The 57,671-nt window shown below is 50.4% G+C and carries 56 protein-coding genes (2 of these 56 only partly in view); 9 read left to right on the top strand and 47 right to left on the bottom strand.

What is annotated here, in order from left to right:
- From kapB to Q9M42_RS03250, 5 genes are all read right to left on the bottom strand, one after another.
- Positions 1-121, bottom strand: the 5' portion of a protein-coding gene (gene kapB / locus Q9M42_RS03230) for a sporulation phosphorelay system protein KapB (RefSeq protein ID WP_322525089.1). The gene continues 257 nt to the left of window position 1, outside the view; only the first 121 of its 378 coding nucleotides appear in the window; its start codon is at positions 119-121; its stop codon lies beyond the left edge, outside the window.
- A 19-nt stretch (positions 122-140) separates the two neighbouring features.
- Entirely contained in the window at positions 141-365 is a 225-nt protein-coding gene (locus tag Q9M42_RS03235; RefSeq protein ID WP_322525090.1) for a hypothetical protein, read from the bottom strand.
- Positions 366-488: 123 nt separating this feature from the next.
- Entirely contained in the window at positions 489-1,973 is a 1,485-nt protein-coding gene (locus Q9M42_RS03240; RefSeq protein ID WP_322525091.1) for a glutamate synthase subunit beta, read from the bottom strand.
- A gap of 93 nt (positions 1,974-2,066) precedes the next feature.
- A complete protein-coding gene (gene gltB, locus Q9M42_RS03245; RefSeq protein ID WP_440972301.1) occupies positions 2,067-6,674 on the bottom strand; it encodes a glutamate synthase large subunit in 4,608 nt (1,535 codons plus the stop codon).
- 191 nt (positions 6,675-6,865) lie between these two features.
- The gene (locus Q9M42_RS03250; protein WP_322525093.1) at positions 6,866-7,618 is read right to left on the bottom strand and encodes an NRDE family protein; all 753 of its coding nucleotides are present in this window, start codon (positions 7,616-7,618) and stop codon (positions 6,866-6,868) included.
- Between the two features lie 393 nt (positions 7,619-8,011).
- On the opposite strand from Q9M42_RS03250, the gene Q9M42_RS03255 reads away from it, so the two are divergent.
- The 3 genes from Q9M42_RS03255 to Q9M42_RS03265 are packed head-to-tail and all read left to right on the top strand — an operon-like array spanning position 8,012 to position 10,993.
- Complete coding sequence (locus tag Q9M42_RS03255; RefSeq protein WP_322525094.1) at positions 8,012-9,067, top strand: toxic anion resistance protein; 1,056 nt, start codon at positions 8,012-8,014, stop codon at positions 9,065-9,067.
- Positions 9,068-9,097: 30 nt separating this feature from the next.
- Positions 9,098-10,009, top strand: a complete 912-nt coding sequence (locus tag Q9M42_RS03260; RefSeq protein ID WP_322525095.1) for a hypothetical protein — start codon at positions 9,098-9,100, stop codon at positions 10,007-10,009.
- Positions 10,010-10,030: 21 nt separating this feature from the next.
- Entirely contained in the window at positions 10,031-10,993 is a 963-nt protein-coding gene (locus Q9M42_RS03265) for a DUF2777 family protein (RefSeq protein WP_322525096.1), read from the top strand.
- A 35-nt stretch (positions 10,994-11,028) separates the two neighbouring features.
- Here the strand turns inward: Q9M42_RS03265 and Q9M42_RS03270 are convergent, their stop codons facing one another.
- The 4 genes from Q9M42_RS03270 to Q9M42_RS03285 are packed head-to-tail and all read right to left on the bottom strand — an operon-like array spanning position 11,029 to position 14,388.
- Positions 11,029-12,513 carry a PH domain-containing protein gene (locus tag Q9M42_RS03270; protein WP_322525097.1) on the bottom strand — a complete coding sequence of 495 codons (1,485 nt, stop codon included), beginning with the start codon at positions 12,511-12,513 and terminating at the stop codon, positions 11,029-11,031.
- A complete protein-coding gene (locus Q9M42_RS03275; RefSeq protein WP_322525098.1) occupies positions 12,497-13,018 on the bottom strand; it encodes a PH domain-containing protein in 522 nt (173 codons plus the stop codon). Before Q9M42_RS03275 ends, Q9M42_RS03270 begins: the two co-directional genes overlap by 17 nt.
- The gene (locus tag Q9M42_RS03280; protein ID WP_322525099.1) at positions 13,015-13,224 is read right to left on the bottom strand and encodes a hypothetical protein; all 210 of its coding nucleotides are present in this window, start codon (positions 13,222-13,224) and stop codon (positions 13,015-13,017) included. Before Q9M42_RS03280 ends, Q9M42_RS03275 begins: the two co-directional genes overlap by 4 nt.
- Positions 13,225-13,248: 24 nt before the next feature.
- Complete coding sequence (locus tag Q9M42_RS03285; RefSeq protein ID WP_322525100.1) at positions 13,249-14,388, bottom strand: conserved virulence factor C family protein; 1,140 nt, start codon at positions 14,386-14,388, stop codon at positions 13,249-13,251.
- A gap of 164 nt (positions 14,389-14,552) precedes the next feature.
- Between Q9M42_RS03285 and Q9M42_RS03290 the strand changes: the two genes are divergently transcribed.
- Entirely contained in the window at positions 14,553-15,278 is a 726-nt protein-coding gene (locus tag Q9M42_RS03290; RefSeq protein ID WP_322525101.1) for a metallophosphoesterase family protein, read from the top strand.
- Positions 15,279-15,325: 47 nt separating this feature from the next.
- On the opposite strand, the gene Q9M42_RS03295 is transcribed toward Q9M42_RS03290, so the two are convergent.
- The 5 genes from Q9M42_RS03295 to ilvA form a co-directional block, all read right to left on the bottom strand.
- Positions 15,326-15,751 carry a TlpA family protein disulfide reductase gene (locus tag Q9M42_RS03295; RefSeq protein ID WP_322525102.1) on the bottom strand — a complete coding sequence of 142 codons (426 nt, stop codon included), beginning with the start codon at positions 15,749-15,751 and terminating at the stop codon, positions 15,326-15,328.
- A complete protein-coding gene (locus tag Q9M42_RS03300) occupies positions 15,705-16,094 on the bottom strand; it encodes a thioredoxin family protein (RefSeq protein ID WP_322525103.1) in 390 nt (129 codons plus the stop codon). The genes Q9M42_RS03295 and Q9M42_RS03300 overlap by 47 nt, the downstream gene beginning before the upstream one ends.
- Positions 16,095-16,172: 78 nt before the next feature.
- The gene (locus Q9M42_RS03305; RefSeq protein WP_322525104.1) at positions 16,173-16,697 is read right to left on the bottom strand and encodes a type 1 glutamine amidotransferase domain-containing protein; all 525 of its coding nucleotides are present in this window, start codon (positions 16,695-16,697) and stop codon (positions 16,173-16,175) included.
- A 31-nt stretch (positions 16,698-16,728) separates the two neighbouring features.
- A complete protein-coding gene (locus tag Q9M42_RS03310) occupies positions 16,729-17,475 on the bottom strand; it encodes a DUF3891 family protein (protein ID WP_322525105.1) in 747 nt (248 codons plus the stop codon).
- A gap of 38 nt (positions 17,476-17,513) precedes the next feature.
- Positions 17,514-18,761 carry a threonine ammonia-lyase IlvA gene (gene ilvA, locus Q9M42_RS03315; RefSeq protein ID WP_322525106.1) on the bottom strand — a complete coding sequence of 416 codons (1,248 nt, stop codon included), beginning with the start codon at positions 18,759-18,761 and terminating at the stop codon, positions 17,514-17,516.
- A 287-nt stretch (positions 18,762-19,048) separates the two neighbouring features.
- Between ilvA and Q9M42_RS03320 the strand changes: the two genes are divergently transcribed.
- Both Q9M42_RS03320 and Q9M42_RS03325 read left to right on the top strand, forming a co-directional pair.
- On the top strand, positions 19,049-19,357 hold the full coding sequence (locus Q9M42_RS03320; RefSeq protein WP_322525107.1) for a phasin family protein: 309 nt from the start codon (positions 19,049-19,051) through the stop codon (positions 19,355-19,357).
- Positions 19,358-19,389: 32 nt separating this feature from the next.
- Positions 19,390-21,066, top strand: coding sequence for an ABC1 kinase family protein (locus Q9M42_RS03325; protein ID WP_322525108.1), 1,677 nt, complete (start codon positions 19,390-19,392; stop codon positions 21,064-21,066).
- Positions 21,067-21,118: 52 nt separating this feature from the next.
- Here Q9M42_RS03325 and Q9M42_RS03330 read toward each other — a convergent pair whose 3' ends face one another.
- From Q9M42_RS03330 to Q9M42_RS03340, 3 genes are read right to left on the bottom strand one after another with little or no spacing between them, the layout of a single operon-like run.
- On the bottom strand, positions 21,119-21,961 hold the full coding sequence (locus tag Q9M42_RS03330; protein ID WP_322525109.1) for a sulfurtransferase: 843 nt from the start codon (positions 21,959-21,961) through the stop codon (positions 21,119-21,121).
- A 15-nt stretch (positions 21,962-21,976) separates the two neighbouring features.
- A complete protein-coding gene (locus tag Q9M42_RS03335) occupies positions 21,977-22,336 on the bottom strand; it encodes a DUF1798 family protein (RefSeq protein ID WP_322525110.1) in 360 nt (119 codons plus the stop codon).
- A 54-nt stretch (positions 22,337-22,390) separates the two neighbouring features.
- On the bottom strand, positions 22,391-22,657 hold the full coding sequence (locus tag Q9M42_RS03340) for a DUF370 domain-containing protein (protein ID WP_022792233.1): 267 nt from the start codon (positions 22,655-22,657) through the stop codon (positions 22,391-22,393).
- A gap of 146 nt (positions 22,658-22,803) precedes the next feature.
- Between Q9M42_RS03340 and recU the strand changes: the two genes are divergently transcribed.
- A complete protein-coding gene (gene recU / locus Q9M42_RS03345; protein WP_322525111.1) occupies positions 22,804-23,406 on the top strand; it encodes a Holliday junction resolvase RecU in 603 nt (200 codons plus the stop codon).
- A gap of 87 nt (positions 23,407-23,493) precedes the next feature.
- The gene (locus tag Q9M42_RS03350; RefSeq protein ID WP_322525112.1) at positions 23,494-26,034 is read left to right on the top strand and encodes a PBP1A family penicillin-binding protein; all 2,541 of its coding nucleotides are present in this window, start codon (positions 23,494-23,496) and stop codon (positions 26,032-26,034) included.
- Positions 26,035-26,070: 36 nt separating this feature from the next.
- On the opposite strand, the gene Q9M42_RS03355 is transcribed toward Q9M42_RS03350, so the two are convergent.
- The 17 genes from Q9M42_RS03355 to Q9M42_RS03435 all read right to left on the bottom strand — a co-directional run bounded on the left by Q9M42_RS03355 (position 26,071) and on the right by Q9M42_RS03435 (position 44,540).
- Positions 26,071-29,613, bottom strand: a complete 3,543-nt coding sequence (locus tag Q9M42_RS03355) for a dynamin family protein (RefSeq protein WP_322525113.1) — start codon at positions 29,611-29,613, stop codon at positions 26,071-26,073.
- A gap of 14 nt (positions 29,614-29,627) precedes the next feature.
- Complete coding sequence (locus Q9M42_RS03360) at positions 29,628-30,152, bottom strand: YpoC family protein (protein ID WP_322525114.1); 525 nt, start codon at positions 30,150-30,152, stop codon at positions 29,628-29,630.
- Positions 30,146-30,808, bottom strand: coding sequence for an endonuclease III (gene nth, locus Q9M42_RS03365; RefSeq protein WP_322525115.1), 663 nt, complete (start codon positions 30,806-30,808; stop codon positions 30,146-30,148). Before nth ends, Q9M42_RS03360 begins: the two co-directional genes overlap by 7 nt.
- A gap of 11 nt (positions 30,809-30,819) precedes the next feature.
- A complete protein-coding gene (locus Q9M42_RS03370; RefSeq protein ID WP_322525116.1) occupies positions 30,820-31,506 on the bottom strand; it encodes a DnaD domain protein in 687 nt (228 codons plus the stop codon).
- Between the two features lie 78 nt (positions 31,507-31,584).
- Positions 31,585-32,874: an asparagine--tRNA ligase gene (gene asnS, locus Q9M42_RS03375; protein WP_322525117.1), complete on the bottom strand. Its 1,290-nt coding sequence runs from the start codon at positions 32,872-32,874 to the stop codon at positions 31,585-31,587.
- 38 nt (positions 32,875-32,912) lie between these two features.
- Positions 32,913-34,082, bottom strand: coding sequence for a pyridoxal phosphate-dependent aminotransferase (locus tag Q9M42_RS03380; protein ID WP_322525118.1), 1,170 nt, complete (start codon positions 34,080-34,082; stop codon positions 32,913-32,915).
- Between the two features lie 90 nt (positions 34,083-34,172).
- Positions 34,173-34,649: a PepSY domain-containing protein gene (locus tag Q9M42_RS03385; protein ID WP_322525119.1), complete on the bottom strand. Its 477-nt coding sequence runs from the start codon at positions 34,647-34,649 to the stop codon at positions 34,173-34,175.
- Between the two features lie 11 nt (positions 34,650-34,660).
- The gene (locus tag Q9M42_RS03390) at positions 34,661-34,834 is read right to left on the bottom strand and encodes a YpmA family protein (protein ID WP_022792243.1); all 174 of its coding nucleotides are present in this window, start codon (positions 34,832-34,834) and stop codon (positions 34,661-34,663) included.
- A gap of 21 nt (positions 34,835-34,855) precedes the next feature.
- A complete protein-coding gene (locus Q9M42_RS03395; RefSeq protein WP_322525120.1) occupies positions 34,856-36,163 on the bottom strand; it encodes an amidohydrolase in 1,308 nt (435 codons plus the stop codon).
- A gap of 14 nt (positions 36,164-36,177) precedes the next feature.
- On the bottom strand, positions 36,178-38,982 hold the full coding sequence (dinG, locus tag Q9M42_RS03400) for an ATP-dependent DNA helicase DinG (RefSeq protein ID WP_322525121.1): 2,805 nt from the start codon (positions 38,980-38,982) through the stop codon (positions 36,178-36,180).
- Positions 38,983-39,003: 21 nt separating this feature from the next.
- Positions 39,004-39,987, bottom strand: a complete 984-nt coding sequence (locus tag Q9M42_RS03405; RefSeq protein ID WP_322525122.1) for a biotin--[acetyl-CoA-carboxylase] ligase — start codon at positions 39,985-39,987, stop codon at positions 39,004-39,006.
- Entirely contained in the window at positions 39,980-41,137 is a 1,158-nt protein-coding gene (locus Q9M42_RS03410; RefSeq protein WP_322525123.1) for a hypothetical protein, read from the bottom strand. Before Q9M42_RS03410 ends, Q9M42_RS03405 begins: the two co-directional genes overlap by 8 nt.
- Complete coding sequence (bshA, locus tag Q9M42_RS03415) at positions 41,137-42,264, bottom strand: N-acetyl-alpha-D-glucosaminyl L-malate synthase BshA (RefSeq protein ID WP_440972302.1); 1,128 nt, start codon at positions 42,262-42,264, stop codon at positions 41,137-41,139. Before bshA ends, Q9M42_RS03410 begins: the two co-directional genes overlap by 1 nt.
- Before the next feature lie 2 nt (positions 42,265-42,266).
- Positions 42,267-42,977 (bottom strand): bacillithiol biosynthesis deacetylase BshB1, encoded by a 711-nt coding sequence (bshB1, locus tag Q9M42_RS03420; protein WP_322525125.1) that lies wholly within the window; start codon positions 42,975-42,977, stop codon positions 42,267-42,269.
- A gap of 1 nt (position 42,978) precedes the next feature.
- Entirely contained in the window at positions 42,979-43,386 is a 408-nt protein-coding gene (mgsA, locus tag Q9M42_RS03425) for a methylglyoxal synthase (protein ID WP_322525126.1), read from the bottom strand.
- 12 nt (positions 43,387-43,398) lie between these two features.
- The gene (gene dapB, locus Q9M42_RS03430) at positions 43,399-44,202 is read right to left on the bottom strand and encodes a 4-hydroxy-tetrahydrodipicolinate reductase (protein ID WP_322525127.1); all 804 of its coding nucleotides are present in this window, start codon (positions 44,200-44,202) and stop codon (positions 43,399-43,401) included.
- Positions 44,199-44,540 carry a nucleotide pyrophosphohydrolase gene (locus tag Q9M42_RS03435; RefSeq protein WP_322525128.1) on the bottom strand — a complete coding sequence of 114 codons (342 nt, stop codon included), beginning with the start codon at positions 44,538-44,540 and terminating at the stop codon, positions 44,199-44,201. The genes dapB and Q9M42_RS03435 overlap by 4 nt, the downstream gene beginning before the upstream one ends.
- A 127-nt stretch (positions 44,541-44,667) precedes the next feature.
- Here Q9M42_RS03435 and Q9M42_RS03440 point away from each other — a divergent pair, with 127 nt between their 5' ends.
- A complete protein-coding gene (locus Q9M42_RS03440) occupies positions 44,668-45,537 on the top strand; it encodes a YitT family protein (RefSeq protein WP_322525129.1) in 870 nt (289 codons plus the stop codon).
- Positions 45,538-45,614: 77 nt separating this feature from the next.
- On the opposite strand, the gene Q9M42_RS03445 is transcribed toward Q9M42_RS03440, so the two are convergent.
- The 13 genes from Q9M42_RS03445 to aroB all read right to left on the bottom strand — a co-directional run.
- Positions 45,615-46,292: a zinc metallopeptidase gene (locus Q9M42_RS03445; protein WP_322525130.1), complete on the bottom strand. Its 678-nt coding sequence runs from the start codon at positions 46,290-46,292 to the stop codon at positions 45,615-45,617.
- A 71-nt stretch (positions 46,293-46,363) separates the two neighbouring features.
- Complete coding sequence (locus tag Q9M42_RS03450; RefSeq protein WP_322525131.1) at positions 46,364-46,966, bottom strand: DUF1405 domain-containing protein; 603 nt, start codon at positions 46,964-46,966, stop codon at positions 46,364-46,366.
- 51 nt (positions 46,967-47,017) lie between these two features.
- The gene (locus Q9M42_RS03455; RefSeq protein ID WP_322525132.1) at positions 47,018-48,277 is read right to left on the bottom strand and encodes a tetratricopeptide repeat protein; all 1,260 of its coding nucleotides are present in this window, start codon (positions 48,275-48,277) and stop codon (positions 47,018-47,020) included.
- Positions 48,278-48,561: 284 nt separating this feature from the next.
- Positions 48,562-49,662 carry a prephenate dehydrogenase gene (locus tag Q9M42_RS03460; RefSeq protein ID WP_322525251.1) on the bottom strand — a complete coding sequence of 367 codons (1,101 nt, stop codon included), beginning with the start codon at positions 49,660-49,662 and terminating at the stop codon, positions 48,562-48,564.
- A gap of 82 nt (positions 49,663-49,744) precedes the next feature.
- A complete protein-coding gene (hisC, locus tag Q9M42_RS03465) occupies positions 49,745-50,845 on the bottom strand; it encodes a histidinol-phosphate transaminase (RefSeq protein ID WP_322525252.1) in 1,101 nt (366 codons plus the stop codon).
- Positions 50,846-50,880: 35 nt separating this feature from the next.
- The gene (gene trpA, locus Q9M42_RS03470) at positions 50,881-51,705 is read right to left on the bottom strand and encodes a tryptophan synthase subunit alpha (RefSeq protein ID WP_322525133.1); all 825 of its coding nucleotides are present in this window, start codon (positions 51,703-51,705) and stop codon (positions 50,881-50,883) included.
- Entirely contained in the window at positions 51,698-52,900 is a 1,203-nt protein-coding gene (trpB, locus tag Q9M42_RS03475) for a tryptophan synthase subunit beta (protein ID WP_322525134.1), read from the bottom strand. Before trpB ends, trpA begins: the two co-directional genes overlap by 8 nt.
- Positions 52,878-53,543, bottom strand: a complete 666-nt coding sequence (locus Q9M42_RS03480; RefSeq protein ID WP_322525135.1) for a phosphoribosylanthranilate isomerase — start codon at positions 53,541-53,543, stop codon at positions 52,878-52,880. The genes trpB and Q9M42_RS03480 overlap by 23 nt, the downstream gene beginning before the upstream one ends.
- Complete coding sequence (trpC, locus tag Q9M42_RS03485) at positions 53,518-54,300, bottom strand: indole-3-glycerol phosphate synthase TrpC (RefSeq protein ID WP_322525253.1); 783 nt, start codon at positions 54,298-54,300, stop codon at positions 53,518-53,520. The genes Q9M42_RS03480 and trpC overlap by 26 nt, the downstream gene beginning before the upstream one ends.
- On the bottom strand, positions 54,293-55,318 hold the full coding sequence (gene trpD, locus Q9M42_RS03490; RefSeq protein ID WP_322525136.1) for an anthranilate phosphoribosyltransferase: 1,026 nt from the start codon (positions 55,316-55,318) through the stop codon (positions 54,293-54,295). The genes trpC and trpD overlap by 8 nt, the downstream gene beginning before the upstream one ends.
- Entirely contained in the window at positions 55,311-56,819 is a 1,509-nt protein-coding gene (trpE, locus tag Q9M42_RS03495) for an anthranilate synthase component I (RefSeq protein WP_322525137.1), read from the bottom strand. The genes trpD and trpE overlap by 8 nt, the downstream gene beginning before the upstream one ends.
- Before the next feature lie 242 nt (positions 56,820-57,061).
- On the bottom strand, positions 57,062-57,442 hold the full coding sequence (gene aroH, locus Q9M42_RS03500; RefSeq protein ID WP_322525138.1) for a chorismate mutase: 381 nt from the start codon (positions 57,440-57,442) through the stop codon (positions 57,062-57,064).
- 13 nt (positions 57,443-57,455) lie between these two features.
- A protein-coding gene (gene aroB / locus Q9M42_RS03505; protein ID WP_322525139.1) for a 3-dehydroquinate synthase crosses the window boundary here: on the bottom strand, positions 57,456-57,671 show its final stretch. The gene runs 864 nt beyond the window's last position; the window shows 216 of its 1,080 coding nt (coding positions 865-1,080); its start codon lies off the right edge, out of view; the stop codon is at positions 57,456-57,458.

A 57,671-nucleotide genomic window follows, 5' to 3' on the forward strand; every position in this document is an offset into this window, starting at 1 on the left:
GGTCTCCCTGCCGCGGGTGTTCAAGTACTACTTGTACTTCCATCAGCCACTGTTCGGGATTTTCTTTTACAGGGGTTCCAACGTAAACTCCTGATTTATAAGGAAAACGATACTGTTCCATCTTTTTTCCACCTTTCCTGTCAGCCTCCCGGCGTTATAGCGACAAACCATTCCCACAGCATTTCCGCCCAGGGAACCAGATGTGTGTTTGTCCATTCATTGTATTCGTTCCATCCAAAAAGCACCTGGGCCATCTCCCCGGAAAATGAAACCATTACAAACAATAACGCCGTTGCTAAAATAAGTACAATAATGACTGCATAAATGATTACTGCTGTTAAAATCCCTTTTGCAATTTTTTTCAATGTGACTCCTACTCCAACAAAGTTTTAATCTATTGTATCAGATTATTAATAAAAATTCATTACAGTACGTGAAATTTAATAATCTTTTCTTGAAAAAGCCCGGTTGATCCGGACTTTTTCATTCTACTGCAGGTTCGTCGTTCCCATCAGGAAACGGTCGCATTCACGGGCTGCTTCCCGTCCTTCATGGATAGCCCATACTACAAGGCTTTGACCGCGGCGATTATCGCCTGCTGCAAATACGTTTTCATGATTTGTAACATAGCTTCCGTATTCGGCGTTTACTGTACTTCTATCTGTACGTTCGATTTCCATCTGTTCCAGCAGTTCCTGCTCGGGACCGGTAAAGCCAACGGCTAGCAGTACGAGATCGGCTTTCCATACGCGCTCAGTTCCAGGCACTTCGTGACGGACTTTTTTGCCGTCTTCAAAGACCGTTTCCACTTCCACCGTATGAATTTCCTTTACCTGCCCTTTTTCGTTTCCGACAAATTTCTTTGTCATTACTTTATAGGCACGCGGGTCCTCGCCCTGCAGAGCAGCTGCTTCTTTGTGCCCGTCTTCCTGCTTATAAACAAGTGGATACAGCGGCCACGGGTTGTCTTCCGGACGTTCATTATCTTTTTCTTTATTGATATCAAACTGGGTCAGGGAAGCGCAGTTGTGACGGAGTGAGGTCGTAATACAGTCCACCCCGGTATCCCCGCCGCCGATGACGATCACGTGCTTATCCTTTGCACTGATATATCTACCGTCTTCGAGGTTCGAATCCAGCAGGGATTTTGTATTGCCACGCAGAAAGTCCATCGCATAATGAATTCCTTTTAAACCGCGTCCTTCTGCCGGTACATCGCGATGATTCTGCGCGCCTGTACAGAGAATAACGGAATCGTACTCTTCGTCGAGCTGTTCGGAGGTAATATCTTTTCCTACATCGACACTCGTCCGGAACTCGATGCCCTCTTCTTCCATAATATCTGTTCTTCTTGTAATAGTGTCATTTTCAAGCTTTACTTCCGGAATCCCATAGGCAAGCAGCCCGCCGATACGGTCGTCTTTTTCGAATACCGTCACCGTATGGCCGACCCGGTTCAACTGCTGGGCAGCTGCAAGTCCTGCCGGCCCGGATCCGATCACCGCTACTTTTTTGCCAGTTCTCGTTTTTGGCGGATCAGCTGTAATCCAGCCCTCCTTAAATCCTTTTTCCACAATGTGGTATTCAATGGATTTGATGGTTACCGGGTCATCGTTGATGGCTACGGTACACGAGCCTTCACACGGAGCCGGGCACACTCTCCCGGTGAATTCCGGGAAGTTGTTCGTTTTATGAAGACGCGTCAATGCTTCCTGCCATTTTCCGCGATAGACAAGATCATTCCATTCCGGAATCAAATTGTATACGGGACAGCCAATTTCATCGGAACCGACCATGGAAGTGCCAGCCTGGCAGAACGGGATCGCACAGTCCATACAGCGGGCACCCTGTTCCTGAAGCTTGTCTTCCGGCATCATGATCTGGAACTCCTGCCAGTTTTTCACCCGCTCGAGCGGATCCAATTTACTTGGAGCTTCTCTTTTATATTCCAGAAAACCTGTTGGTTTCCCCATTTCCCTCACTCCCACTTTTGAAATCGTTGTATGCTGTTCATTCAACGCCTTTATTCGAAAAGCCAGGAAGGCTGTGAAAGCCTTCCCGGACTGTTAATTTCCAGTGACTTTTTCTTTATCTTTGTCCTCTTCCGTCGTTGCTTCCTGGAAAGCTTCAAGCACAGCATCCGCTTCGCTCAAGCCGTTGTCTATTCTTTCCTGGATCGACTGCAGCATTGCCTGGTAGTCGTACGGAATAACCTTCACGAAATGTTTGCGTTCGGTCTCCCAGGCGGCCAGGATGCGTTCTGCTGCTTCGCTGCCCGTCTGTTTTCCGTGCGCTTCAATCATCTGCTGGATCTCCTGCTCGTCCCTGGCAGATTCAATTACTTCAAGACCTACCATTTCGCTGTTGTATTTACTTTCAAGCGTATGGTCAGGGTCGTACACGTACGCTACGCCGCCCGACATCCCTGCTGCAAAGTTTTTACCGGTAACACCTAGATTAACGACAACACCGCCGGTCATATATTCACAGCCGTGGTCCCCGACGCCTTCGACTACGACTTTTGCTCCGCTGTTTCTGACACAGAACCGTTCACCGGCTACCCCGCGGATGTAAGCCTCCCCGGAAGTAGCTCCGTAAAACGTCGTGTTTCCAATAATAATATTGTCTTCCGCATCAAATGTAGAAGTATCCGGCGGCGTGACAATCAATTTTCCGCCTGACAGTCCTTTGCCGATATAGTCGTTGGCATCGCCAATCAGGCTCATCGTCATACCTTTAGGAATAAAAGCCCCGAAGCTCTGGCCGGCCGAACCATAGAAAGTAAATCTGATAGTATCCTCCGGCAGGCCTTCGGCACCGTATTTCTGCGTAATTTCGCTTCCAAGCATCGTCCCGGCCACTCGGTTGGTGTTTTGGATATCAAACTCTCCAAAAACAGGCATCTGTGATTCAAGGGCATCCTTTGCCGCATGCTTTAACGTCGTTTCGTCAAGAGAGATATTCAGCTCATGGTCCTGTTTAATATGGGCCACGTGCTTGGATTGATTTTTCGCTTTCGGACGGTGAAGCAGATTCGACAGATTCACCGTCTGTGCTTTTTTATTGTTTACCGAGTCTACCTGCTTCAGCACTTCGGTATGGCCAACCATATCGTCAATGCTTTTGAAACCGAGTTCTGCCATAATTTCACGAAGCTCTTCGGCCACAAAGGTCATGAAGTTTACGACATTGTCCGGTTTGCCCATGAACTTTTTACGCAGTTCAGGATTTTGTGTTGCAACACCTACCGGGCATGTATCGAGATGACACACACGCATAATGACACAGCCGAGTACAACGAGCGGCGCTGTGGAAAATGCATATTCTTCTGCCCCGAGAAGTGCGGCCACCGCTACGTCGCGGCCTGTCATCAGCTTGCCGTCTGTTTCCACCGAAATCCGGTTCCGCAAATTGTTCATGACAAGCGTCTGATGCGTCTCTGCCAGACCGATTTCCCATGGGAGGCCGGCATGCTTAATGCTTGTGCGGGCAGCAGCACCTGTGCCGCCGTCGTAACCGCTGATGACTACATGGTCAGCACGGCCTTTCGCAACACCGGCAGCAATCGTCCCAACGCCGGTCCCTGAAACGAGCTTCACACTGACCCGGGCGTTCGGATTCGCGTTTTTCAAGTCATGGATGAGCTCGGCCAAATCTTCAATCGAATAGATATCATGGTGCGGCGGCGGCGAAATCAGGCCAACACCTGCCGTCGTGCCGCGCACTTCCGCAATCCACGGATATACTTTTTTGCCGGGAAGCTGGCCGCCTTCGCCAGGCTTTGCCCCCTGGGCAATTTTGATTTGTATTTCGTCGGCGTTGACAAGGTAGTGACTTGTAACACCAAAACGTCCCGAAGCTACCTGCTTGATCGCACTCCGGCGCAGATCACCGTTTTCATCCGGCGTAAACCGCTCTGGATTTTCCCCGCCTTCGCCCGTATTTGATTTACCGCCGATGCGGTTCATGGCGATGGCAAGCGCCTCATGAGCCTCCTCGGAGATAGATCCGAATGACATTGCTCCAGTTTTGAAGCGTTTAAAGATATTTTCTGCAGGCTCTACTTCGTCGATGCTGATTGGCTCGCGGACACCCTTGTTAAATTCAAGCAGGCCGCGGAGCGTTGTCTGCTCCTGTTCCTGTTTATCGATAGCGTCTGAATACTTTTTAAACAGCGTAAAATCGTTAGTTTTTGCGGCATGCTGCAGCATATGGATCGTATGCGGATTGTATTGATGAGGTTCACCGTACCGCCTCCACTGCAGGTCATCCCCAGGGTCAAGCGTCGTGTCCAGTCCTTCGCGGTCATTGTAGGCCCGGAAATGGCGTTCAAGAACGTCTTCTGCAATAATTTCTGTGCTTACACCGCCGATTCTTGAGGACGTCCATGTAAAATAGCGATTGATTACTTCGTCATTAATACCGACAGCCTCAAAAACCTGGGCGCCCCGGTAGCTCTGCACCGTGGAAATGCCTATTTTTGAGAGGACCTTCATAATGCCTTTTGTAGCGCCTTTAATATACGTGCTTACCGCTTCCACGTACGAACCTTCCATTAATCCTTCTTTGATCATGTCATCGACCGAATCAAAGACAAGGTACGGATTAATTACTTCTGCGCCGTAGCCGAGCAGCACCGCAAGATGGTGCACTTCCCGCGGCTCGGCGCTTTCAAGCACCAGGCTGACATCTGTACGGCGGCCTGTACGGATGAGATGGTGGTGCAGCCCGCCGACCGCAAGCAGCGCCGGTATCGGAGCGTAAGTCCCGTTCACGTCACGATCGCTTAAAATAAGGATAGTCGAGCCTTCATCGATGACCTGGTCCGCCTGCTCAAATATACGTTCAAGAGCATGTTCCATTTCATTGGCTCCCTTTGCTGCTTCAAAGACGATAGAAAGCGTAGAAGCTGCAAATCCTTCCAGTTTATTGGAACGCAGCTTGGCTAAATCTTCGTTGTTGACAATTGGCTTTTTTAAATACAGCTGCTGGGCGTGCGACGGCTTTGGATCGAGCAGGTTACCCTGTTTTCCGATAGTCGTGCCGACAGCAGTGACTATTTCCTCGCGGATAGCGTCTATCGGCGGGTTTGTCACCTGTGCAAACAGCTGTTTGAAGTAGTTGTACAACAGCTGCGGCTTTTTGGAAAGCACTGCAAGCGGAGAGTCGTAGCCCATCGAACTGACCGGATCTCCTGAACCTGTGGCAAGCGGCTTGACCACTTTTTCCAATTCTTCATATGTGTAGCCGAAAGCAAGCTGACGCTGCTCCAGTTTTTCGAAATTAGTGTTGTAAACTTCCTGACTTTCAAGCATATCCTCTAAATCTGTCAGGTATTCGTCTGTCCATTCCTGGTACGGATGCTCGCCGGCAATTTTATCCTTAATCTCTCCGTCAGGAACGATACGCCCTTCTTCAAGATCCACAAGCAGCATATGGCCGGGATGCAGACGTTCTTTATATAAGACGTCTTCGGGAGCAATGTCAAGTACTCCCACCTCTGAAGACATGACAATCTGGTCGTCTTTAGTAACGTAATAACGGGCCGGACGCAGGCCGTTTCTGTCGAGACAGGCCCCGATCTGGCTTCCGTCCGTGTATGCGATGGCAGTAGGCCCGTCCCACGGCTCCATTAAGCAGCTGTGGTACTGATAAAACGCACGCCTTTTTTCATTCATAAGCGGGTTGTTCTGCCACGGCTCAGGAATCATCATCATGGCAGCATGAGGCATTTTATGTCCGGACAGCGTCAAAAATTCAAACGCGTTGTCAAACATCGAGGAGTCACTGCCTTCAGCATCCACAACCGGATGAACCTTCTCCATGTCGCTGCCAAACAGTTCTGATTCAAACTTCGGCTCCCTGGCATGCATCCAGTTAACGTTTCCTTTAATTGTGTTGATCTCCCCGTTATGAATGAGATAGCGGTTCGGGTGAGCCCGCTCCCAGCTTGGGAATGTATTCGTGGAGAAACGGGAATGCACAAGCGCGAGCGCCGTTTCAAACTGACGGTCGTTTAAATCTTTATAAAACTGGTTCAGCTGCTCTGTCGTAAGCATCCCTTTGTACACAATGGTCCGCGAGGATAAGCTTGCAAAATAGAAGCTGTCCTGATCATGAAGCTTAACCCCGTGCTCATGCTCAGATCGTTTTCTGACAATATACAATTTTCGCTCAAAATCTTCTCTCGTTTTTACACTTTCCGGGCGCTTAATAAACAGCTGGCGGATCGCAGGCATAGCTGAGAGTGCCGCGTTTCCGAGCATCGAATCGTCAGAAGGCACTTCGCGCCAGCCGAGCAGCGGCAGTCCCTCTTCTTCAACCATTTTTTCGATGGCCTGTTCGCACTGGGCACGCCTGGTGTTATCTACAGGTAGAAACAGCATCCCAACTCCGTAATCGCCTTCCTCCGGCAGCGAAAAACCGAGCTCATTTTCTTTATTTTTGAAGAAACGGTGCGGAATCTGCAGAAGCATTCCCGCGCCGTCCCCGGTATTTACTTCATCTCCCTGACCGCCGCGGTGGTCCAGGTTTCTTAAAATTTGCAATCCTTTTTCAACAATGTCGTGTGACTTTTTCCCTTTAATATCCGCAAGAAAGCCGATCCCACAGTTATCCTTCTCAAACTGGGAGTCATACAAGCCTTCTTTATAATTTTTTCTAGGCAATAACATATACCCCTCTCCACCTCTCTCCATGGTGTCCAAATTTAAATTGGTTTGCATATTATATCATTTTTCTAAACATTCGACAAATTGAGATTTGGGTTTCACTAGTCATGTAAACGCTTATAAGCAGGACTACACGCTTTTATTCTTTCAGCGCCTTTTTATATTCATACGACCTGAAGAATAAATATTCACATTTATACATGCCATTCATAATGGCCCGTACCGGTCCGGGCGTCTGTCATCCGCTCGAGCATTGTAATTTTTCCGTCTTTTCGCACAATAAACATGGTCTGACATCTCGTTTTGTATTCCGGTAGATCAATAAACATCGATGAAAGCTGTTTCTCAAGCTGTTTGTCTATCCCTGTATTAGGAAGATCCTGGTCGGCGGCCGGCTCTGCATTTTGCATTGCTTTAAAAAAAGCGTCAGGGTCGAGCGTATTCCCCGAAGAAGCAAGCAGCGTTTCCACGTGCTTTTTTGCTTTTTCGACCTTCGGCCAAGGCGTGTTCAAAGAGGCATTACTGAGAGCGTGAACCCCGGGCGCAAGACGCTCTTTATGCGGTCCTTCTTTGTGATTATGTAAATAAAACATTTCCTTTTCTGAGCCCGCGATCATGTTGAAACCTCTGTATTCGTTTCGGTCTTTTTTCACTGCTTCAAGCGCCTGCTCCGATTCGTTCCGCAAAAATCGCAGCGGCAGATGCCCGCGTGATTTTTTACCGCTCTCCATGCCCGGCTTGCGGATATTTGTAACAGCTGCGAACCGTCCGGAAAGACTGCCTCCCATCCATGTACCGCCCTGCTGCAAATCTTTTCCCGCCACGATGCCTTCGCCCCCCCATTTATGTAGGCGCTCAGTCGGCCGTTCTAAAAATTCATCCCGGTTGGAAACCACGACAAGTGGGAACCAAGGATGCATCTGATACGCAAAAGCAATTAAACACATGCCATTCGTTCCTTTCTTCCTCCTGCGGGTGATTGCCGCAGCCTGGATCTGATTCGTCGTTTTATCCGCTTTCGTTTTGTAGATGGAGCAAATGCTTTTTCTATTAAATAGTATTTGCTGAACCTGGCCATTCTCCCTGAAAAAAGCCTTCTGGCTTTTGCCGTCTGTATTATATACTGCTTCTATAATATGTTACAAAAAATTTTCAAAATTGCAAAGGAAAATGATTTACTCTGCTCACCCGGGCCCTTCTTTTCTAATGGACATTTTTTTACTATTGCCCGCTCTAATGCTAAACTGTAAGTATTATACTTCCTTTTTATAAACTATTGTTAATGATCATACGATATATAAGTAAAGGCCCCGCCGAATTAACTATGAGGAGGAATCCGTATGACTGACGAACCCAATACAAATCAAGAAGATTTAACCCCCTCCACTAACGAAGGGAAAAGCAAGGAAGAAGCTGAAAAATTCATTGAACGCTTTAAAAATGAAAAAGATACAGAGCAGCTCGTAAGTACCCTCGGAGGTCTTGGGGAAGCGGAGCAGCGCAAAGCCGGCGACTCCCTTGAAGCATTAAAGCGTCCCGTCCGGGAAATGATGGATCAAAAGGACAACGAGCTTCCCGATAAGCTTCATGAATTAAAAACGGTGGTAGGCGAACTTGAACCGGAATATTTAAAAGAAGGCCGTCTGCAGAAAACAATGAATAAAATTTTACGCCGCGATCCAGTCGAACAGTATGCGAAAAAATACGAAACAGTGGAATCCCAGGTAGACAATATTATTCACGGTCTCCTCGCCGGCCGGGACAAGCTGCAGGAAGACAACGTCATGCTTGAAGAATTAAAAGAAACGGCCATTAAGCGCATTGAAGAACTCGAAACGCAGATTGAAACCGGCAAGCAGCTGAATTCCATGCTCGAGGAAGAAATGCTCGAAGAACATTGGCGCGACAATCCGGCAGCTATTCAAAAAGGGCAGCAAAAAGTAATATCCCGTGTAAAAAATATGACGCAGGCAGTTATGGTTCTTCAGCAGTCGATTGCTTCGATCGACCTGATTGTCGATAACAACGGAAAGCTTGAAGAAGCGATTTTTAACGCCATTACCATGACGAAAAATATCGTGACCGTCACCGCTTCCATCCAGCTTGCTCTTGGCAATCAGCGGAAAGTGATCAATGCGGTGCAGAGCGTTAACGAATCTACCGAAAATATGCTCACCAACAATGCACGCATGCTGAAAGAAAACACGGCCGACACCCTGAAGACACTCGAAGAGCCGGCGATCGCCCTCGAAACGTTCCAACAGGCTTATCAGGACGTGTACGAAGCTATCCAGATGACGGAGCAGTCCAATGAACGTATTGTCGCCTCCAGTAAACAGTTCATTTCCGAAATGGACGAATTAAACAACCAGATGAAGCACAAATTGTTAAACTGATAGATATCAACGTATAGGACGGTGAAACACTTGGCTAACAGATGGTTCGAACATCCCTGGGTTGAACGCTTCCTGCCGGACCATATGCGCCCGGTGGATGATCATATTTTCTCCGACAGCCACGGGCTGTTTATCGTGGAGGAAATGGAAGCAGCGATCGACCGGGTGATTGCCCGGGCGGATGAACTCCGTCAGTCTAAACGCCTGAAACGCGAAAACGAACTATTTTTGTTCCGTATGAAACTGACCGCCAGACGCATCCGTATTACAAGCTTCGAAAAAGAGCGGTCCCAGGCAGCTATTCAAAAGACGGTGACAATTGACTATGTGCGTAGTACTGACGGGCACACCCCGGCTTTTTTACGGGAAGCGCTGGTCCATTACATGAAAAACGGCAAAATGCATGCCCGTAATATTGAAAAATCGTCCTACTTTCAGCACATTTTCCGCAAGCTTGAAGTGCTCGATTACACCCTGCAGGGCCGGGCCCCCCGGGACATTCAGCTGCACACGGCCGAACCGGCCCCCGCCGAGGAGGTGCCGGAAGACGAGCCAGTTAAATGGCATAGAGCACTCGACCGATTTCATCAGCACTACGTAAAGCAAGAGAGCGGCCTCCCGGCAGATATCCAGCAGGAGCTGCGGCAGATTGACAGGGAGCTTGAGGAACTGCGCTCTTCGCCTTCCCTGCAGTTTGATGTGGAGGATGAATATCTGGTCGAACGCATGCTCGGCCGCGAAATACCGGATCTCATCGAAACGTACAGGCTGCTTGAGCCGAACCATAGGAACGAACAGCATGGTGCTCTTCTGCAGGCGCTTGAAGCGATGCGCGGGCGCCTCAGCTCGCTGCGCATGGAACAAAATGATGTGCACGCCCGGAAAATGCGCCAGCTGCTGAAGGTAAACGAAAAAAGATACCGTCAGGAAAAGAAATTTTAAAGGAATAAAGCGAGGTCCATTATGAAACGACAAGAAGCATTCGAGCATCAAGGCCGCCCCGTGGTTGTCGATTACGGCAGAACCGGGGCCTATTACGGTATTTTAGAGCAGACGTCTGCCGCTCCGCGGAAAATTTGGGAAGGACGTGTCCGTGTTCAGCAGGCCCACCGCCTCCCGGATGTAGACAAAAAAGAAGCGGTACATGAGTTTAACCTTAAAACCATTACTGTACCGGGAACTAAAATTCAAGCTGCTGACGACCGCACCCCAGCGTCCTATGAGCACTCTGTCGTTCAGCTGCTTGAAAAAGAGATCTCTTCCCCTCTCGTACCCTACAGCGATAAAAAAGAATGGAAGCGCCTGCTGCATTCTCTTTCCGTGACTTTTACACCGGAACCAAAGGAGCCGCAGGAAGAGTCTTATATTTATTATGAAATTCACCGCTCGCGGGGAAACGTATTTCTGCGGGAGGCGCCGGATGGCCAGGCCCTTGACATCGAAGACTGCCCATTTGAACTCGAAATTTCCCCAGGTGGTCTCCCCTGGCGCCGGGCGGTCCATTACTACGATATGTATTTCCGCAACGATCACGGTCAGATATTTGAGCTGCAGGAGCATGATCATGTCCGCATTCACAGTGATCAATTCCGGCCGTTTGCCATCTTTTTAAATGAGCTTGAAGACCCTTCCCGTTACAGCCTGGTTAAAAATATTCACTCTAACGGGTTCAGCAAGGACGATCTGATTGAATGCCATAACCATCTGCTGTATCAATTAATGCAGGAGCCCGAAGAAACTTCTTTTACCGGGGTAAATTTTCTCTATTTCCGAAAACAGCAGTCCGTACTTATCGTCCAGCACCATTATGAAAGGAACCTGTACGCAGAAGACGAGGACTATGTATTCGATCGTTTTGAAATTACGACCGATAAGGGCGTCCGAAACCTGTTTATCTATACAAACTCGTTTGCCCGGGGACAGTAAATGCATGCTACACAAAAAGGCTTTTGAACCGAGGTTCAAAAGCCTTTTTTTTGTGTTTTGGAGTCATGATCCCATGTTTTCTGATACCAGGAAAAATAGGCTGCTTCGTCCTTTTCATCCACGTCCCTTAAATAAACCGTCCTCCCGGTGACGCTGCTGATAACCGAAGCCGAGATCGTATACAGCCTCCGTCTCCGCTGGAAAAAGGACTGCGTGTTTTCCAAATATTGAATCCGTCGTTTAGGTACAAAATTATAAATGGCACTCCAGGCTCTTTCCCGGATAATCAGCTGCTTCTCTTCCACTTTCATGCCGGAGCCTTTATAGCATATCCAGCCCCACCACGTGAAAAACAGCGGCACTGCTGCGGCTGCCCAGCCATACGGCACCCAGATGGCCGTCGGAATAAATACCAGCCACCAAAATGCCGACGCCCGGAACATATATCTTCTTGCCGCCCGTTTTGGCAGTTTGTTTACCTTTTCCGGAATCAAAGCCGTATCATCAATCTGCTCCATAAAGGTATGTAGCTGCTTCTGGTGAATCAGCGGCAGCAGCATGATCGAATTTTGTCCCCGTTCGGTGCTTCCGCCGGCGCTGTCTATATAAACCGCCCACATGCCGAGCGCCTGCCTGACCGGGTTACTGATAAAACGAATACACGTTATCCGGTGCATTTGAAGCGTAATCTGTTTTCGTTCGAGAAGTCCCCACGTGATCTCAAGATCATTCCCGGTGCGGTTCACTTCGAAATTTCCATGCTGCACAAGCGTCCATGCCGACGAAACGAGCCAGCTGAGAAGTGCTGTCACCAGGAGGCCTCCGATAATAAACCAGTAGCTGAGCTCGATCAACACTCCAATCGACTGCTCGACCCACTCATCGGGAAGAAAATTCCCCACCTGGGAATACAGGCCGGCAAGAGCTGCAAAAATAATACCCGCCCGGCCGGAGGTGAGGCCCGCCGTGAAAATGGTACGCATCGGCACTTTCCAGGAAAACGAAGGTTCTGCCAGCTCCTCGGATATGCCCTCCCCCGAAAAATCTTCCGATTCTTCCTCAGCTGCATGAGAGGATTTTTGAATCAGAGCCGACTGAATAATATCTGCCTCTTCCCGGCGTATCGCCTGAATCGAAGCTTCCGCCTCTGCGCCTCCGCCTGCTGTTTCAATATTAAGACGGACAAGACCGAACATCCGCTGAATGATGCCGGCGGTGATATCCACCGATTGAACGCGCTGGCTGCGGATGAATCGTTCTTTTTTCACAAAAACACCGTAATGGATCTGAAGCTCCCGCTCAACCAAACGGTAGCGAAAAAAGATCCATTTCATGATGCTGCTAATGACGATGAACAGCACTAAAAGCAAAAAGATCCAGTTGACTGGAAGCGGTCCGGAAGCTGTGCCTCCAGCAAAGAACGTAATAATAAGCGGAAAAAGAAAATCCTTCAGCTGCCGGAAAAAGACGGTGACAATGGCCGCCGGGTGCATCCGTCTCCATTCATTCATCGTCATCATCCGTCCCCGCCAAAAAGGCGATCCGGTTACGCAGCTCCGGCGCCGTCTCTTCTTTAAGCGCTGGAATCTCATGCATGCCGGCTGCCGTGGAAATAGTCACGGTTGAAAGCGCGTACCGCTTATATATCGGTCCCTGGGCTGTATCCACGTGCTGAATACGCACCATTGGAATCAATACGTGTTTAGAGATAATCACACCGTACTGAAGCTCCACCTCTGTTTCATACACCTCGTAGCGCCAGCGCTGCCATTGCCATTTCGGCAGCACCCATGCGTACCAGGCAGAAAAAAAAACCAAAAATCCCAGAATCGCGCCAAGAGCCCATCGGACCCATTCGGGCCACCCGAACCAGAAGGCAAGCACAAGTAAAGCAAAAGGGATGAAAGAAACAACGGCCATTTCAATCATCCCCTTGAAGCGCCAGACCGTCAGCGCATCTTCAGATATGCGCTGCGACGGCGCCGGTCTTGTTACATTTTCTTCCTCATGAATACCGTCATTCATTCCTCATCCTCCACGTAAATAATCGTGACTCCTTCATCCTGCAGCACTTTCAGTACTGCATCGTTCAGTTTTTCATCGCGAAGAAGGCCGAGAGAAGCGGCCAGCTCAAGCTCTTTTAAATCACCGTTTTCTGCGTCTTCAATCAGCTCGAGCACTTCCTCCATGTTTCGTTCCTCAAGCTGCTGTCGTACCTCTGCTTTCGTCATCGTTCAGGCTCCTTCCCTTTTCATTTACGACCGGGGCTTTCGCTCCTGCTCCATTTTCTCACTCATCTGCTTCCAAATGGAGCCTTTTGCTTCTTTTCCGCCTTCAATTCGTTTCAGTGCAAGCTTAATCTGCAGATCCACTTCAAACTCCGGGTCCCCGTCGGCTTCCTTTAACGCTTCGACGGCCGAGGTGTCACCGACTTCATATAAAAACATTGCCGCACGCCAGCGCACCAGCTTGTTTTTGTCCTTCAGCGCTTCAATCATGTCCGGGATGCCCGCAGGATCTCCCAGATCAGAATAGGTATCTGCTGCTGTTCTTCGCACGGTGACAGAAGGGTCCTGCATCGCCTTCTGCAGATCCGGCAGCACCTGGGGATCTTCAAGCATCCCTAAATACACGACCGCTAGCCGGCGGATGGCCGGTTTTTCATCTGCCAGTCCCTTTTGTATAACCGGGAGGTCTTCCATGGAAGGGTCCATCTGGTCAAAGGCTGCATAGCGCTGTTTCCAGTCCGGCTCCTCCATCATCTCCATCGTTACTTTTTTAAACTTTGGCTCAGTGTTTTCTGTTTCCGGAGTATTCGCAATCCGTACCAGCCGTTTCAGCCGCTCCTCCGGGTAGGCTGCAGCAATTTCCTCTGCCATATCGCTGCCGATCTGTTCGAGATCCTGGCCGTAACGGACCCCGTAATCCTCCCATTTGCGCTGCATCACAATGTTGTCATCTTCAAGCTGGGCTTCAAAAGCAGCGGTCTGAAAACGTTCCGGCAGGCCCTGGCGTTTTTCTTCCTCGCCGGAAAGCAGCTTTATCTGCATCGGGATGTTTTTAAACATCTGGACCTGCGCCTGTACTTCCCCGAACGCTTCCTGCGGCTCCTCCGGCTCTTCATCCGGCTGCTCCACCTTTTCGCCGAACGCCTGGCGCACCTGGGGCAGCAGCTGCTCCCAGTCGGCTTTTGGATGGCGCTCGAGGGCCATAAAGTCGGCAACGTGATAGACACCTTTTATGCCTTCGATATCAAGCAACTGCTGGATCGGAGCCGGTGCTTCTTCTTTATTTTCCGGTTTATAATTGCTGCTCGTTCCGGCGGGCAGCGATTCGTTAACATTCAGCTTCATCGTATGAGGACTCGGTGTTGGCTCAATGGATGTAATATGCATGATTAATCTCTCTCCTTTAAAATAACGTCCCAATTTGCACGTCTGATTATAGCACAGGAGAAGCCTCTCCTGCCAATCGGCTGTGCATTTGCATTCCAAACCAGTCCGCTGTTCTGATACACTGTAATAAAGACTGTTTCAAAAGCTATGAGGAGGTTATTACGTTGCAAATTGCACTTCTTTCAGACGTACACGGTAACGCCCGTGCATTAAAAGCTGTTTTAAACGACCTGCACGCTTTATCGGTAGACCATATGTATATGCTCGGAGACCTTGCTTTCCGCGGCCCGGAACCAAAAAATTCGATTGAAACCGTTCAATCCCTTCCTGCAAAAGTATTGAAGGGAAATGCAGACGAATGGATTGTCCGCGGGGTCCGGGAAGGAGAAGTCCCCGAGACCAAACGCTCGATCATGAACCAGGAACGGGACTGGGCACTCGAGCGGCTTTCCGCGAATGACGTTAAATACTTAGAAGAGCTTCCAGAATCGTTTCTCGATGAACACGATGGCTTCCGTTTGTTCGCCTTCCACGCGGTGCCCGGCAGCCTGTTTCCCCCGGTTCCGGTCGATAGTGAGGCTTCCGTTTTCGAAGAATCATTTTTCCAGAAGCAGGAAGCAGACATTTACGTGTACGGGCACGTGCACACTCCCTCTATTCGAAAAATTGGGGCTAAATGGGTAATCAATACAGGAAGTATCGGTCTCCCGTTCGACGGGGATCCGACACCGTCATATGTTCTTCTGACCATCGAAGACGGGGAAATAATTCCGGAAATCCGCCGGGTTCCTTATGATACGAATGAAGTTTTAGCACAATTTGACGCTAACGATTATCCGAACAGCGACCAGGTAAAACGCATTATTTCGTCTGGACGCCCGCCAAAATAACGTTTGTCCAATATATACAAAAAACCCGCCGTTCCCGGCGGGCCTTTTTATATGCTGTTAACCTTCTGCAGGCTCTGCATAATATCAATAAACGATGCTTTATCTCCGTATTGCGCTACAATCTCGCCCTGTTCATCAATAATAAACGTACTCGGTACGCCTTCACATTTATAGCGTCTGTACGTATCCACACCTTCGTCCTGAAGCACCGGGAAACGATAATTATTGTTTTCTACATACATTTTAGGATCCTCTTCCCGCCGTTCGCGGCCGGTCACATTAATCGTAACAAACTGCAGCGGACTGTCTTCATTCATTTGTTCATAAAACCGATTCTTCTGCACCAGGTCCGCGGAAGAATCCGGGCACCAGGACGCCCAGAACGTCAACAGCACCGGTTTTCCTTTCAGCTGTTCGAGCGACCATTCAACGCCGTTCGACATTTCTTTGAGTTGAAACTGAGGGGCCTGCATAGGAATCCTCCTTATTTTCTGTTAAATCCTTTTTCAAATACGGGTGGAGCTGCTCAAGCAAATACGATCCCGACTGCATTTTATACAGCCGCTCTTTTTCCTCCCCGCTGTCAAATACGATTAAACACGGGACACTCTGAATTTCGAGCTGCCGGGCCTGTACAGGGGCAGTATTGATATCCACTTCCAGAAAAGAAGCACCGGCATACAATTTTTCTATGGGGGCAAGCATACGTTTTGCCAGCTGGCACGTGCCACACGTCGGCGAAGTAAACAAAACCACCTGACGACCTTCCCCCGCTTCAAGCATCTGCTCAAGCTGTTTATTCGTTATTCGTTCCAATTTTGTTTCACCCGCTTTGTCTCAGGACCGCAAACGGCTGCATCCTTTAGACACAGCCGGCTGTTTGGTCTCTTCTTTTTACTGCGTACGGAAAGCTTCGACAAGCGCCTGATTATACGCTGGAATATCCGGAGGACGCTGGCTTGAAACGATATGGCCGTCTACGACGACCGGCTCGTCCGACCAGACGGCCCCGGCGTTGGTCATATCGTCTTTAATACCGGGAGTGCTCGTTACGTGAACGCCCTGCAGAATGCCTGCGGAGGAAAGCACCCAGCCGGCATGGCAGATTTCACCGATGATTTTTTTATGCTCGTCCATATGCCGTACGATGGAAAGCACTTCGCTGTAGCGGCGGAGTTTATCCGGCGCCCATCCTCCAGGAACCAGGACCCCATCATAGTCTGCCGGGTCGATATCGGCAAGTGCTGCCTCTGAAACGGCCGGCACCCCGTGTTTTCCTGTATACGATTTGCCGTTTTCCTTGCCGGTGAGCAGAACTTCAGCGCCTTCTTCGCGCAGACGCATAACCGGTACCCATAACTCTAAATCTTCAAAGTCGTCTTCGACAAATGCAATAATTCTTTTTCCCTGAAGTGACATTATGATTCCTCCTTTATCTTGCTTTCATAAGCTATTCGGCAGGCTTTAATGTGACCCGGCGGCTGTCTGGCTTTACATTCCACAGGTCCTCCGGCGCCTTAAGCGGCTGCTTTACACAGCGCCGCTCCACTTCGACGGTAAAGGACTTCGTGAACGGGAATGGCTGCAGAGCTATCGTCTCTTCGTCTTCCCAGCGGGCATGAATCGTTTCATGATCAAGGGAGGCAAATGTCTGGCGGAAGCCGTCCCGGAACCAGGGGACCTCCTGCTCCTTGGACGCTCCCGGCGTATTCATGCAAATATAGAGGGACAGGTCATCAAAAAACTGAAGCAGATGAAAATGCTCAGCTGCCATCAGGAAATTCCACTGGTAGCCGACAATCAGGCGCTGCTGACGGGCAATCTCCTCCTGCATGAAGGCAATTTCCTCCGGCACCTCGGATTCTTTGAAAAATGAACCGTAGTGGCTGCTGATCAAATACGCCTGGTACGGGTCCTCTTCTTCAAGAGCATTGATCGTATTCCGATAGGCACCGAGCTTCGGCGGGACCGGATAGTGTACAAAAGATACCGGCCACCCGTTTTCATCAAGCATCGGCTCTTCATCCAGTGTTTTCCAGGCATCGTCGTGCCGGGCTGTAGCCTGAAGCGCCGATGACCAGGACGCCTGTTCTTTGAACGTCGTATGGTGCCAATACTTCATGCACTCCCCGGAAAGAGCCGCATGCTCCTGCTGCAACATCACTTCCACCCAGCCGTTCCGATTCTCGCTGATCATTGTATCCGCTCCCTTTCTGCCCGTGTGTACCGTCTTAATTAGATAAGGAAATTAAACAGCGTTTCTTCTTTGTTAATTTCTGTATATTTAATGCCGCGATCTCTCATTCTCGTGAGCAGCTTATCATAGTCCGACGGATAGGTTACTTCAATGCCGACAAGCGCCGGTCCGTTGGATTTGTTGTTTTTCTTGTTGTATTCAAAGCGGGTAATGTCATCGTCCGGGCCGAGCACATCATGCAAAAATTCACGAAGAGCGCCGGCACGCTGCGGAAAATTCACAATAAAATAATGCTGCAGTCCTTCATAAATCAATGATTTCTCCCTCATTTCTTCCATGCGGCCGATATCATTGTTTCCTCCGCTCACGATGCAGACGACCGTTTTTCCCTTAATTTCTTCTTTGTGAAAATCAAGAGCCGCAATTGATAAGGCTCCGGCCGGTTCAGCTACGACGGCATTTTCATTGTACAGCTCCAGAATCGTTGTACATATTTTGCCCTCAGGCACGAGCGTAATGCTGTCAAGCAGATCCTTACAGACGTCATACGTCAATTCCCCGACCCGTTTCACAGCAGCTCCGTCAACAAACTTATCGATGTAGTCGAGCGAGACAACGCCCTGATTTTCAATGGAGGCTTTCATACTTGGTGCTCCGGCCGGCTCGCAGCCAATGATCTTCGTTGAAGGGGAAATGGAGTTTACGTATGTGCCAACTCCGGATACGAGTCCGCCTCCGCCGACGCAGGAAAATAAGTAATCGATCGGCTCTTCAATGTCGTTCATAATTTCCATCCCGACTGTGCCCTGACCAGCGATCACTTTTTCGTTGTTGAACGGATGCACAAACTCCATATCGTGCGCTTCGCCGTATGCGTTTGCTTCGTAATAGGCATCGTCAAACGTGTCGCCTGTAAGTACTACTTCCACGTAGTCCTTCCCAAATAACTTCACCTGCGAAATTTTCTGGCGCGGAGTCGTGTTTGGCATAAAAATATGGCCTTTCACTTTCAGTTCCTGGCAGGAATAGGCTACGCCCTGAGCATGATTCCCGGCGCTTGCACATACGACGCCGTTTTCAAGCTTGTCCTTCGGAATGCTGCTCATCATATAATACGCCCCGCGGATTTTAAATGAGCGCACCACCTGGAGGTCCTCCCGTTTTAAATAAATATTGGCCCCGTAACGTTCAGAAAGCACCTGGTTTTTCTGCAATGGGGTATGCGTGACCACGTCTTTCAGTGTTTGATTTGCAATGATAATGTCTTCAATGTGTATATTCCCCATACAAGCAACGTTCCTTTCTACTTAGCGTGCGTCCACTTCAAGCGTGAATGCCCGGTTAACATGATTAGTGTAAATGCTCGAAAGCGGCGGAGAACGTCTCCGCCGCTTTTTGATCTCGTTCAAACCCTTACTATTATAACATGAATATGCACACTGAAAAGCCGTGCGTTTTCCTCATCTGTACGAAGGGTACATAAATGATAATCCCGGCAGTTCTTTACCTGCCCTATTCTTTGGTATAATGTTAGCAGTACACTTTTTCACAAACTATAAAGGGGGATTTTTTTATGAACGACATGTTGAAAAAAGGATTTTTTCTAGGACTCGGAGCGGCTTCATACGGACGGGAAAAAGTTCAAACATATCTCGATGACCTCGTCACCAAGGGGAAAATCACCCCCCGAGAAGCAGACGAATGGAAAGAAGAAATGATTCAAAGGGGATCGGCTCAAAGCGACTCCTGGAACAGCCAGGCGAAAAACTCCTTCGAAAACCGGGCGGAAAGCATGGGTATCGCTACAAAACGTGATATTGACCGTCTCGAGCAGAAGCTCGATGCCATTGAAAAGGCGATGAAAAGACCAGACGACGAATAACCGCCAATTCTAATTAAAGGAAGGAACGCTTCATGGCTATAACAAAAAGTATCCGGCACGCAAATCGATACAGAAAGATTGCTACTACGCTTGCGAAACATGGCTTCGGATATATTTTGCAGGAAGTGGGACTTTTTCACATTCTTTCTCTTCCTAAGCGGATTATGTCGGATCCCAACGACTGGAACACGCAGTCTATCGGGGTCCGTCTTCGGCTTGTCGTGGAGGAGCTCGGCCCTGCGTTCATCAAACTCGGGCAGCTTGTAAGCACCCGGAAGGACATTTTTCCCCCGTCCGTCGTTGATGAACTCGCAAAACTGCAGGATCACGTGCCTCCGTTTCCGTACGAGACGGCCAAATCGGTGATCGAGCACGATCTGCATGAACCTCTCGGCAATATTTATTCCTATTTTGACGAAACCCCCATAGCTGCAGCTTCCATCGGCCAGGTACATAAAGCCGTCCTCCGTGAAGGCCAGGAGGTTGTGGTGAAAATCAGCCGGCCGCACATTAAAGAGATTATCGAACAGGATATCGATATTCTGAGGGATCTGGCACGACTCCTCACCCAGCGGTTTCAATGGGCCCAATTTTATCAGCTTCAGGATATTGTGGAGGAGTACGTATCTGCCATACGGGATGAATTTGACTACTTTACCGAAGCCCGCAATATTGAGAAAATGTCCCGGACCCTTCAGCATTTTGAATCTGTCCAGGTCCCCGAAGTATATGAAGCCTGGTCATCCCGACGCGTCTTGACTATCGAATACATCGATGGCTATAAGCTTTCCGAGCTTAATTACTCCACCGTCAAATTTGATAAAAAGAAGCTCGCTCATCATCTGGTGGATTCCTTTCTGCACCAGGTGCTGCGCACCGGTTTTTTTCACAGCGACCCCCATCCCGGGAACCTGCTTTTTAAAGAAGGAAACATCGTCGCCTACATCGATTTCGGCCAGGTTGGCCGTTTAAGTAAAAGCATGCGCAGGCAGTTCATTAACTATGTTATTGCCATGACGAGGCGGAACACCCGGGATGTAGCGGCAGCCATTTATGAAATGGCCGATTTTCCGGAAGATATGGAAACGGAAATTTTTGAAGAAGATGTGGAATACCTTTTATCCAAATATTACGAAACCCCGTTCAAGGAAATAGAAATTGGTGCAGCCATCAATGATGTATTTTCCACCTCGCACCGTTATGGCATTAGCATCCATAAAGAATTTACGATGCTTGCGAAAGCTATTATTACCATTGAATCCATTGCCACTGAGCTCGATCCAGACTTAAGCATCGTCGAAATTGCTGAACCGTACGGCCGGATGCTCGTGAAAGAACGGTTGAACCCGCGGGACCGGATCGAGGATGTTTTCCGCGAAGGCAAAGAGCAGTTTGGCTACATCCGTGAGCTGCCGAAAGAGATTCGCTCCGCACTGAAAAAAATCAATGACGATGAACTCGGTGTCGATATACGCATGCCCCGCATTAATATTTTAATGAACAAGCTTGACCGTATCGGCAACCGTCTAAGCTTCAGCGTCATACTTCTCGCCTTCAGTATCGTGATGGTGGGCTTGATCGTCGGATCTACATTTGGGGACAGCAATTCGATTCTCGTTCAGCTCCCCGTCATCGAGATCAGCTTTATTGTGTCGTTTTTTCTCTTCGTCTGGCTGCTGTATGCAATTTTCCGCTCCGGCCGATTTTGACCTCCGATATAAACCAAAGCTGCCGGCTTCTGCCGGCAGCTTTGGTGTTCCTTTATAACCTGTTTGGCTCTTTTTCAATCGGAAGGTCCGGATAGGAGATCCAGTCGCTCCAGCTCCCGTTATAAAGACGCACCTGCTCGAGTCCGGCTTCTCTCATGCCGAGCACATTGACGCAGGCCGTAATGCCGGAGCCGCAGTAAGAAATAACTTCATCAAATCCCTCGAGCCCCTGAAAATGGTCACGCAGCTCACTCTGCGACTTCCATGTACCATCCTCGCGAAGCACGTCCTTCCAGAAATAATGATAAGCACCTGGAATGTGGCCGGAAACGGCGTCCACTTCTTCGTTTTCCCCGGCGTAACGCTCATAGCTTCTCGCATCCACCAGCGCTACATGTTCATTGCGCAGCTGCTGTTTTACTTCTTCAAGGTGAACCAGCTGATTCGGCTCACGGTCGATTTTCATCTGCTTCATGAGCGGCGTCGGGATTTCCTCTGTTGTCGGAAACCCTTCCTCCATCCAGTGGGAATAAGAACGGTCGAGGACATATGTATTCGTGTGACCCGCATACTGCATCAGCCACCAAAACCTGGCTGCCCCCATACCTCCCTGATCATCATAAGCTACAACGGTCGTCTGCATGTCTATGCCCCGTTCCGAGAGAACCTGAGCGAAAAAGTCCATATCCGGCAGCGGGTGGCGTCCCCCGTGGGTTCCTGCCTGGGCGGACAAATGCTTTTCCATATCGATAAAGACAGCACCCGGAATATGATGTTTGACATATGCTTCATGTCCCGCTGCTGCATTTTTCAGTTCAAACCGGCAGTCCACCACCCGGACATGTTCATCGCGGCGGTGTTCATCCAGCCATTCAGAAGAAATTAGAAAGCCCAACTTACTCTCCCCTTTCTAGGATTCCTGTGTTAACTGTGTTTGAATGCTGTTTAGAATAAACTCTACGGCCTGCAGCGTTTCCTTGAACTGCTTTTCCTTCGTAGTCCGCTGGTAGGCCTGGAGAGAGGCATTCATGATATTATCATATGTGTCTTCCATCTGGGATTCGTGCAGGTACGGGTAGCTTGTCGTCTGCACCCAGGCAGAAGCTTCCTCTTTCCATATATCTGCTTCCCCTTTTACCTTATCTACAAACGGTTTTACCTCCTCATAAAAATCGGGGCGGTCCTCCCGTTCCTGTACTTCGTAAAAAATCTGCTCTGCTTCATCCATGCGCCGTTTCATCTGGTCACAGCTTTCGAAAAGCCCGGGCATCGAAAAACCCCCTTTGATACAAAGAACGCTTCCCTTTACAGGAAAGCGAATATTTTAGGATGTGCTTTCTTCCTGATCCTGTTGGTTGCTCACCCGCTGTGCTACTGTTTCCGGCTGAATGGCCGACAGAAGCACGTGATCGCTGTCCGACAGGATAATGCTTCTGGTTTTCCGTCCATTCGTCACGTCGATAAGCATCTTTCTTTCGCGTGCCTCCTGGATCAAACGTTTTGTCGGGGCAGAATCAGAGCTCACAATTGAAATTACCCTTTCTGCCATCACCATATTGCCAAAGCCGATATTGATCGGTGTATCGCTCATGCTATCCCCTTCCTTTCTCGTTCTTTTCTATCCTAACACGAATAACCGAGGCTTTGTCTATCATTCTAAGCGTGGCATACGTAATATCCTGCTGAAATTATGGTAAAATAGCAGCAGGCAGTAAATTTCAGCAAAGGAAGATTATCATGGCTTACCGCTACCCAAACGGAAAAGTATACCGTCCGAAAAAAAATGCTCCCTCCCGCCAGGGCCCTCCTGCGGAAAAAAGCTTTGCCAACCGCGGCATGACGCTTGAAGAAGACATTAATGAATCCAACGAATATTACATCGCGCACGACATCGGCATCATACATAAAAAACCGACGCCCGTACAGATTGTCGATGTTCATTACCCGAAACGAAGCGCCGCGCGCATCACCGAAGCATATTTCAAGCAGGCCTCCACCACGGACTATAACGGTGTTTTTGCCGGACGCTACATCGATTTTGAAGCAAAAGAAACACGAAACAAAACTGCTTTTCCCCTGCAGAATTTTCATGACCACCAGGCCGATCATATGCACAAAGTTCAAAAGCAGGACGGCATCGCATTTGTTCTTCTTCGTTTTGCCGTACACAATGAGACTTATTTATATGACGCTTCCTGTTTTCTTCACTGGTATTACGGCCAGACGAAGCGGAAATCCATTCCCTACCAGGAGATCCATACACACGGTCATCCAATTCCGCTCGGTCTTCATCCGAGACTTGACTACTTGAAGATCGTGAAGGACGTTTATTTTCAATGAATATGTGTGTAACAAAACAAAAAATTGAACGTCTAATGTCTGGGTACACAGAACTAGATGCTATGCACAACGAAAGGACGAACGTCAATGAGCGACAATTACCGGTCCCGCCAGGAAAAGCGTACGGCCGATCAGAAAAATCCTAATAAGAAACAGAAGAAAAACCGTAAAAGGCCGCTCTGGCAGACATTCATCATCTGGGCGCTTTCGCTCATGCTTGTCTTCATGACTGCCGGTGTCATCATTGTCGCTTACATGATCAATCAGGCTCCGGAATTAGATGCGGAGGCGATCGTATTATCAGAAGCGGCTACTGTATATGACCAGAACGATGAAGAAATTGCCCAGCTGCAAAACAGTAGTAACCGTGAACTCGCCGACATTGAAGAAATGCCCGACCATGCGAAGGAGGCATTTATCGCTGTGGAGGACGAGCGTTTTTACAGCCACTTCGGCATCGACGTCCAGCGAATTTTCGGTGCGTTATGGGCAAACGTGACTGACGGCTTCGGCTCCCAGGGGGCAAGCACGATCACCCAGCAGGTTGTGAAAAATGCGTTTCTTTCACCTGATAAAAACATATCACGCAAAGTCCAGGAACAGTATTTAGCCATCAAGCTTGAACAGCAGTACAGTAAGGATGAAATTCTCGAGATGTATGTTAACCTGATCTATTTCAACCAGGGAGCCTACGGAATCACCCAGGCCGGGCAGACCTATTTTGGAAAAGAGGACCCAGGCGAGCTCACTATCGCAGACGCTGCTTTACTTGCAGCCATCCCGCGCCGGCCTTCATACTACGATCCGGTTCAGAACCCGGAAAACGCCGAGGATCGCAGAAATCAGATTATTTCCATGATGAATGAACAGGGATACATTACAGATGAAGAAGCCGAGGAAGCTTCAAGCACTCCGGTAGACGAGCAGCTTAACTACCAGCCGCCGGAAAACGGAGTTGCCTATGATTCGTTTATGTCCTACGTGCAAAACGAACTCGAAGACTTTGACGGTATTGAGGCATCAGACATATACACAGCCGGACTGAAGGTATACACAACACTTGACACCGAAGCCCAGGAGCAGGCTGAAGAACTCATTCAAAGTCAGGAGGCGCAAGACAGTTTTCCCGACAATGAAGAGTTTCAAATCGGGTTTACGCTGCTTGATACCCAGACAGGAGCAGTAAAGGCCATTGTTGGAAACCGCCAGAATCCTGATACGGCAATGAGCTATAATTTCGCTACCGACCCTAATCAGCCGGGATCGACCATTAAGCCCGTCCTGGACTATGGACCGGCCATTGAAAACATGCAGTGGTCCACGTACCATCAGATCGAAGATGAAGAATACCAGTATCCGGACACAGACACCGACGTGCGAAACTACACCCGGGACTACCGGGGCAGCGTGAGCATGCGGGAAGCACTGACGGATTCGCTGAACGTTCCTGCAGTAAAGACGCTTGAAGAAGTCGGCCTTGATAACGCCAAATCGTTTGCAAACGGGCTCGGGCTCGGCCTTGAGGACGTCTACTACGGGTCAGCTCTCGGCGGCCTCGAGCAGGGGGTTTCCTCTGAGCAGATGGCCGGGGCATACGCTGCTTTTGGAAACGAAGGAGTTTATAATGATCCTCATTCCATCCGACGGATTGAGTTTCCGGATGGACGGACGATTGACTTTGAACCGGAGCCGGAGCAGGCAATGGAGGACTATACTGCCTATATGATCACAGATATGCTTAAAGATGTCGTCTCCAACGGTACTGGCACTGGTGCCCAGATCGACGGGCTTCCGCTCGCCGGCAAAACCGGAACCACCAATTTCACGGAGGACGAAATGAACACCCTGAATATTCCTGACGGCGGTGTCCCCGATGTGTGGTTTAACGGCTACACTACGAACTATACAGCTTCTGTCTGGGCCGGCTTTGAAACCCGGTCGGAAAACAATTATCTTGTCGACGGGCAGACTGATGCTGCCAAAGATGTTTTCCGCGAGGTAATGCAGCAGGTGAGCAGCGACATCGATACTCCCGACTTTGAACAGCCCGACTCTGTAGTATCAGTACGGCTAAATGAAGAGACCGGGGAGCGAGCTACGTCAAACACTTCCGACGCTGACACGATTACCGAGCTGTTTGTAGAAGGCGAAGTCGACGCCCAGGTCCCTGAACCGTCCTCAGACAACAGCTCGGAGGACAACGGGGAATCAGACCGCGAAGAACCCTCCGGCGACAGCGGCTCTGAGGAAACAAACGACAATCAGAATGAGTCCGAACCGGCAGAGGAACCAGCGGAAGAAACGGAGGAAAATGAAGAAAATACTGAAGAAACACCGGAAGATAGCACCGAGGAAAACTCGGAGGAAAATGATGAGAATGAAGAAGCTCCGGCGGATGAAGATTCCGGTTCATCCGGGGAAGGCCGCGAAGAAGAAACAGATACTAGCGGAGAGGAGCCTGCAGAACCCGAATCAGACAACAGCGGGGAAAGCGACAGCGGTGAAAATACCGAAGACGAGGGCTCCGGGGATACAGAGCCTGAAACAGAGACCCCAGAGGAAGAAGAGCCTGCTGATACGGAGGACAGCACCTCTGCACCCGAGCAGGAATCCGGCACAAATGAATAACAAAAACCGCACGCCTTTTCGGCCGTGCGGTTTTTGTTATACCTGAACGTGATCCTCTTTTCTCGTTAACGGGGCAAGTTTCTCCCATTCTGTCTGCAATACGGAATAATAGCTCTTATCGTACCACGTAGACAGTCGATCGAATTCTTTATCGAGCGCCTCCTTGTGTTCGGCATAAATATAGTTAGACGCCGCTTTAACACCGTTCTCTATTTTTTCTTCAAGCTCCTGTGCTACTTCTTTCGTTATCTCCGCAGCAGCGCTCTGGACTTTTTCGCCGTATGCCTCTCTCAGGGTTTTTATTTCCTGATGAACAAAGAAGTCCTTTGCCGAGCGGAAGTACGCTTCAAATGCTTTAACATCCACCTTAAGGTCAAGCGTCTTTTCTGGTTTTGGAATAAAAGAGCGACCGGCGTCAGGAACCTGAAACATCGGAAAGTCCGCCTGAACCTCCCTGTACTGTTCTTCGGTCTCCTGCTTCAGCTGCCGTTTCATTAATTCCTCCAGACGGATGAAGGCCGTTTCTCTCTCCTGCCCTGCCTGCACCAGTACCTCTTCTTTAATTTCCGTCAGCCGTCCCGTCAGCTGCCTGCGCTGTTCTTTTCGCGAGGAGCCATCTATAGTGACTGGATTCACCACTTTATTAAAGTAGTCCTGATAAAATAAATACAGACGCTTGCGCACGTGAATCAGCCGTTCTTCGGTGTCTGAAACGAGTTCTTTCTGCAATCGTTCCATATGAAAGCGTTCCGGCACTTCTTCATACTGCCCGAGCTTTTGTTTAAGCCTCTCTGCTTCGGCAGCAACGCTTTTCGCATCATGCTTTTGTACCTGCAGGGCCCGCCCGAGCTGTTCTTTTAAATTTAGCGCCTGTTCAACAACATACTGCTGCTGCACAACAAGGAGTTCCTGCCAGATTTGTCCGGATAAATAGTTTTCAAAGGCTGAAAACATGTCGTCTTCTCCGCCCTGCTGCTTTTTCTGCAGACCGCGCTGGCTTGAAACAGGAAGCAGAAACGGCTCGTTAAACCCATTCTGGCGGAGCTGGCCGCGCACATGGTTAACGACCTGACGGCGTTCGTTATCATCTTTTGCCAGATCTGCGGCATTGATCAGAAAGTACAGCTTATTTTGTTCAAATTCTTCATTCGCCCGGGAAAGCTGCTGGATGAAACGTTCATCGGCATCCGAGAACGCATGATTAAAGTATGTGACATAAAAAATAGCGTCTGACTGGCGCAGGTGATCAAATGCGACATTGGTGTGGCGTCCGTGGATCGAATTCACGCCCGGCGTATCGGTTAATACCAGCCCCCGGTTAGTCCAGTAGCTTTCATAATAAAGCGTTACCTGTTTGACAAGACACGCCTTCTGCTCATCTGCCACCCAGGAGCCCCAGTCCTCCATCCCAATCGTTCGGGTCTCCCCGAGCGAGGAATAGTGTTTTTTAATGCTTTCCTGCAACGTAAACATATACTGGCTGTATGTTTCCATCCGTGCGTCCCGGGTACGGTTCGGCTTTCTCCATTTCTGAATGGAGGCAAGCGTGTACACTTCTCCGAGCTCTTTCGACACAGCCTGGATTTCTTCATCAAGAAACGCCTCATCCTTCAGCTGCAGAATAACCGTACCGTGTGTGTAGTCCTGCTCCGGGGCACGCACAATATTTACGGCGGCTGTGGTCGGATGCGGCGACACAGGAAGTGCCGGAGCACCGAGAAGCGCGTTGATAAAGCTCGACTTTCCGGCACTGAAAGCGCCAAAGACCGAAACGTGAAGCTCCTGGTTGTGCAGGTTCCCGCATAAACGCTTAAGATGCTTCTTTTCCTCTTCGATTAACGAGGACTCGGAGGATTCGGCGGCGAAGGCTTCCACCATCTGGATTTCTTCACTGTACGAAGGAAGCTCCTTTTGCCCGGGAGAAGCACTCTCCTGCTCTTCCGCCACTTCATCCTCCCTGGAAATAGAAATCTCCGGAACATCGGATGGTGCCTCTTCATTCATCATTTGCCGGATTTCCTGTTCCCATTCCCGCCGGGCAGATACGCTTTCCATCTGGCGCTCCACCTGGGCGATTTCCTGCTCCAGACGTTCCTTTTCCTCTTTCCAGCCATTCTGAAGTTCATTTAATTTCATTTGCTCTGCTTCTGTCAAAGCCGGACCAGCGGCTGAGGTAAGCACACGCTCTTTTTCTTCAAGCAGAGGCTCTGCCTGATCCTTGAACCGCCGGGTAATTATGCCTGCCAGCTGGTCGGTCACTTGAAACACATACTGCCTGCCGGTTTCACCTTCCGGAATATAGGCCTCGAGATCGGAGCGTTCAAGCTGAACGTCAATGTTTTGCACCTGGTCAATATAACCGGCGCTGTGGGAAGAGGCATCCTGCTTTTCCGGCTGCAGCAGTTCACGCACATGGAACGTCAAAGACGCTTTAATATTTTCATTTACATCAGCAAGCAGCGCCTCGGCTCGTTCCTCGCGGGCTTCTTCCGTTTTTCGTTTTTTATTAAACAGAGACCCCGCTTTGAAGCCTGGCTGCCAGCTTTCAAGCCAGTCCCTGGCTTTATCCACGGTGGATGCTGGAAACAAATGAGCCTGATCGAGCGTTCGCTTCCATTCCCTGAACCAGCTGTTCCATCTTTCTTCACTGTTCGTCTGAGTATTTTCGTCAATCAGCTGTGCAGGTACGCCGGCATGCTCCGCCCGCTCCTGCCAGTCTTCGAGAGCTGTCTGCTGTTCCTCCCGCAGCCTGTCACGGATTCGTGACAGCACGGTCTGGCGCATCCGTTCCTCACTTCTTTCGAGCAGTTCGCTGCCTTGGTACAAAAGGCTGCGCACATGAGAAGAGAATGTGTGCAGTTCATTATCCGGATGCTGTTCATCGCGCATGGAAATATAATACGTGGCAAGCACGTGTACCTGGTTGCGTTCAAGCGTGGCGGCAATCTGGTTGCGGTAGGACCGCAGCGTGATTTCTTCTTCCCGGTGTTTGTCCATCTGATTGATAACAAAAATAATCGGCTTGCCTTCTGCTGTCAGCTGCTGTAAAAAACGAATGTTTGTTTCCGACTGGGCATGGTTGTAATCCGTCACGTAAATAACAGCATCGGTCGACAGCAGTCTCTCCATTGTCACTGCCTGGTGCAGCGGATCTGTCGAGTCTACCCCCGGCGTATCCACCATCCGGCTGTAGGATCCTAAAAACGGCAACGGGGCCTGCATACGGATCGAGCGGATGTCCGCCCCATCCCTGCCCCACTTTTGCACCTGTCCCCACGGAATATCAGCTTCCCAGGTTTTAGTTTGGCCTTCACTCGTTACAACTTCGAGTCCAAGCTCTCCGTTTTCAATCGATATAATATTGGCGCTTGTTGGAATCGGACTCGCGGGCAGCAGATCGTTTTGAAGCAGACCATTCAATACGGTCGACTTACCGGCCGAAAAATGCCCGCAAAACGCAACTTCAAAATAAGGATGCTCAATTTTTTCCTGCACGTCTTCAAGCATCGCGGTTTCTGTCGGATCCAAATGCATATCTGTCTGCAGCCATTGTTGTTCCCAACCGCTCGTATTAGCCATATTTTACTCCTTTATCATTCGTGATTTCGGGATCGTTTTGCCAGCGCTTCTTTTTTCTTCACTTCTGTATACAGCTCCTTCAGCTGCAGATAGGAATGAAAATAATTGGGATACTCAAGCAAAAAGCCGAGCCTTTCCTCTACGTTAATCGGCTTATGGGCAAGCTTCCTGCTTTCTGAGATCAATTCTTTCGGGTCTGCAGAAGGAACGGGCCGTTCGTTCATCCAAAACAGCATGCACAGCCAGTGGGCGAGCCCGAGTCTCATGTACGGAGCGGCCTTTTCCTTGTCTCTTTCGTCCCAGCATTCATCCAAAAAAGGCAGCTGCTCTTCCCACCACTGCATAAATGTTTTAATGTGCTGATTAATATTTTCCTGCCACGGAGGCGTACCGGCAATGCCGTTTTCATAGGCAATCTCATACCAGAACGGATGGCTCAGAGCCGCGGTCCTTCGATCTGTATTTTCATCTACTTCGATCTGCGTTACAGTATAAAAAATTTCGTGCTGAAATGACGCTGGAATTTGTATTTTCACCATGCTGCACCTTCTTTCCGCATCCGTTTCTGTCCTTCCCTGCAGTAGTCAAGCACTGGACAGGAAGGGCACTGAGGGGCCTGGGACTTGCAGTGGTAGCGGCCGAAAAAAATAAGCTGGTGATGCATCTGGGACCATTTTTCTTTTGGCAGCCGCTTCATCAGCGTCTGCTCCACCTGGGTGACGTTGTCTTTCCATCTGCATATGCCTAAACGCTTCGATACCCGCTCAACATGCGTATCCACCGCAATGGCAGGTACTCCGAATGCTACTGACGCTACCACATTCGCTGTTTTTCTGCCGACACCTGCAAGCTCGACTAGTTCTTCCTGAGTTTTTGGCACGTGGCCGTTATGACGTTCGAGCAGAGAAACCGATAGCTTTTTTAAATTTTTCGCTTTATTTCGGTAAAGACCAATCGAACGAATAGCCTGTTCAATATCCTCAAGCGGTGCATCAGCAAAGTCTTCCGGGGAGCTGTATTGTTCAAACAACCCAGGAGTTACTTTATTCACCAGGGCATCAGTTGCCTGGGCGGAAAGCACGACTGCTACCAGCAGTTCAAAGGGATTGCGGTGATTCAGTTCACACTCTGCTTCCGGAAACATGTGCTCGATCCGTTCAATCACAACCTGTAAATCTTTATTCGTTAATGCCATCTTTTTCTCCTCTACTCTTCATCCAGCCAGTTAATATTGGGATATTCCGGCAGTCTTTCCGACTGGGCCGTCTGTGTGCGCCGTCCGCCTTTTTGTTTAAACTGCTCGGTCTGCGCTTTAGCATCTTCTTTGGTCTGAATGCCTTTGCGCTTCCATTCGTGCAGCATCCGGTCCATGTAGCGAAGACTGAATTTTTGATTCATAACCGCTTCTTTCAGCGCGATCTGGATCATATCCGGCGAGTAATGATCCTGATCGAGCCAGACGTTAATCGTTTCCCACTCCATGGGGGAAAGTGGGCGGGAAAATTCCTGCTCAATGTTTTGAAACAAATGCTGCTCTTCCATCTGATCCCCTTGCTCGGACGGCACCTCCGCTGTAAGGGCCTGGCGGAAAAAAGGATAGAGGGAGTATGCTTCCTGCCGGATTTCATCGCGTTCAGATTCATCAATCTGCAGCAGATTCCGTTTAATCATCGCCCGCAGGCAGCCTGCACATTCATTTTCATCCATACTCATTTTTTCAGCCAGCTCTTTCGGCGTTGGAAGCGGCACGCTGTTCTGGCCAAAACGGTATATATGCAAAAGCATCATTGCTTCTGTTTCATTCAGCCCCACCTGCTCGTATTTGTCCAGAATAATTACTGGAATGGAAAAGTGGCCGTGCATGAGTGCTTCTATTTCTTTATCTTTGTTCATCTGTTTGTCCTCCCTTTCACCCGGCCGGCTGTCGGCAAAGTGCATAAAGGAAAACCCCCGGGACGGGGGCTTTTTCTCTTATGGATACAGCCTGTTTAACAAACGCGGAAACGGTATCGTTTCCCGGACGTGTTCGGTGCCGGCAATCCAGCCGACCGTCCGTTCCAGACCGAGACCGAATCCGGAGTGCGGCACGGTGCCGTATTTTCTTAAGTCCAGATACCAGCCGTAGGCTTCTTCCGATAAGTTGTGTTCTTCGTACCGCTGTTTCATAAGCTGCGGGTCATCAATGCGCTGACTGCCACCGATAATCTCGCCGTAGCCTTCCGGAGCAATCAGATCGGCACAGAGTGCGGTTTCCGGATAGTCCGGGTCGGGCTTCATGTAAAAAGCTTTGATTTCGAGCGGGTAATTAGTAATAAATACCGGTTTTTCAAACTGTTCCGCTATATACGTTTCATGCGGGGCTCCGAAATCCTCGCCCCAGCTCACTTCATAGCCGGCCTTCTGCAGCATTTCGACTGCTTTATCGTAAGTGATGCGCGGAAACGGTGCCTGAATGGCTTCGAGCTTGGAGGTATCGCGCTCAAGCACAGTAAGCTCCTGGCGGCAGTTGGCAAGCACTGCCTGCACGACATGGGAGACATACTGCTCCTGGATTTCGAGGCTTTCACTATGGTCGCAGAAAGCCATTTCCGGCTCAATCATCCAAAACTCAATCAAGTGCCGGCGGGTTTTTGATTTTTCCGCCCGAAATGTCGGACCAAATGAGAACACACGCTGAAAAGCGAGGGCCGCTGCTTCCATATACAGCTGACCGGACTGGGACAGGTACGCATCCTCCTCAAAGTATTTCGTGTGAAAAAGCGATGTTGTCCCCTCCGCCGAGCTTCCGGTCAGAATCGGCGGATCCACCTTAATAAACTGATTCTCCCGGAAAAAAGCGTAGGTCGCCTGAATAATTTCATCACGTATACGCAAAAGCGCGTGCTGCTTACGCGAGCGCATCCAAAGATGACGGTGGTCCATTAAAAATTCTGTTCCGTGCTCCTTCGGCGTGATCGGGTAAGGCTCCGCTTCCTGGATAACCTCAAATCCGGTCACCTGAAGCTCCACCCCGGTCGGCGAACGGTCGTCCTCCTTCACTGTGCCGTCCACATACAGCGAGCTTTCCTGCGGAAGATTCTTAGCCTGGGCGAACAGCTCTTCGCCGACATCATTTTTTACAATGACTCCCTGCACAAAGCCGGTGCCGTCCCGCAGCTGTAAAAAGGCAATTTTGCCACTCGACCGCTTATTGGCCAGCCAGGCGCCAAATCTTACTTCCTGACCGATATATTGATTCAGACGTTTAATGGTTACTTTCACGTTAGTCCCTCCGGTTTGTCCTGTTTATGCTGATCGAATCATTTTTCTGTGAAGCGGCGGATTCTCGCCACCGCTTCTTCAAGCTGATCCAGAGAAGTAGCGTAGGAGAGCCGGACGTTTTTTGGAGAACCAAATCCGCTGCCCGGAACCACCGCCACGTTTTCCTCCTCAAGCAGTGCCTTTACCCATTCATCCACATCTTTATACGAAGCAGCTGCCTCTTCGACGTTCGGGAACAGATAAAAAGCCCCTTCCGGCTTCACGCAGGTGATTCCCGGAATCGAAACGAGCTTGTCATAAATAGTGTTCAGCCGTTCGCTGAATGCCTGGCGCATCGTTTCGACAGCGCCATCATCCTTCGTATAGGCAGCGATAGCCCCGTACTGGGCATTCGTTGTCGGGTTGGACGTTGAATGGCTCGCAAGGCTCGTCATTGCCTTCACAATAGCACGATTGCCGGCTGCATAGCCGATTCTCCATCCAGTCATCGAATGGGATTTGGAGACGCCGTTGACGACAATGGTCTGTTCTTTTAATTCCGGGGAAAGTTCTGCGATGGATGTGTGCTGCTTGTCCCCGTAAATCAGCTTTTCATAAATTTCGTCGGAAACTATCAGCAGACCTTCTGCTCTGGCGGCTTCGCCGAGCGCATGCAGCTCCTCCCGGCTGTACATGGTACCGGTCGGGTTGCTCGGAGAGTTAATAATGACGGCCTTCGTTTTGTTCGTTACCGCCCCGCTCAGCTGCTCCGGAAGAATCTTAAACTGGTTTTCTTCCCTGCCATCCACAAATACCGGGCGACCGCCGGCAAGCTTGACCTGTTCCGGGTAGCTGACCCAGTACGGCGTTGGAATAATTACTTCATCCTCCGGATCGAGAATGGTTTGAAACAACGTGAACAAAATGTGTTTGGCTCCAGTACCAACGATGATTTCATCGCGAGTATACTCCAGCCCCTGATCCTGCTTAAACTTTTGAATGACCGCATCCTTCAGTTCCGGCAGGCCGCCGGAAGGAGTATATTTTGTTTTTCCTTCCTGCATGGAGCGAACAGCTGCATCGATTACGTACTGCGGGGTATTAAAATCCGGCTCGCCGGCGCCGAGACCGATAACATCCTGGCCGGCTGCCTTTAGTTCATTGGCTTTGGCGGTAATCGCCAGGGTTGACGAAGGGGTAATCTCTTTCACTCGTTGGGACAATTCCATACTCTTTCCTCCTCAATAGTTTCCGTGCTCAATCTATCCATAGTTAGTGTAAAGAAAAGCGAATAGGAGTTCAAGCGTGGCTTCCGCCGCTTAACCGCGGTCCAGGCTGAAGCTTTTCACGAATTCTCCTGTTTCCATATCAATGTACACATAATGCTGCTGGTTTTCTGTCCGGTATTTGCCTTCATATACCGGGCGGTTGTCTTCATAGCCGGGCGTCACTGTTCGCACGGTGTCAATTCCCTCTTCTTCCACTATACGCTCCTCAGCCTCCTGGATGCTCAGCGTATCAGCGGCCGCCAGGCGTTCGAGCAGTTCCCCGTCGTGGAAAAACAGCCAGTCCCTGCTGCCGTCGTTGGTTTCGACGCGTGCTGTTTTCACCGGCTGTTTGCCGTTATATATAAACGTATTCTGTACTTCGGCGACATTGTTTTCCTCAAGCGCCAGTGCTTCTGCCCGCTCCCTGTCGTCAGCGAGCGGCGCACGGGCCTGAAAGTAACCGATCAAGAGCCCCAGAACGACCAGAAAGACAATTAAAAAAGCCGCGATCGTTATCCAGTTTTTCACGACATATCCCCCTATGTGCGGTAAATGGTAAACACCATCTGCTCTTCGTTTTCCTTATCAAGAGAAAGGCCGAACATTAATTCTTCCTGCTTTAACGTGCGATTCAGCGTATCAACAATTTTATACAGATCTGACGACGCTTCGATTTTAACCGACGCGACGACTTCAAGCTGTTCGTTTCCCATCGTTTCACCTCACCCGGCGTACTATAAGTACGCTTCATTTAATTTGCGGTAATGGCGGTTGGCCTCGGCGTTAATTTTTTCTTCATCGAGCGTCAGAAGTTCGCCGTCTTTCATCAGCTGTCTGCCGTTCACAAAGCTGTCCGTTACATCCCGGCCGGAAGCTGCGTACACCAGATGCGATAAAATATTATCGTATGGCTGAAGCGCAAATGATTCACTGTCCATCAGAATAAAGTCCGCCGCAGCTCCTGGTTCGAGCTTGCCACTGTCACTGAATCCCATCGAAGCGGCCCCGTTTTCGGTTGCCATCTTCCAGACCGCTTCTGTTTCAATCGAACTCGGGTCCTGAAAGGCGACCTTCTGCATCAAAGCACCCAGGCGGAGCTCCTCAAACATATCGAGATTATTGTTAGATACAGCACTGTCTGTGCCGATTGTAATACGCAGACCACGCTTGAGCATCTCAGGAATGCGTGCGATGCCCGATCCGAGCTTGGCGTTGCTCATTGGATTATAGGAGATCGTGACTTCCGGTACACTCATGTCGTCAAGGTCTTCATCTGTCGCATGTACAACATGCGTAAGCATCGCCGGGCGTGTATAAAACCCGATCTCTTTTAGCTTTTTGGCCGGAGTCATCCCGTAATCACGCCGATAATCCTCCACTTCTTTAGCCGTTTCTTCAAGATGAATGCCAAGCGGCAAATCGTATTGGTGACCGGCATCAACAATTTTTTCCAAAAACTCCGGTGTGCACGTATACGGTGCGTGCGGGAAAAGCATGCCCGTTATCCGGCCGCTTGTGTCCTGCTCCCATTCATTTAAGTCACGGGCTGCCGCTGCCAGCTTTTCGCTCTGCTCCTCCGGCGTTCCAATACTCATCATACCCTTGGAAATCATAGATTTGATGCCGGAGCTTTTCACGAGCTCATACGTGTTCTGCATGCCCATGTGATACATATCAAGAAACCCCGTCGTTCCGGTTCGGATCATTTCTGCCAGAGCAAGACCAGTACCGGCCTTCGCTGTTTCATTACTGAACAGGCGCTCCCGCGGCCAGACGTGGTTGTTCAGCCATTCCTGGAGCACTACATCGTCCGAAACGCCCCGCATCATCGTCATCGGTGTATGGCCGTGGGTGTTATACAGACCAGGGCTGAGCCACTTGCCCCGCCCATCCAGTATATCGACGCCGTTCTCTTTCTCCGTATAGTCTCCAGGCTCTACTTGCACAATTTTACCGTCCTTGACTTCAATATAGCTCTTGACTGCCTGAACGCCCCGTGCATATGGGATTGGGTAAACGTGCTCGATTACAAAGTGTTCCATGTCCGCACTCCTTTTTAACGTTTTTTTGCTTCTTCAAAAAAGTCAGCGATACGGTTCAGGACCGCATCCATCGGTTCATAATACGTATTCGTCCGGGGAATCGAGTCAATAAACGACGAGCCGTAGGAAGCTTCCATGATCCGCTTATCAAGTACTGTTACCACACCCCGGTCCTCGGAATGACGAATCAGCCGGCCAAAGCCCTGCTTGAATCGAAGAACAGCGTGCGGCAGCGCTTCTGCGTAAAATGATCTTTTTCCCTGACGCTGCATTTTGTCCGACACAGCCTCGTAAACGGGATCCGTGGGCGGAGAGAAAGGCAGACGAACAATGATCACGTGCTGCAGCTTTTCCCCGGGGATGTCGACGCCCTCCCAGAACGCATTGGTTCCAAGCAAAAGCGCATTGTCCTGCTGCTGAAACAGCTTGGTCAGCTTGGCATGGGTCCCGCTCGTAATCCCCTGTCCGATGACGCTCAGCGTCGATTCCTCGGTCCACTCTTTGAGCTGGTGATACACCTGTTTAAGCATATTAAAGGAAGTAAACAGAACCATCGTTTTTCCTTCCGTAATGTTGACAGCGTGAAAAATATATTCGGCCGCTTCCTGCGCAAAATCAGCATGTTTATCATTCACGCCGGAAATGTCTTTTGGAATGAGCAGCTGCGTCTGGGAAGCATAATGATAAGGGGAAGCAATCAGGCTTGTGCGCGGCAGAAAATCGTCCAGCCCCATTTTTGATTTCATGTATTCAAATGAACCATTGACTGCGAGAGACCCGGATGTAAGAACGACGCTTGCTTTTTTCATAAACAGCTGTTCACTCAGCTCCGAGGCCACCTCTACCGGCCGGGCGTAAATGTACGCAGCATTTTTGGCGCCGCTCTGCTCTGCTTCCACCCAGTAAACATGTTCGGGTTCCCGTTCAAACAGCAGATGGAACAGATTGTCCCCCAGGCTGTCCAGCTGGCCCAGGTAAGAGTTTAGTTCGGCAAGTTCATTTACAAAGTTTTTGGCAGACGGCTGCGTCTCCCATGCTTGTTCGAACGTTTCCCACGCCTTAAATTCCTGTTCCAGAAGCGTGAGGAAACGGCGCCCGGCTTCTTCCACCTGCTCCCATACGGGGCCGGATTCCCCGCCGGGGGTGAAGCGCTGGCTGTACCGGCCCACTTCCGAACGCCGCCGTCCGGAAGCCGTGCGGCACCAGCGTGTGATCAAACGAAAGAGCTCGTCGCATTCATACATCAGCACCGCATGATTGTCCTCGCGTTCCTGATACCAGCCCGGCTCAAAAACGATGCCGGCTTCTTCCCCAAACCAGATAAGTGGGCGTACGACACTCTGTTTTGTATCCAGGCCGAACCTGCGGAGCAGCCGGTTTGCTTTTGTATAGTGAACGGACCTGCCTGCATATTTTCCCGCCGTTTCCGGCAGGTGATGGGCTTCATCAATGACCACGTACGGATAAGAGGAAAATAAATTTTTTCCCTGGTACATATCGCTCAAAAGCATCGCATGATTGGTGACGACGATATCGGCATATTCGGCTTTACGGCGGGCGCGTGCATAAAAACAGTACGCCTCCCACCCTCTTTGAGCGTGCTCATCCTGATAATGATTCTGGCGGAGGCTTTCCCAGAGAGCATTTCTGCGGCCTCCGGCCATATTAATTTCATCAAGATCCCCGTGCCGGGTTTGCGTCAGCCATATCAACACCTGACCGAGGCCGAGTGCTTCTTCGAGCGAAAACTGGCGATGCTGCAGCCATTTTTCAAGCCGCTGCAAAGAAATGTAGTTGCCGCGGCCTTTTAAAACAGCCACAGAAACTTGGTCGTCGATCAAGCGCTCAAGCAGTGGAAGATCTTCATTCATCAGCTGCTCCTGCAGTGTGAGCGTCTGCGTGGAAATTAATATTTTTTGATTGTATGTACGGTGATATTTTACGGCTGGAAGCAGATAGGCGAGCGTTTTCCCAAGACCGGTGCCCGCTTCTATAACAGCGTGGGAGCGTTCCTCAAACGAGGCATAGACCATTTCTGCCATCGCAAGCTGCCCCGGACGCTCTTCAAAACGATCCCATCCCCGGCTTTTAGCATGATTTCCGCTTAGAGTCTCCTGCAGTGATACATTTCTCTGCTCCGGCTTTTCTGCCGGAAGCTCTTTGCGGAACACAATGCCGTGGTTTTCCTCTAAATCATATGGCAGCTGCTGCGGGGCCTTTGCAATACAGCGCTCAATATACCGGTGAAGGTCACTGTGCAAAAAGGCAGCCAGCCGGTCCAGGCGGTGAAGCACATCCTTCGGAAGCACAGCCAGTTTTTTCCGGATGGATATCCAGAGCTCTGCAGTGACGAGGGCATCGCTGTCCGCCCTGTGCGGACGGTCATGGTCAAGATCCAGCCACGAGGTGATCTGCGACAGCCGAAAGCCCGGCGCTTCCGGATAAGCAAGTCTCGCACACTCTACTGTGTCCACGACTGGCCCCTGAAAAAGCGGAAACCCGGCTTCCTGCATGCCTGCATTGATAAATGCCAGATCAAACTGTACATTATGACCGACAAAGGCAGCATTCTCAAGCCAGGCAGTTAACGTGGGAGCCACCTCATAAAACTCCGGGGCATGCTCCACGTCCTGCTCCCGGATACCGGTAAACTGCTGGATAAAAGGAGGGATCGGCATATGCGGCTGAATAAAGGTGGAAAGAGTGTCGAGCACTTCTTCGTCCTCCATAAGCACTGCGCCGATTTCAATAATTTTTGCTCCTTTTCTTGGAGAGGTGCCGGTTGTTTCTACATCTATGACTACATATTTTTGTCCCATCTGCCTGCCTCCTTTCTTCCGCTATTCCGGCGGGGGACCGTCCAGAATTTCGCCGCTGTGCACCGTCTGTATGCTTCCATCTGTTTTTTGCACCTGCAGGGCCCCCTCTTCCGTTATACGAAGAGCTGTGCCCTCTACTGTCTGGCGGGACGTTTCCACCTGAATAAAGCTTCCCAGCGTATCTGTTTTTTGGGACCAGGCAGCTTTGACTGCACCGAATCCATTCGTTAAGTATTCATTATACCAGGACTCATAGCTTTTTAAGATAGACGCAATAATCTGAGGACGACTCTGCCGGAATCCTGCATACTGCCGGATGGAAGCGGCTTTATCCGCAAGCTCTCCGGTAAAATCTCCGTCCGCCTGGTTTATATTAACACCCATACCTACAATGACTGTCTGTACCTCATCCATGTCTGCCTGCATTTCCGTCAGTATACCTGCCAGCTTCTTTTTATGAATACGGATATCGTTCGGCCATTTAATCGCAGTCGGATCCGGAAGATAGCTGTCAAGCGCCTCGGCAAGAGCCACCGCCGACAGCAGGGTGAGCTGCGGAGCGTAGCGGGGAGGCACCTGCGGGCGGAGCAGGATACTCATCCAGATGCCCTGTTCCGGACTGCTCTGCCATGTGCGCCCAAGCCTTCCTCGGCCCTGCACCTGTTCATTCGCAACAGCAATAAGTCCTTCCCCGGCTCCTTTTTCAGCCTGCTCCCTCACGATTTCCTGGGTGGAGGTCACAGTATCGTTATAAATAATCGAACGGCCGAGACGTTCAGTTGTAAGATGAAGCATAATTTCTTCTGTGCCAACACGGTCGGGAAAACGCACCAGCCGGTAACCTCGCCGGGACGCCGCTTCGATTTCATATCCATTTTTCCGCAGCTCTTCGATCTGTTTCCATACAGCGGTACGGGACACCTGCAATTCGTCGCTGATCTCCTGCCCGGAGACCGGACGGCTCCGGTGGGCCATCAGCAGCTGCAGCAATCGGTTTTTATTCATCGTTCATTTCCTCCAAATAGGCGATCAGCTTTTGTTCACTGTTTTCTACCTTTTCATTCACGACCGCCCGCTCTAAAAAGGCGATCGCCTGCCCGATTCTCGCTGTACCTTCGTAAGCCGGCATCGATGCGATTGACTTCGGCGGAAGGGCCAGATCCTGCCTCGAATGAATCGGAAGAGCCTCCCATTTCCTTTTCCATTCTGTGTAGGAATGCCCCCGGTAAGTAAAATATTTCCACTGTTTGAGCTTCTCCAGGTCTGCCACCTGCTTTGGACCAAAATAATACAGCCACTGCTGCCACGTCTCGGGAGAAGCTGGAGCGTCGACGCGTTCCAGCAGCCAGCGGCACTGTTTTCGTCCCTGATTGGAAAACCGCCACCCATTCAGCTTGTTCAGGCTTTTTCGTCCGTACAGGGCGTACAGCAGTGCTGCCCATGAAACTTTCGTGCCTACAGGGAACTGTACAAGCGTGGAGTGGTGAAAAAATGGAGAGATTGTCCGGACCGGTTCCGGAAAATAAGAAAACAAACGCAGCTCTCGCATGCTTTCGAGGGCGCTCAGACGATTCTGTCCTTCAAGCAGCTTGGTTATTTCATCGCGTATTCGTTCCACGGCGGTATGCGCAAGCCGTGCTGCAGCTGCTTCCGCTGCGCGCTCAGCTTCCGGATCCAGGGAAAAATCGAGAACTGCATTAAAACGGAACGCCCGTATCACCCGGAGCGGGTCGAGGGAAAAGGCCCGTTCAGCTGATGCCGGCGTACGAAGCACCTGTCTGCGGATATCCCTCTGCCCGTTAAATGGGTCGATCACCTTGCCATCTGCATCTGCTGCCATCGCGTTGCATGTGAAATCCCGCTGCTGCAGATCCTCTTCGATTGTTTCCGTACCTTCCCGGAACGGAGTAACTTCCACGATACTTTTTCCACTTTTCACGAGCAGCGTTCCAAATTTCTCCGACGGCTTCACAGCGTCCGGAAAAACAACCGAAAGCTCTTCAGTCGTCGCAGCCGCTGCTATGTCCATATCGCTCGGCGCCCGTTTCATCAACTGGTCACGTACGGCTCCGCCTACAATATAGGCAGTAATGCCGTTTCGCTGTAACGTTTTAATAACAAGCAGCGCCTCCTGCCACGTCTGCTGCTCGTTCATCACCCACCCTCCACGGTCCGACGGTACACTTCTTCGTATTGGGCTACGATGCGGGCGGAGGAAAAATATTCTTCCACCACGTCGAGCGAGCGCTGTTTAAACCTTTTCATTCTATCCGGATCCGTCAGCAGTCCGACCGCCTGTTGGGCAGCCAGTTCCACTGCCCCAAGCGGCACAACATAGCCGGTTTCATTATGAAAGATCACCTCGGGAATCCCTCCGACATCTGTGCCAATGACCGGCACACCGCAGGCCATCGCTTCAAGCGCAGCCAGGCCGAAGCTTTCTTTTTCCGAAAGCAGCAGCATCAGATCGGCAACGTGCAAATAATCGGATACCTCCCGCTGGTTGCCTAAAAACAGCACGTCCTGATCGACGCCGAGCCTTTTCGCCTCCGCCCAAGCCTTTTCCCGGTCCGGTCCATCCCCAAGCATGACCAGCTTACAGGAAACCTCTGCCTGCACTGCAGCAAATGTCCGCACGACGTCTACGACCCGTTTCACCGGCCGGAAATTGGAAACGTGCAGAAGCACCTTTTCGTTCTCGTCGATGTTGTATGCTTTTTTTAAATCCTTTTTGTCCATTTTCGGCCCGTACACCCGCTCGTCCACGAAATTGTAAATTGTATGAATATCGCGGTCGACTTCAAGCATCTGCCTGGTCTGCTCCACCAGAGCGTCCGATACTGCTGTCACTTCGTCCGAGCGCTGAATGGCGTAGCGGATAATATCACGAAGCGAGGAGTCATGGCCAAGCACAGTGATATCTGTGCCGTGAAGCGTTGTTACTACTTTCACAGGATGATCGGTCATGTCCCTCGCTAAAATCGCACAGACAGCGTGAGGCACGGCGTAATGCACGTGCAGGACATCGAGCTCCTCCCGGTTGACAACTTCCGCCATTTTGCTTGCAAGCGTTAATGAGTACGGCGGGTACTGGAACACTTCGTATTGGTTTACTGAGACTTCATGGTAATAAATATTCGGTGAGGTTTCGGTTAACCGGTAAGGGATCGCCGAGGTGATGAAATGAATTTCATGGCCCCGCTCAGCAAGCAGTTTGCCGAGCTCAGTCGCGATCACTCCCGATCCTCCCACCGTAGGGTAACACGTTATTCCAATTTTCACGCTTAGTCACTTCCTTGTCTGCCGGGCACCTGTTGAAAAAGCATCGGAGTTTCGGCGATAAACCCTTCCGCGTAAGTCACTCCCGTTTCTTTGCCGAATAATCGGTCTCTTGCCTGTATCGTTTCGAGGTACCCGTCTGTAAGCGGTGTGCTTACGGCCCCTTCCCCTGGGTTGAACTGACTTTTATACGCCTTTAATGCCGCTTCTTTATCGCCGGCAGCCGGGGTGATGTCCACATAAAAGGAAGGCCGGTGATAGCCGTTGATCATATAGTAGTACATGTCTGGCACTTTGTGGGCGTTTTCGTCCACACCAGGGTACAGCTTGACCCCGGCATCAAATACGGCCCGCTTAACAATACTTCCGGCATCACCGTGATCCGGATGACGGTCAATGTAGTACGGGGCAAAAATCGCGTCCGGCTGGATGCGGCGGATCAGCTGCACAAGCTGGGTGTACTCTTCCTGGGTTACTGCAGTAAGCATACGGTCCCTCCAGGTAAGCTGGAGCCGTCCTGCACCGAGGATCTCTGCTGCCTGCTCTGCTTCCTGCTGTCTTGTTTCCACGGTACCGTTGGAGGAAAGATCTCCTTCCGTCAGGGAAAGCATATAGACATTGTCGGTTTTACTGTGCAGCGCTACCGTCCCGCCCATTCCGATTTCGATATCATCAGGGTGGGCCCCGACGGTTAACAGTGTTCGTTTATGTGTCATATTAATCTGTGGACTCCTTTAAAATATCCCGGAAGGCAAACAATCCGTGTTCAAGCCCTTTAATCAGCACTTCAGCTGCGGCCATATTCGTTGCAAGCGGCACCCCGTGCACGTCGGCGAGCCTCATAAGCGCGGTGATATCAGGCTCATGCGGCTGCGCGGTCAATGGGTCCCGGAAAAAAAGCACCAAATCCACCTGCTGTTCTGCAATCTTTGCCCCAATCTGCTGATCGCCGCCCAGCGGCCCGGACTGGTACTGTTTGACGTTCAAACCCACCTCTTCATTCAGTCTCCCTCCGGTCGTTCCTGTTGCTGAAAGGGTGTGACGCTCAAGGATATGCCTATACGCTTCGGCAAACCGGATCAGATCGTCTTTTTTCTTATCATGGGCAATCAGTGCGATATTCATAAAAGTTCCCCTTTACTCCAAAATGTTTTCGAGGCCGTACACGAGTTCCTTCATCGTGACTACCTGCTCAATCGCAAATTTGACCCCTGGCATAAATGACGCCCGGTTGATTGAATCGTGTCGGATCGTAAGCGTCTGGCCTTCGCCGCCAAACATCACCTGCTGATGTGCCACGAGGCCCGGAAGGCGCGTGCTGTGAATCCTCATGCCGTCGAGCTCTGCTCCGCGTGCCCCCGGCATCGTTTCTTTTTCCTCCGGGTGCCCCTGCGTTTTTTTGGTGCGGTTTTCCTGAATCAGCTTTGCAGTTTTCACTGCGGTGCCGGACGGGGCGTCAAGCTTTCGGTCATGGTGCAATTCAGTAATTTCAACATCCGGGAAGTAGGCTGCAGCCATTTGCGACATTTTCATCATCAGAACAGCGCCGATAGCAAAGTTTGGTACAATAAGCACTCCCCGCTGCTGCTCTTTTGCCTTCTGACGCAGGCGGTCGAGGTCTTCATCGGTAAAGCCGGTCGTACCAACGACCGGTGCAAGACCGTAGTCGAGTGCTTTTTCGGTATGTATCTTTCCAATTTCCGGCGTGGTCAGATCTACAAACACTTCTGCTTCGACTTCGCCGAGGCACTGGTCAACGTCCGTATAGACGCGGGCCCCGGATTTTGGCATGCCTTCGATTTCCGACAACAGCGAGCCTTCGTATTTATGGTCCACCACAGCGGCGAGCTGCAGGTGCTCCGCTGCTTCAATCATATGTACAGCTTCCTTACCCATGTTTCCTCTCGGTCCGGCAACGATAACGCGGATTGATTCACTCATTTTTCATTCTCCTTTTTTGTCCATCTATCCTGGTCTCTTGTTTCAAACTTTTCCATTACGATACGGAACGCTTCATCCAAATCAATATCAAGCGAATTGGCAAAGCAGATGAGCACAAACAGCAGATCGCCCATTTCCTTTTCCAGTGATTTATGCTCTTCGCCTTCTTTCTTCGGCTTTTCACCGTAATAGTGATTAATTTCCCTGGCAAGCTCTCCCGTTTCTTCGGTCATTCTTGCAAGCATGGCGAGCGGACTGAAATAACCTTCTTCAAACTGGCCGATGAAGGCATCCACTTTCTCCTGCATTTCTTCCATCGTCATTGGTTCCCCGGCCATTCCGGCGTCCTCCTTTCAATCGTATAAAAATCCATTCGGTTTGACAAACATAGATTGCCTCCTGCCCCGGGCTTTACTATAATGTAACGGTTGATACAAGCTTTCCGGCCGGAGAGGAGGAACCATCATGAACATTTGGATACATACCCGCAATATCTTTTTTGTCGTGCTCGGCTCTGCTATTATGAGTTTTGGACTTGTCTATTTTAACATGCAAAACCAGCTAGCGGACGGCGGCTTTACTGGTATTACCCTAATTCTTTATAATTTATTCAATATCAACCCTGCCTTCAGCAACCTCGTGCTGAACATTCCCGTCCTAATTCTGGGCTGGCGTCTGCTCGGCCGGCACGTCTTCGTCTATACGTTAATAAGCACGGCGGCAGTCAGCTTATTTTTATGGCTCTTCCAGGAGGTCGAGCTTCTCCATCTGCCGCTTCAGGATGATCTTGTTCTTGTAGCCCTGTTCGCCGGTGTTTTTGTCGGCTCGGGCCTCGGGATTGTTTTCCGGTACGGTGGAACCACCGGAGGAGCTGACATTATCGCCAAGCTCGCGAGTAACGTATTCGGCTGGACAATGGGACGCTCGCTGTTTATGTTCGATGCTGTTGTAATAACCGCTTCTCTTTTGTATTTAGACTACCGGGAAGCGATGTACACACTCGTGTTTGTGTTCGTGGCTGCCCGCGTCATTGATTTCATTCAGCAAGGGGCGTATTCCGGAAAAGCCGCTATGATCATTTCCGACCAGGCTCCGGAAGTAGCTGACGCCATTCTGCAGGAGATGAACCGCGGAGCAACTATATTAAACGGTAAGGGCAGCTTCACCCGTCAGGAAAAAGAGATTCTTTACTGCGTCGTTGGCAAAAACGAGCTGATGCGTCTGAAGCACCTTGTTGAACGGGTGGATCCTCACGCCTTTGTTACAGTTAACGATGTCCAGGATGTTATCGGTGAGGGGTTCACTCTCGATGAAAACAAAAACCCGCTGCAGTAAGGCGACTCAGCCATGTATTTTCATCAGCCGCAACACATAAAAAACACCTGCACCGGTCACCGGGCAGGTGTTTTTTGCTATTCTTCGCTTGTCATGAGAAACATGGCGATAAAACGCCCCAGTTCCAGCACAGCTACCAGAGCGGCTGCAACGTACGTTAATGCAGCAGCATCGAGCACTTTTTTCGTTTCCCGCTCTTCATTGTTGCTGATAATACCGGTCGCAACGATCTGATTCATGGCGCGGCTGCTCGCATTGAATTCCACCGGAAGGGTGACAACCTGGAACAGAACAGCGGCCGAGAAAAACACGATGCCTGCCAGAAACATGCCGGTCGACTGCAGTAAAATACCGGCAAGAATTAAAAAGAAGGAAAGGTTGGAGCCAGTCGAAGCCACTGGAGCCAGCGAGGAACGGAATCGTAAAAACGCATAGTTTTCCGCATCCTGAATCGCATGCCCCACCTCGTGGGAAGCGATCGCCTGAGCCGCTACTGTCGAATTGTAATAGTTATCCTCCGACAAGCGGACGACTTTTTTCGAAGGATCATAATGATCCGTTAATTTTCCTTTGGTAGGCTCTACGCGTACGTTATAGATGCCGTTTTCCTCCAGGATTTTCTTTGCCACGGAGGCACCTGTCATCCCGGAGGAATTACTTACGTTCGAATATTTTTTGTATGCTTTTTTCACTTTGGACTGTGCCCAAAGCGGAATGAGGATAAGCGCTGCTAAATATAACAGAAGCATTCCCATTTTTTCTCATCCCTCCATTTATATATACTTATATTGTATGCAGACGGGGGTATAATGTCAAAGATTCTGCTCTATTCTTCCATGAGCCAAAGCTCTGTCCGGCCGGGGCTGAGTCTCCACCAGAGCAGAACCCCTGCAGAAATAATACTCAGCCAGAACGTCCCGTAGCCGATTAAGGAAATGTACGGCTCAAGCGACGCTGAGACCCAGGGATACATTCCAAAAACGTAGTCAATCACATCATTATGTAATGTCCATACCGCTACTGCTCCTATATGCCAAAGCTTTACCCGGTAGTAAGGCAGATACAAAAAAGCCTGCAGTGCCATGCCTGCGTGAGAGGCAATAAGCATGTAGTGCTGCCAGCTGAGCGTCTCCCCGGCTACGCCGGAAAACACGTTCATTCCTACCGCCCAAAGCCCGTACTTTACAAGCGTTATAAAAGCGAATGCTTCCGCCAGTCCGCTCCTTCTGCCGATAATGTACAGCCCGATAACGATTGTAAAAACCAGGCTTGCTGTTGGACTGTCCGGGACGAAGGGCAGAAATACAGCCGGCGTCTGCTGCAGCTGCTGGCCGTACCAAATGTAGCCGTAAATGGTCCCGAGCGCATTAATAATAAAAAGAGGGATTAACACGTAAGGCGTTCCAAACCATCCAAGTAGCTGTTTCACTGTATCATCCGCCTCGTTTTATATGTAGGAAAAGACACAAGGCTCGTGTCTTTACTCGCTCATGCGAAGGTCTTCAAGCAAAAGCTGAAGCTCTGTGTTGTCCGGCTGCAGGGCTGAAGCCTGCTCCAGGTGCTTCAGCGCATTCTCCCGGTAGCCGAGTTCAAGCAGCAGGCGGCCGTACTCTTCGAGAAATACTTCGTTTTCCTGATATACGCTGTACACTTCTTCGTATTTTTCTTTCGCTTCGGCGGGTTCGTCCTGGAGGTTTTTAGCGCGGGCATAGTACCACTGAAAACGCACATCCGGCTCTCCCATTTCGTATAAATGATCAATCAGGTCAATCATCGCCTCCGGCTCTTCCTGCTCCATCCACATGCTGAGGAGCGCATTCGCCGCTTCAAGATGTGCCGGATTTAAAGCAAGTGCCTCCTTGAGGTGTTTTTCTCCTTCTTCTTCATTGCCAAGCGCCATATACAGCTTTCCGGCCTCGGTGTATAAATTTTCATTGTATTCATCTTCTTTAATGCCGGCCTTTGCTGCTTCCAGGGCTTTTTCATGTTCTTCGAGCCCTTCGTAGCTTCGCACGAGATACGGATAGAGTGCCACAAAGTCTTTGTCCATGTTGCGCAGCTCTTCGAATTTCTCTGCAGCCAGCTGATAATCGCTGACCTGAAGCGCCGTATAGCCGTATCCAAACAAGGCATGGAGCTCAGTATGTTCCTTCAGTCCAGCCTCATAGTAACTCAATGCGTCCTCAAACGAGCCGGTCACGCTGTATGCTTCAGCGAGACGAAGACTCAGGCTGCCATCCGGAAATTTAAATCCGGCGCCTTCAGCCTGCTTTAAATAAGGAATGCTTTTAGCGTAGTCTCCCCGGGATAAATAGTAATCTCCAACAGCGGCAAGCAGCACCGGCTCTTCAGGACTCTGCTTCAGGGCATCGAGCAGCTTTTGCTCCGCTACTTCATCGAGCCCCTGCATCTGGTACAAATCAGCTAGCAGCAACTGCGCCCGCAAATATTCTTCGTCTGACTCCTTCACCTCGAGCAGCCATTCAATCGCCTCATCTTCATCGTCCATATCAATCGCATTCTCGGCTGCTGTCGTCAGCAGTGCCCCCTCATCGGGATAGCGTCCGAGCAGGTCTTCAATCAGTGGCTGAGCCTTATCTGAGCGTCCCAGCTCCTGATACATTTCCACTATATCGTATTTTTCCTGATCGTTCGCAGAGTGGCTGTATTTCTCCATCTCTTCGAGTCCTTTTTCCGTATCGCCGTTTCTTATCGTTTCGAGGATCGTTTCTAAATTCACGCCGTCAACAACCTTTCTTCCAGGTAAATCTCTTTTAGCACTTTGTAATTATAGCAAACATTGCCCGCTGTGACGAACAGAAAACCTTCCCCCTGCCCGTTATGATAACGTTTACAAAAACAAAAAAAACACCTGATGTCTACTCATCAGGTGTGCCGCCACATCGGCTAGTTTTAAGATAAAGAGTATGGATAGGAGTGGAGAGAAACCATACGCTAATATTAGTATAACGTAATTGTAAGCGTTGTCAATGCTTCTCTCCTATTTTTCTATTCTTTTTTCCGTTAACCGATGTAGGATTCATAATCGTGCTTTTCGAGCTGCTGCATGCCGGCCCGCCGATCTTCTTCCGTACGGAAGGTCAGCTGCAGCACACCCATGATGTCCTCTCTCGTTTCAAGGATCCGTATATTGATAATACTGATGCCGGTACGTCCAAGAATTCCGGTTACGTCCGAAATAACGCCGGGGTGGTCCGGCACATCGACAAACAGATCATAAATGGACGGGATGGCTCCCTGCTTTTTCGCAGGCAGACCGTCACGATAGGATTTTGCATGCTCAAAAAACTGGTATATCTGCTCTTTATCCCCCGCAGCAAGCATTTGTTCAATGGCACTCATCTGCTGCTTCCAGTCTTCCATCAGCTGCCGCATCACGTCATTATTTTTCAATAGAATATCGGTCCACATTTCCGGACTGGCTGAAGCGATTCTCGTAATATCCCGGAAACCGCCGGCTGCGAGCTTTGTCACCCAGGCCTGTTCGTCCTCCATTCCCTTCACCTGATGCACAAGTGCTGAGGCTACGATATGCGGAAAATGACTGATTACGCCCGTCAGCAGGTCATGCTGCTCGTAGGACAGCTCTATAAACTTTGCCTGCGTGCCCTGAAGCCAATCTTTGATCTCACCAATTTTTTCAGAAGAACCAGGACCGTTTGGCACCAGCACGTAGTAGGCATTTTCAAACAGACGGACCCGGGCGGCATGGACACCGCTTTTATGTGATCCGGCCATTGGGTGGCCGCCGATAAAATGAACGTTCTTTCCCGAAAGAACATCTGCCTGCTCACAGATCGATGTTTTTGTGCTTCCGACGTCGGTAATGATGGCCCCCGGCTTTAAAGCCATGCCGGCCAGCTGCACGAGCAATTTTTCCGTGGTGGCAACCGGAGTGGCAAGCACTACCAGGTCTGCTTCCTTTACAGCCTTTTCCAGGTCCGGGGCTGCCTCGTCAATAACATTCAGGGAGACCGCGAGCTTAGTCTGGGCTTCATCTACATCTGTTCCTGTAATATAAACACCGGGATGTTCCTGTTTGATGGCAAGGGCAATTGACCCTCCGATCAGTCCCAGCCCGATAACTGCTGCTTTTTTCTGCATCTGTTTCCCCTCCAGGCCTCTCTTTGTTTCCATACATAAAAACACCCGGCCCCGAGCGGAGCCGGATTCCAGATGTTGTCCGCTAAAGCCTGGCCTGCTGATGTTCAAGCACTTCACTCAGCGTCTGGCGGAAAGCTTCATTCTGCTCCTCGGTTCCTATCGTTACACGAATCGATTCCGGATAGCCGAGAGCTTCGCCTGAGCGGATGATGATTCCCCTTTTCAGCATTTCGTCAAAAACTACGCTTCCTGCAACTCCTGTATGAATCAGCAGAAAATTGGTTTGGGAAGGCACATAGTCTAGTCCCTGCTCTTCGCAGAAAGACGTCATTTTATCTAGTTCAATTTTATTCTTCTCCCGGCACTTTTCAATAAAGGTGCGGTCCTTCAAGGCAGCCGTTGCCGCCCGCTGGGCCACAGCTGTAACGTTGAACGGGGGCCGGACCGGATCCAGGGACTGAATCAGTTCTTCGTGGCTCACGCCGTAGCCAACCCGGAGTGATGCCAGTCCGTAAGCTTTTGAAAAGGTGCGCAAAAGAAGAAGGTTCGGGTACTCCTGCAGCAGCTTCAGCGTATCCGGATAATCGTTTGCGGTCACATATTCAATGTAAGCCTCATCCGAAACAACCAGTACGTTTTCCGGCACCCGGTCAAGGAATGCCACAAACGCTTCATCATTAATATAGGCGCCGGACGGATTGTTCGGATTACATACCCAGACAATACGTGTCTGTTCATCAATCGCTTCAAGCATAGTGTCCAGCTGATGCTCTCCGTCCACTGCCGGAATTTCACGGATTTCTGCTCCTTCAATGGCTGCATTATGCTTGTACTGCGAAAACGACGGTACTGCCATAACGGTATTTGTGTCCGGGCCAAGCATGGCCCGGCAGAGCATTAAAATAACTTCATCGGACCCGGCTCCAAACAGCAGCTGTTTTTCTCCAACATTCAGCTCTTCGGCCACTGCCTGACGCAGCTCAGCTGCATAACCATCCGGATAAATCTCCGGATCGGCAGCAGCTTCTTCGATTGCCTGTTTGGCCTGCAGCGGAGCACCGTACGGATTTTCATTGGAAGCCATTTTATGAACGGTAGTCAGTCCTAGCTCCCGTTTCACTTCTTCAATTGGTTTTCCCGGCTGGTAAGGCGTCATGCCTTTGATTTGTTTTTTAATATACAACTTTGTCACCTCGTCTTTGTATGCTGATTACTATCTTACGACGAAATTAGCGTGGAGACAAAGGTTTTAATTTCGTTCAGCGCCTGCTCCCGCTCTGTTTTTTCAGCTGAAACGAGTGCCTCCTGCTGTTCTTCGACGATTTTCATAATCGCACTGCCGACGACAATGCCGTCGCTCACACCGTCAAGCAGCTCCACCTGCCGGCGGTTGGATATGCCAAAGCCGACAGCAACCGGCACCGTGCTTGCTTCTTTCACCTTGCGGATAAAAGCATAGGCTTCGTCCGGGAAGGCATCCCTCGTACCAGTTACGCCAAGACTTGAAACGCAGTACAGAAAGCCCTGGGCCTGGGAGGCAATTTTTTCAATGCGGTGGGCAGATGTCGGCGCCACGAGTGAAATGACCGACAGTCCATTCTTCCTGGCAAGCTCACTGATAAAGCTGCTCTCTTCCATGGGAAGGTCCGGAATCAGCACCCCGTTTGCCCCGGCAGATGCCGCTTCTCTGACAAACGTCTCTTCTCCCATACGCAGCACCGGATTCACATAGGAAAACACGACCACCGGAATTGTCAGCCCACGTTCTCTCATCGTCCGGATCATGCGCAGAGCCCCTTTCAGACTCATACCACCTTTAAGGGCGCGTTGAGCTGAACGCTGCAGCAGAGGACCGTCAGCCAGTGGATCAGAATACGGAATGCCAAGCTCTAAAATGTGGGCGCCTGCCTCCTGCAGCGAAAGAGCAATCGAAATCGTCGCTTCTTCATGCGGATCCCCTGCCATAATAAATGGCACGAACAGAGGGTAAGGAGCCTGCGCTGCCGCTTCTTCCACTGTCAGCACATTTGTTGCTTTATTCATTACTGCTCTCCCCTTCCATACGACGGCGGATCGTTTCAACGTCTTTATCTCCACGACCCGAGAGACAAATAACGATTCGTTCACTTCTGTCCATCTGTTTGGCTTTTTCAAACGCCAGGTAAAGGGCATGGGAGGTTTCAATCGCCGGAAGTATGCCTTCTTTCTTTGTTAAAAGCGAAAGTGCTTCCAGGGATTCTTCGTCTGTCACCCCCGTGTATTCCACGCGGCCGCTTTCAGCCAGATGGGCGTGCTCTGGTCCAATGCCCGGATAATCCAGCCCGGCGGAAATGGAATACGGCTCAATAATCTGTCCATTTTCATCCTGGATTAAATACGTCAGCGAACCGTGGATTACCCCGCGGGTGCCTTTCGAAATCGTTGCTGCGTGCATAGCTGTATGAACGCCCATGCCGGCTGCCTCCGCGCCGTATAGCTTTACGTTGTCTTCAAGAAACGGATAAAACATGCCGATCGCATTGCTTCCGCCTCCCACGCATGCTGCAATCGCATCCGGAAGAGCCCCGCACCGCGTCTGCATCTGCCGCTTGGTTTCATCCCCAATAATCCGCTGATAGTTCCGGACAATCATTGGATAGGGATGCGGGCCAACGACCGAACCGATCAGATAAAACGTATCTTCCACGTTTGTTACCCAGTAGCGGATCGCTTCATTGGTGGCGTCCTTTAAGGTTTTGTTTCCGGACGATGCAGGCAGCACTTCCGCTCCCAGCAGCTCCATGCGAAAGACATTCAGTTCCTGCCGTTCCATATCCTCTTCACCCATAAACACCTTGCACTCCAGCCCAAACTTAGCGCAGACGGTCGCTGTCGCCACACCGTGCTGGCCGGCGCCTGTTTCTGCAACAATTTTTGATTTCCCCATCCGTCTGGCCAGAAGCACCTGGCCGATAGCATTATTTAATTTATGGGCACCGGTATGAAGCAGGTCCTCCCGTTTTAAATAAATTTCTGCTCCGCCCAGATGCTCCGTCAGGTGGCCTGCGAACGTCAGCGGGGTCTCCCGGCCGGCATATTCACGCAGAATATCCTGGTACTCCTCGTGAAAGGATTCGTCCTCCCAGGCTGCATTAAATGCTTCTTCAAGTTCTTCGAGTGCATACATGAGCGTTTCCGGCACATACTTTCCGCCGTAATCCCCGTACCGTCCGTGTTCATCGGGATATATCTGCTGCATAGCTATTCAACCTCTTCTCTAATTGTTCTAATAAGCCGGCATCCTTTACTCCGTCTTTTTCCAGCCCACTGGAAATATCAATGCCCGCCGGATGATACGCAAGCAGGTCTTCAACATTTTCCGGGCGAACTCCTCCGGCAATAAATAACGGAAGGCGGTGGGCTTTTCCAGCTTTAATATAGCCGGGTACGTGCTCCCAGGCGAAGGATTCGCCGGAGCCTCCGAACCGGCCATCGATTTTAGCGTCGATGATGAAACCATCAACGTAATCCGCATAGGCATCGATCTGCTGATGAGTGTATTCTCCGTGCGGCAGGGCTTTCCACACATCCTTCCCTGTACGGTGGCGGATCACCGCCGCTTCTTCCGGCGGTTCCTCGCCGTGCAGCTGAATCACATCCGCCTGTATTTCTTCAACGGTCGCAATCACTTTTCGAACCGGTGCATTCACAAACAGGGCTGTTACCCTTTTACCGTGCAGCGGATGAGTCTGCAGCCATTCGCGAACGGCTCCCGGCTCCACTTCCCGTTTCCCCGGGGCAAATACAAACCCTGCAAAGGCGGCAGAGGAAGAAGCTGCAAGCCGCACATCATTTTCGGAATGCAGGCCGCACATTTTAAACATCGGCGTCTGTGGAGGCATGGTCGCTCACTCCCCGCAGTTTTAGTAGCGCTTCACGTACATCCGGCTGTCTCATCAGGGATTCTCCGACAAGTGCCGCTTCTGCCCCAAGCAGCTGTATATAATCGAGGTCTTCGTTTGTACGTATGCCGCTTTCGCTCACGAGCACACTTCCTTCCGGTATGAACGAAGCTGCTTTACCTGTCTGCCCGAGCTCTGTATGGAACGTATGAAGATCACGGTTATTGATACCGATAATTTCCGGTGTAAACTGATGGAGAAGTTCGTGCAGCTTTTCGGGTGAATGTGCTTCTACAAGCACCTCCATCCCGAGCTCGTAGGCCTGCTGGTATAATTCGTGCAGCTTTTCCGGGGCAAGGGCTTCTGCGATCAGTAAGATAGCATCTGCCCCCATCGCCGCACTTTCCTCCACCTGTCTGGCATCGATAATAAAGTCCTTTCGCAGCACAGGCAGAGAGGAGATTTTTTTGATCGCTGTCAGATAGGTGCTGCTCCCCTGGAAATACGTTTCATCCGTCAGCACCGACAGGGCGGCGGCGCCTCCCCGTTCATAGCCAAGGGCGATGGCTTCCGGATCGAAATCACTCCGTATCAGCCCTTTGGAAGGCGAAGCTTTTTTGACTTCCGCAATAATCTGTACGTTCGGCGGATCCTGCTGCAGTGCTTTTTTCAGCGAATAAAAAGGTACGTCCGGACGCTCGCCAACCGTAATACGGGAGAGCTCTTCCTGTTTAGTTTGCAGTATTTTTTCAAGCATACGTTGAATTAACCTCATTTCCCCGCAGGCGCTGCAGCTGCTGTTCGGCTTTGCCTCCACGGATGACTTCTTCCGCAAGCTGCACGCCGTCTGCGATTGTTTCTGCCCGACCGGCAGCGTAAAATGCAGCACCCATGTTTAATAGTAAAATGTCTTTTGCAGCCCCGGTTTCTGAGCCGTTAAAAATATTTTCGATCAGCAATGCGCTTTCTTCTGCTGTTTCCACCTGTACCTCTTCGACGGGAGATCTCTTCAGCCCTGCCTCTTCCGGTGTAATTTCATATTTCGTAATTTCACCATTCCGAAGCTCTGTAATGTACGTACTGTCTGAAATCGTCATTTCATCAAGTCCGTCTCTGCCAGTAACAAATAAAGCCCTGCTTGCACCCAGGTTTTTCAGTACGTAGGCCATTTTCTCCCCATATTCCCGGTCAAACACACCGACCACCTGAATATCAGCATTCGCCGGATTTGTTAACGGACCGAGCACGTTAAAGATTGTACGAAAACCCAGTTCTTTTCTCGGGGTGACTGCATGCTTCATTGCTACGTGGTAGAGCGGGGCAAACAGAAAGGCCAGCCCTTTTTCCTGGAGGGCTTTTACCGCCTCATCAGGTCCTGACTGTACGGGCACCTGCAGTGTTTCAAGCACATCGGCGCTCCCGCTTTTGGATGATACCGAACGGTTGCCGTGTTTGGCTACCTTAATTCCCGCTCCGCTTAACGCGATTGCAGAAGCGGTGGAAATATTGTACGTTGAACTTACGTCGCCGCCGGTGCCGCACGTATCGAGAAGAGAAGGCTCCTCATGCTCTAAAGACAGGGCGTGACGGCGCATGCTGCGGACAAAGCCGGTCAGCTCTTCCACGGTTTCGCCCCGAAACCGCATAATGGTAATAAGGCCGGCAATCTGGCTCGGCGTAGCCTCTCCCTGCATAATAAAGTCCATTGCCTGTTCTGCTTCCTGTTCTTTCAGTGTATGCCCCTCAATGCATTTATTCAACAGTGCCTTAAGCATGAATATTCTCTCCCTTCTCATCGGTGAACATTGCTTCGGCAGCGGCTACTGTACGAAGAAGAGCTGCTGCTTTATTCTGCGTTTCTTCATATTCCGATGCCGGGTCCGAATCGGCAACGATACCGGCTCCGGCCTGTACCTTTGCCGTCTGATTTTCCACAAGCATAGTCCGGATAGCGATGCAGGAGTCAATGTTGCCGTCAAAGCCCATATAGCAGACAGCCCCGGCATACATTCCGCGTCTTGTCGGCTCGAGCTCCTTTAAAATTTCCATCGCACGGATTTTCGGCGCTCCGGAAACGGTTCCGGCCGGAAAAGCGGACTGAAGAGCCGCAACAGGGGAAACAAACGGGGAAAGCCTTCCTGTCACTTTGGAAATAATATGCATTACGTGTGAGAAGCGGACTGTTTCAAGCAGCACCGGCGTTTCCACCGTGCCGTAGGAAGCAATCCGGCCAACATCATTTCTGGCCAAGTCAACGAGCATAAAGTGTTCCGCCCGTTCTTTTTCATCGGCAAGCAGCTCTTCTTCGAGTGCTTTATCTTCTGTGTCGGTCTGTCCCCGCTTGCGGGTCCCGGCAATCGGATGAATTTCCACGTGGCCGTCGAGCACCTGCACGAGCCGTTCCGGAGAGCTTCCCACCACTTCTGTTTCCCCGAGACGCAGATAAAACAAATACGGCGACGGGTTGATCATGCGGAGTACCCGGTAAAGGTCAAATCCGCTTACCGTTGTTGGAAGCTCAAAGCGTTGGGACAGCACCGTTTGAAATACGTCCCCGGCTACAATATATTCTTTAATTTTCTCCACTGCCTCCATGAAGTCTTCCTTCGAATAATTGGACTTAACCCGGCTGAAGTCCACTGCTGTGTTTTTTTCCAGCGGCGGGTACATGGCGGATCCGGAATTTCCGTTCTGCAAACTCTTTTGAAGCTTTCCCACCGTGGCCTTTGCATCGTCAAAACGTTTCTCAGGCTCTTTATCTGTATGTTCATCGTAATAGATGATCGTCAGCTCTTTATTCGTCTGATCGAGCGCCATAATCGTGCGGCAGTAGACAAAGTGTATACGTGATTCCGGAGCGCTCTCCGGGGCAAGCTTGGGCTCAAATAATTCCACAGCATCGTACGAAAGAGCGCCGACTGCGCCTCCTTTAAACGGGAGATCCACCTCCGGGAGCGAGGGATCAATATAGTCTGTCGCCTGCTGCATGCAGTCCTCCAGATCAGAAGCTGTAAGTATGAGGGTACCGTCCGTTTTTTCGAGACGAAACTCCCCTCCCTGCTCTACAATCCGGAAGGAAGGGTGAAGCCCGACAAACGAGTAACGGGACCACGGAGAGGCTTCGTCTTTACTTTCAAGCAGATATACCGCGTCTTCCTGAAAGTGGCGAAACACATCGATAGGGGTGAGGGTGTCGGAAAAGTAATGCTCCATATAGGGAATTGTGCGGTGGGACGCACACTCGTCAGTGAATGCTTGCTTCGTTGTTTTGGTCACGGTTTTTCCTCCTTTGATCGGAAAAGCATGCCAGAACACGAGAAAAACCTCTCTGCGGACAGAGAGGCATGATAGAAGAGAACCCTGCCTATAGCTTCGCAGGATTTTTTGGTTAAATGTATTGTCAGGTATCTTCTATTCTCTGCTATTCTGCCTCTGCTCTTCTAACTCTCTATGCTGCCTCCGACGGCAGCGCTCATCTATACCTTAACTGTCGATGCTCTAAACTTATACTTATCCTACTAGGAATCCTTTTGCTTTGTCAAACCCAGGTCCGGGCGAAGCGCTACCGCTTCGTTTAAAAAGATATGCTTCACATCTTTTGCAGGTACATTCACTTCCGCAGTCATCATTACGCGGATGCACCGCTCCAGGCTCCCGGGCACCGGGATTTCCTGGGCACACATTACCGGCACAAACTCCCAGCCAGGAATCTCCCTTGCTGCTTTTGCCGGAAAAGCAGCGTTAAGATCAGAAGTGACCGTAAACCAAATATGCGAGACCTGGTCTGCGGTAATGTGATTTTCCGTAATCATCTCCTCAAGTACCCGGCCGGTTTCCTCCCAGATCTCTTCTGCGCGGTTTTGTTTTACCGTTGTTGCTCCCCGTACACCTCGTATCACTGTTGTCACCTGCCTATTTGTAATGGCGATCGAGCAGCTGCCTGATCGTGTTTTCTTCCACTTTTGCTGTCAGCGGTTTTCCCGGCTTCTCGAGCAGCACGTAATGGATCTCCCCGTAGGAAGCTTTTTTATCTCTTTTCATCGATTCCACTAATGCATCCGCCGAAAGCCCGCCCGGGGCATCCACCGGATAGCCCAGCGATTCGAGCCATGCTTTTTCTTTCTCCAG

This window comes from Marinococcus luteus (genome assembly GCF_034497705.1).
Classification (GTDB): Bacteria; Bacillota; Bacilli; order Bacillales; family Marinococcaceae; genus Marinococcus; species Marinococcus luteus_A.

Bases quoted from the DNA above. Each gene is read 5' to 3' on its own strand.
- Q9M42_RS03240 (WP_322525091.1), bottom strand. From the start codon at position 1,973: ATGGGGAAACCAACAGGTTTTCTGGAATATAAAAGAGAAGCTCCAAGT.
- gltB (WP_440972301.1), bottom strand. From the start codon at position 6,674: ATGTTATTGCCTAGAAAAAATTATAAAGAAGGCTTGTATGACTCCCAG.
- Q9M42_RS03250 (WP_322525093.1), bottom strand. From the start codon at position 7,618: ATGTGTTTAATTGCTTTTGCGTATCAGATGCATCCTTGGTTCCCACTT.
- Q9M42_RS03255 (WP_322525094.1), top strand. From the start codon at position 8,012: ATGACTGACGAACCCAATACAAATCAAGAAGATTTAACCCCCTCCACT.
- Q9M42_RS03265 (WP_322525096.1), top strand. From the start codon at position 10,031: ATGAAACGACAAGAAGCATTCGAGCATCAAGGCCGCCCCGTGGTTGTC.
- Q9M42_RS03270 (WP_322525097.1), bottom strand. From the start codon at position 12,513: ATGATGACGATGAATGAATGGAGACGGATGCACCCGGCGGCCATTGTC.
- Q9M42_RS03275 (WP_322525098.1), bottom strand. From the start codon at position 13,018: ATGAATGACGGTATTCATGAGGAAGAAAATGTAACAAGACCGGCGCCG.
- Q9M42_RS03280 (WP_322525099.1), bottom strand. From the start codon at position 13,224: ATGACGAAAGCAGAGGTACGACAGCAGCTTGAGGAACGAAACATGGAG.
- Q9M42_RS03285 (WP_322525100.1), bottom strand. From the start codon at position 14,388: ATGCATATTACATCCATTGAGCCAACACCGAGTCCTCATACGATGAAG.
- Q9M42_RS03295 (WP_322525102.1), bottom strand. From the start codon at position 15,751: ATGCAGGCCCCTCAGTTTCAACTCAAAGAAATGTCGAACGGCGTTGAA.
- Q9M42_RS03305 (WP_322525104.1), bottom strand. From the start codon at position 16,697: ATGTCACTTCAGGGAAAAAGAATTATTGCATTTGTCGAAGACGACTTT.
- Q9M42_RS03310 (WP_322525105.1), bottom strand. From the start codon at position 17,475: ATGATCAGCGAGAATCGGAACGGCTGGGTGGAAGTGATGTTGCAGCAG.
- ilvA (WP_322525106.1), bottom strand. From the start codon at position 18,761: ATGGGGAATATACACATTGAAGACATTATCATTGCAAATCAAACACTG.
- Q9M42_RS03320 (WP_322525107.1), top strand. From the start codon at position 19,049: ATGAACGACATGTTGAAAAAAGGATTTTTTCTAGGACTCGGAGCGGCT.
- Q9M42_RS03325 (WP_322525108.1), top strand. From the start codon at position 19,390: ATGGCTATAACAAAAAGTATCCGGCACGCAAATCGATACAGAAAGATT.
- Q9M42_RS03335 (WP_322525110.1), bottom strand. From the start codon at position 22,336: ATGCCCGGGCTTTTCGAAAGCTGTGACCAGATGAAACGGCGCATGGAT.
- Q9M42_RS03340 (WP_022792233.1), bottom strand. From the start codon at position 22,657: ATGAGCGATACACCGATCAATATCGGCTTTGGCAATATGGTGATGGCA.
- recU (WP_322525111.1), top strand. From the start codon at position 22,804: ATGGCTTACCGCTACCCAAACGGAAAAGTATACCGTCCGAAAAAAAAT.
- Q9M42_RS03350 (WP_322525112.1), top strand. From the start codon at position 23,494: ATGAGCGACAATTACCGGTCCCGCCAGGAAAAGCGTACGGCCGATCAG.
- Q9M42_RS03355 (WP_322525113.1), bottom strand. From the start codon at position 29,613: ATGGCTAATACGAGCGGTTGGGAACAACAATGGCTGCAGACAGATATG.
- Q9M42_RS03360 (WP_322525114.1), bottom strand. From the start codon at position 30,152: ATGGTGAAAATACAAATTCCAGCGTCATTTCAGCACGAAATTTTTTAT.
- nth (WP_322525115.1), bottom strand. From the start codon at position 30,808: ATGGCATTAACGAATAAAGATTTACAGGTTGTGATTGAACGGATCGAG.
- Q9M42_RS03370 (WP_322525116.1), bottom strand. From the start codon at position 31,506: ATGAACAAAGATAAAGAAATAGAAGCACTCATGCACGGCCACTTTTCC.
- Q9M42_RS03380 (WP_322525118.1), bottom strand. From the start codon at position 34,082: ATGGAATTGTCCCAACGAGTGAAAGAGATTACCCCTTCGTCAACCCTG.
- Q9M42_RS03390 (WP_022792243.1), bottom strand. From the start codon at position 34,834: ATGGGAAACGAACAGCTTGAAGTCGTCGCGTCGGTTAAAATCGAAGCG.
- Q9M42_RS03395 (WP_322525120.1), bottom strand. From the start codon at position 36,163: ATGGAACACTTTGTAATCGAGCACGTTTACCCAATCCCATATGCACGG.
- dinG (WP_322525121.1), bottom strand. From the start codon at position 38,982: ATGGGACAAAAATATGTAGTCATAGATGTAGAAACAACCGGCACCTCT.
- Q9M42_RS03405 (WP_322525122.1), bottom strand. From the start codon at position 39,987: ATGAATAAAAACCGATTGCTGCAGCTGCTGATGGCCCACCGGAGCCGT.
- Q9M42_RS03410 (WP_322525123.1), bottom strand. From the start codon at position 41,137: ATGAACGAGCAGCAGACGTGGCAGGAGGCGCTGCTTGTTATTAAAACG.
- bshB1 (WP_322525125.1), bottom strand. From the start codon at position 42,977: ATGACACATAAACGAACACTGTTAACCGTCGGGGCCCACCCTGATGAT.
- mgsA (WP_322525126.1), bottom strand. From the start codon at position 43,386: ATGAATATCGCACTGATTGCCCATGATAAGAAAAAAGACGATCTGATC.
- dapB (WP_322525127.1), bottom strand. From the start codon at position 44,202: ATGAGTGAATCAATCCGCGTTATCGTTGCCGGACCGAGAGGAAACATG.
- Q9M42_RS03435 (WP_322525128.1), bottom strand. From the start codon at position 44,540: ATGGCCGGGGAACCAATGACGATGGAAGAAATGCAGGAGAAAGTGGAT.
- Q9M42_RS03440 (WP_322525129.1), top strand. From the start codon at position 44,668: ATGAACATTTGGATACATACCCGCAATATCTTTTTTGTCGTGCTCGGC.
- Q9M42_RS03445 (WP_322525130.1), bottom strand. From the start codon at position 46,292: ATGGGAATGCTTCTGTTATATTTAGCAGCGCTTATCCTCATTCCGCTT.
- Q9M42_RS03460 (WP_322525251.1), bottom strand. From the start codon at position 49,662: ATGCAGAAAAAAGCAGCAGTTATCGGGCTGGGACTGATCGGAGGGTCA.
- trpA (WP_322525133.1), bottom strand. From the start codon at position 51,705: ATGAATAAAGCAACAAATGTGCTGACAGTGGAAGAAGCGGCAGCGCAG.
- trpB (WP_322525134.1), bottom strand. From the start codon at position 52,900: ATGCAGCAGATATATCCCGATGAACACGGACGGTACGGGGATTACGGC.
- Q9M42_RS03480 (WP_322525135.1), bottom strand. From the start codon at position 53,543: ATGCCTCCACAGACGCCGATGTTTAAAATGTGCGGCCTGCATTCCGAA.
- trpC (WP_322525253.1), bottom strand. From the start codon at position 54,300: ATGCTTGAAAAAATACTGCAAACTAAACAGGAAGAGCTCTCCCGTATT.
- trpD (WP_322525136.1), bottom strand. From the start codon at position 55,318: ATGCTTAAGGCACTGTTGAATAAATGCATTGAGGGGCATACACTGAAA.